The organism is Streptomyces tailanensis (assembly GCF_008386495.1).
Lineage (GTDB): Bacteria > Actinomycetota > Actinomycetes > Streptomycetales > Streptomycetaceae > Streptomyces > Streptomyces tailanensis.
Genome location: NZ_VTHJ01000009.1, coordinates 1 through 55,192, shown reverse-complemented (window position 1 = coordinate 55,192; position 55,192 = coordinate 1). Strand labels below are relative to the sequence as shown.

Annotated in this window: 56 protein-coding genes and 1 pseudogene (1 of these 57 cut by a window edge); 19 read left to right on the top strand and 38 right to left on the bottom strand. The window is 70.8% G+C overall.

The genetic code is table 11. The features are described 5' to 3' along the window. A protein-coding gene (locus F3T56_RS09770; RefSeq protein WP_149824410.1) for a response regulator crosses the window boundary here: on the bottom strand, positions 1 to 43 show its 5' portion. It extends 656 nt beyond the left edge of the window; only the first 43 of its 699 coding nucleotides appear in the window; its start codon is at positions 41 to 43; its stop codon lies beyond the left edge, outside the window. Further along, complete coding sequence (locus tag F3T56_RS09765) at positions 40 to 1,776, bottom strand: sensor histidine kinase (RefSeq protein ID WP_149824566.1); 1,737 nt, start codon at positions 1,774 to 1,776, stop codon at positions 40 to 42. Before F3T56_RS09765 ends, F3T56_RS09770 begins: the two co-directional genes overlap by 4 nt. A 263-nt stretch (positions 1,777 to 2,039) precedes the next feature. On the opposite strand from F3T56_RS09765, the gene F3T56_RS09760 reads away from it, so the two are divergent. From F3T56_RS09760 to F3T56_RS09750, 3 genes are read left to right on the top strand one after another with little or no spacing between them, the layout of a single operon-like run. Beyond that, entirely contained in the window at positions 2,040 to 3,023 is a 984-nt protein-coding gene (locus F3T56_RS09760; protein WP_149824409.1) for a Bug family tripartite tricarboxylate transporter substrate binding protein, read from the top strand. Further along, positions 3,020 to 3,559, top strand: a complete 540-nt coding sequence (locus F3T56_RS09755; RefSeq protein WP_149824408.1) for a tripartite tricarboxylate transporter TctB family protein — start codon at positions 3,020 to 3,022, stop codon at positions 3,557 to 3,559. The genes F3T56_RS09760 and F3T56_RS09755 overlap by 4 nt, the downstream gene beginning before the upstream one ends. A 1-nt stretch (position 3,560) precedes the next feature. Then, positions 3,561 to 5,057, top strand: a complete 1,497-nt coding sequence (locus tag F3T56_RS09750; RefSeq protein WP_149824406.1) for a tripartite tricarboxylate transporter permease — start codon at positions 3,561 to 3,563, stop codon at positions 5,055 to 5,057. Between the two features lie 32 nt (positions 5,058 to 5,089). On the opposite strand, the gene F3T56_RS09745 is transcribed toward F3T56_RS09750, so the two are convergent. After that, positions 5,090 to 5,614, bottom strand: coding sequence for a hypothetical protein (locus F3T56_RS09745; protein ID WP_149824404.1), 525 nt, complete (start codon positions 5,612 to 5,614; stop codon positions 5,090 to 5,092). A gap of 329 nt (positions 5,615 to 5,943) precedes the next feature. Here F3T56_RS09745 and F3T56_RS09740 point away from each other — a divergent pair, with 329 nt between their 5' ends. Both F3T56_RS09740 and F3T56_RS09735 read left to right on the top strand, forming a co-directional pair. Then, a complete protein-coding gene (locus tag F3T56_RS09740) occupies positions 5,944 to 7,860 on the top strand; it encodes an AMP-dependent synthetase/ligase (protein WP_149824402.1) in 1,917 nt (638 codons plus the stop codon). Between the two features lie 168 nt (positions 7,861 to 8,028). Further along, a complete protein-coding gene (locus F3T56_RS09735; RefSeq protein ID WP_149824400.1) occupies positions 8,029 to 9,276 on the top strand; it encodes a DUF4032 domain-containing protein in 1,248 nt (415 codons plus the stop codon). A 298-nt stretch (positions 9,277 to 9,574) separates the two neighbouring features. Here F3T56_RS09735 and F3T56_RS09730 read toward each other — a convergent pair whose 3' ends face one another. Next, positions 9,575 to 11,149, bottom strand: coding sequence for an MDR family MFS transporter (locus F3T56_RS09730; protein WP_149824398.1), 1,575 nt, complete (start codon positions 11,147 to 11,149; stop codon positions 9,575 to 9,577). 289 nt (positions 11,150 to 11,438) lie between these two features. Here F3T56_RS09730 and F3T56_RS09725 point away from each other — a divergent pair, with 289 nt between their 5' ends. Then, entirely contained in the window at positions 11,439 to 13,244 is a 1,806-nt protein-coding gene (locus tag F3T56_RS09725; protein ID WP_149824396.1) for an AfsR/SARP family transcriptional regulator, read from the top strand. A 76-nt stretch (positions 13,245 to 13,320) separates the two neighbouring features. On the opposite strand, the gene asnB is transcribed toward F3T56_RS09725, so the two are convergent. Then, positions 13,321 to 15,222 carry an asparagine synthase (glutamine-hydrolyzing) gene (asnB, locus tag F3T56_RS09720; protein WP_149824394.1) on the bottom strand — a complete coding sequence of 634 codons (1,902 nt, stop codon included), beginning with the start codon at positions 15,220 to 15,222 and terminating at the stop codon, positions 13,321 to 13,323. A gap of 110 nt (positions 15,223 to 15,332) precedes the next feature. Next, positions 15,333 to 15,764 (bottom strand): DUF6069 family protein, encoded by a 432-nt coding sequence (locus F3T56_RS09715; protein ID WP_149824392.1) that lies wholly within the window; start codon positions 15,762 to 15,764, stop codon positions 15,333 to 15,335. 221 nt (positions 15,765 to 15,985) lie between these two features. Here F3T56_RS09715 and F3T56_RS09710 point away from each other — a divergent pair, with 221 nt between their 5' ends. The 3 genes from F3T56_RS09710 to F3T56_RS09700 all read left to right on the top strand — a co-directional run bounded on the left by F3T56_RS09710 (position 15,986) and on the right by F3T56_RS09700 (position 18,737). After that, positions 15,986 to 16,453 carry a MarR family winged helix-turn-helix transcriptional regulator gene (locus F3T56_RS09710; protein ID WP_246203543.1) on the top strand — a complete coding sequence of 156 codons (468 nt, stop codon included), beginning with the start codon at positions 15,986 to 15,988 and terminating at the stop codon, positions 16,451 to 16,453. A gap of 221 nt (positions 16,454 to 16,674) precedes the next feature. Continuing rightward, entirely contained in the window at positions 16,675 to 17,739 is a 1,065-nt protein-coding gene (locus F3T56_RS09705; protein WP_246203522.1) for a hypothetical protein, read from the top strand. Further along, positions 17,736 to 18,737 carry a beta-ketoacyl-ACP synthase 3 gene (locus F3T56_RS09700; RefSeq protein ID WP_149824388.1) on the top strand — a complete coding sequence of 334 codons (1,002 nt, stop codon included), beginning with the start codon at positions 17,736 to 17,738 and terminating at the stop codon, positions 18,735 to 18,737. The genes F3T56_RS09705 and F3T56_RS09700 overlap by 4 nt, the downstream gene beginning before the upstream one ends. Positions 18,738 to 18,925: 188 nt before the next feature. Here F3T56_RS09700 and F3T56_RS09695 read toward each other — a convergent pair whose 3' ends face one another. The 5 genes from F3T56_RS09695 to F3T56_RS09675 all read right to left on the bottom strand — a co-directional run bounded on the left by F3T56_RS09695 (position 18,926) and on the right by F3T56_RS09675 (position 21,937). Then, positions 18,926 to 19,243 (bottom strand): antibiotic biosynthesis monooxygenase family protein, encoded by a 318-nt coding sequence (locus tag F3T56_RS09695; protein ID WP_149824386.1) that lies wholly within the window; start codon positions 19,241 to 19,243, stop codon positions 18,926 to 18,928. Next, positions 19,240 to 19,551 carry an antibiotic biosynthesis monooxygenase family protein gene (locus F3T56_RS09690; protein WP_149824384.1) on the bottom strand — a complete coding sequence of 104 codons (312 nt, stop codon included), beginning with the start codon at positions 19,549 to 19,551 and terminating at the stop codon, positions 19,240 to 19,242. The genes F3T56_RS09695 and F3T56_RS09690 overlap by 4 nt, the downstream gene beginning before the upstream one ends. Before the next feature lies 1 nt (position 19,552). Then, entirely contained in the window at positions 19,553 to 20,302 is a 750-nt protein-coding gene (locus F3T56_RS09685; protein ID WP_149824382.1) for an SDR family NAD(P)-dependent oxidoreductase, read from the bottom strand. A gap of 95 nt (positions 20,303 to 20,397) precedes the next feature. Then, on the bottom strand, positions 20,398 to 21,450 hold the full coding sequence (locus F3T56_RS09680; RefSeq protein ID WP_149824380.1) for a methyltransferase: 1,053 nt from the start codon (positions 21,448 to 21,450) through the stop codon (positions 20,398 to 20,400). A gap of 22 nt (positions 21,451 to 21,472) precedes the next feature. Continuing rightward, on the bottom strand, positions 21,473 to 21,937 hold the full coding sequence (locus F3T56_RS09675; RefSeq protein WP_149824378.1) for an anthrone oxygenase family protein: 465 nt from the start codon (positions 21,935 to 21,937) through the stop codon (positions 21,473 to 21,475). Positions 21,938 to 22,142: 205 nt separating this feature from the next. On the opposite strand from F3T56_RS09675, the gene F3T56_RS09670 reads away from it, so the two are divergent. Next, positions 22,143 to 22,589 carry an anthrone oxygenase family protein gene (locus tag F3T56_RS09670; RefSeq protein ID WP_149824377.1) on the top strand — a complete coding sequence of 149 codons (447 nt, stop codon included), beginning with the start codon at positions 22,143 to 22,145 and terminating at the stop codon, positions 22,587 to 22,589. 112 nt (positions 22,590 to 22,701) lie between these two features. After that, positions 22,702 to 23,442: a SchA/CurD-like domain-containing protein gene (locus F3T56_RS09665; RefSeq protein WP_149824375.1), complete on the top strand. Its 741-nt coding sequence runs from the start codon at positions 22,702 to 22,704 to the stop codon at positions 23,440 to 23,442. Positions 23,443 to 23,550: 108 nt separating this feature from the next. Here F3T56_RS09665 and F3T56_RS09660 read toward each other — a convergent pair whose 3' ends face one another. From F3T56_RS09660 to fabG, 10 genes are all read right to left on the bottom strand, one after another. Beyond that, a complete protein-coding gene (locus tag F3T56_RS09660) occupies positions 23,551 to 23,985 on the bottom strand; it encodes an SCP2 sterol-binding domain-containing protein (RefSeq protein WP_149824373.1) in 435 nt (144 codons plus the stop codon). Positions 23,986 to 24,001: 16 nt separating this feature from the next. Next, positions 24,002 to 24,334, bottom strand: a complete 333-nt coding sequence (locus F3T56_RS09655) for an antibiotic biosynthesis monooxygenase family protein (RefSeq protein WP_149824371.1) — start codon at positions 24,332 to 24,334, stop codon at positions 24,002 to 24,004. Further along, positions 24,331 to 24,795, bottom strand: a complete 465-nt coding sequence (locus F3T56_RS09650; RefSeq protein WP_149824369.1) for an SRPBCC family protein — start codon at positions 24,793 to 24,795, stop codon at positions 24,331 to 24,333. Before F3T56_RS09650 ends, F3T56_RS09655 begins: the two co-directional genes overlap by 4 nt. Before the next feature lies 1 nt (position 24,796). Beyond that, on the bottom strand, positions 24,797 to 25,048 hold the full coding sequence (locus tag F3T56_RS09645; protein WP_149824368.1) for an acyl carrier protein: 252 nt from the start codon (positions 25,046 to 25,048) through the stop codon (positions 24,797 to 24,799). 62 nt (positions 25,049 to 25,110) lie between these two features. Beyond that, a complete protein-coding gene (locus F3T56_RS09640; protein ID WP_149824366.1) occupies positions 25,111 to 26,322 on the bottom strand; it encodes a ketosynthase chain-length factor in 1,212 nt (403 codons plus the stop codon). After that, positions 26,319 to 27,584, bottom strand: coding sequence for a beta-ketoacyl-[acyl-carrier-protein] synthase family protein (locus F3T56_RS09635; protein ID WP_149824364.1), 1,266 nt, complete (start codon positions 27,582 to 27,584; stop codon positions 26,319 to 26,321). Before F3T56_RS09635 ends, F3T56_RS09640 begins: the two co-directional genes overlap by 4 nt. Beyond that, positions 27,581 to 28,006, bottom strand: a complete 426-nt coding sequence (locus tag F3T56_RS09630; protein ID WP_149824362.1) for a cupin domain-containing protein — start codon at positions 28,004 to 28,006, stop codon at positions 27,581 to 27,583. The genes F3T56_RS09635 and F3T56_RS09630 overlap by 4 nt, the downstream gene beginning before the upstream one ends. A 74-nt stretch (positions 28,007 to 28,080) precedes the next feature. After that, positions 28,081 to 28,401, bottom strand: a complete 321-nt coding sequence (locus tag F3T56_RS09625) for a TcmI family type II polyketide cyclase (RefSeq protein WP_149824360.1) — start codon at positions 28,399 to 28,401, stop codon at positions 28,081 to 28,083. A gap of 133 nt (positions 28,402 to 28,534) precedes the next feature. Continuing rightward, positions 28,535 to 30,052: a peptide MFS transporter gene (locus F3T56_RS09620; protein ID WP_149824358.1), complete on the bottom strand. Its 1,518-nt coding sequence runs from the start codon at positions 30,050 to 30,052 to the stop codon at positions 28,535 to 28,537. Between the two features lie 10 nt (positions 30,053 to 30,062). Then, positions 30,063 to 30,806 carry a 3-oxoacyl-ACP reductase FabG gene (gene fabG / locus F3T56_RS09615; RefSeq protein WP_149824356.1) on the bottom strand — a complete coding sequence of 248 codons (744 nt, stop codon included), beginning with the start codon at positions 30,804 to 30,806 and terminating at the stop codon, positions 30,063 to 30,065. A gap of 119 nt (positions 30,807 to 30,925) precedes the next feature. Here fabG and F3T56_RS09610 point away from each other — a divergent pair, with 119 nt between their 5' ends. Further along, positions 30,926 to 33,436 (top strand): multicopper oxidase family protein, encoded by a 2,511-nt coding sequence (locus F3T56_RS09610; protein ID WP_149824354.1) that lies wholly within the window; start codon positions 30,926 to 30,928, stop codon positions 33,434 to 33,436. On the opposite strand, the gene F3T56_RS09605 is transcribed toward F3T56_RS09610, so the two are convergent. Further along, positions 33,397 to 34,425 (bottom strand): acyltransferase domain-containing protein, encoded by a 1,029-nt coding sequence (locus F3T56_RS09605; RefSeq protein WP_246203521.1) that lies wholly within the window; start codon positions 34,423 to 34,425, stop codon positions 33,397 to 33,399. The two genes, F3T56_RS09610 and F3T56_RS09605, sit on opposite strands and share 40 nt — an antisense overlap. Before the next feature lie 96 nt (positions 34,426 to 34,521). Between F3T56_RS09605 and F3T56_RS09600 the strand changes: the two genes are divergently transcribed. From F3T56_RS09600 to F3T56_RS09580, 3 genes are all read left to right on the top strand, one after another. Then, positions 34,522 to 36,171 carry an acyl-CoA carboxylase subunit beta gene (locus tag F3T56_RS09600; protein WP_246203520.1) on the top strand — a complete coding sequence of 550 codons (1,650 nt, stop codon included), beginning with the start codon at positions 34,522 to 34,524 and terminating at the stop codon, positions 36,169 to 36,171. Next, positions 36,168 to 36,386, top strand: coding sequence for an acyl-CoA carboxylase subunit epsilon (locus F3T56_RS09595; protein ID WP_149824351.1), 219 nt, complete (start codon positions 36,168 to 36,170; stop codon positions 36,384 to 36,386). Before F3T56_RS09600 ends, F3T56_RS09595 begins: the two co-directional genes overlap by 4 nt. 905 nt (positions 36,387 to 37,291) lie before the next feature. After that, a complete protein-coding gene (locus F3T56_RS09580) occupies positions 37,292 to 37,654 on the top strand; it encodes a glutaredoxin domain-containing protein (protein ID WP_342786907.1) in 363 nt (120 codons plus the stop codon). Between the two features lie 759 nt (positions 37,655 to 38,413). Here F3T56_RS09580 and F3T56_RS09575 read toward each other — a convergent pair. Together F3T56_RS09575 and F3T56_RS09570 are read right to left on the bottom strand one after the other, a co-directional pair. After that, complete coding sequence (locus tag F3T56_RS09575) at positions 38,414 to 38,725, bottom strand: anti-sigma factor family protein (RefSeq protein ID WP_246203519.1); 312 nt, start codon at positions 38,723 to 38,725, stop codon at positions 38,414 to 38,416. Next, entirely contained in the window at positions 38,722 to 39,288 is a 567-nt protein-coding gene (locus F3T56_RS09570; protein WP_246203518.1) for an RNA polymerase sigma factor, read from the bottom strand. The genes F3T56_RS09575 and F3T56_RS09570 overlap by 4 nt, the downstream gene beginning before the upstream one ends. A gap of 72 nt (positions 39,289 to 39,360) precedes the next feature. Between F3T56_RS09570 and F3T56_RS09565 the strand changes: the two genes are divergently transcribed. Beyond that, the gene (locus F3T56_RS09565) at positions 39,361 to 39,627 is read left to right on the top strand and encodes a zf-HC2 domain-containing protein (RefSeq protein WP_149824344.1); all 267 of its coding nucleotides are present in this window, start codon (positions 39,361 to 39,363) and stop codon (positions 39,625 to 39,627) included. A 109-nt stretch (positions 39,628 to 39,736) separates the two neighbouring features. Here the strand turns inward: F3T56_RS09565 and F3T56_RS46920 are convergent, their stop codons facing one another. The 6 genes from F3T56_RS46920 to F3T56_RS09535 all read right to left on the bottom strand — a co-directional run bounded on the left by F3T56_RS46920 (position 39,737) and on the right by F3T56_RS09535 (position 43,009). Next, the gene (locus tag F3T56_RS46920) at positions 39,737 to 39,949 is read right to left on the bottom strand and encodes a DUF427 domain-containing protein (protein WP_216372942.1); all 213 of its coding nucleotides are present in this window, start codon (positions 39,947 to 39,949) and stop codon (positions 39,737 to 39,739) included. A 98-nt stretch (positions 39,950 to 40,047) separates the two neighbouring features. Further along, positions 40,048 to 40,581: a class I SAM-dependent methyltransferase gene (locus F3T56_RS09555; protein ID WP_216372941.1), complete on the bottom strand. Its 534-nt coding sequence runs from the start codon at positions 40,579 to 40,581 to the stop codon at positions 40,048 to 40,050. Positions 40,582 to 40,907: 326 nt separating this feature from the next. Next, on the bottom strand, positions 40,908 to 41,180 hold the full coding sequence (locus tag F3T56_RS09550) for a zf-HC2 domain-containing protein (RefSeq protein WP_246203517.1): 273 nt from the start codon (positions 41,178 to 41,180) through the stop codon (positions 40,908 to 40,910). A gap of 396 nt (positions 41,181 to 41,576) precedes the next feature. Continuing rightward, positions 41,577 to 42,101, bottom strand: coding sequence for an HAD family hydrolase (locus F3T56_RS47585; protein WP_246203516.1), 525 nt, complete (start codon positions 42,099 to 42,101; stop codon positions 41,577 to 41,579). A 93-nt stretch (positions 42,102 to 42,194) separates the two neighbouring features. Continuing rightward, the gene (locus F3T56_RS09540) at positions 42,195 to 42,458 is read right to left on the bottom strand and encodes an anti-sigma factor family protein (protein WP_246203515.1); all 264 of its coding nucleotides are present in this window, start codon (positions 42,456 to 42,458) and stop codon (positions 42,195 to 42,197) included. A gap of 47 nt (positions 42,459 to 42,505) precedes the next feature. Then, positions 42,506 to 43,009, bottom strand: coding sequence for an RNA polymerase sigma factor (locus F3T56_RS09535; RefSeq protein ID WP_246203514.1), 504 nt, complete (start codon positions 43,007 to 43,009; stop codon positions 42,506 to 42,508). A 179-nt stretch (positions 43,010 to 43,188) separates the two neighbouring features. On the opposite strand from F3T56_RS09535, the gene F3T56_RS09530 reads away from it, so the two are divergent. Then, positions 43,189 to 43,608 carry a DoxX family membrane protein gene (locus F3T56_RS09530; protein ID WP_149824338.1) on the top strand — a complete coding sequence of 140 codons (420 nt, stop codon included), beginning with the start codon at positions 43,189 to 43,191 and terminating at the stop codon, positions 43,606 to 43,608. Positions 43,609 to 43,762: 154 nt separating this feature from the next. Here the strand turns inward: F3T56_RS09530 and F3T56_RS09525 are convergent. From F3T56_RS09525 to F3T56_RS09490, 8 genes and pseudogenes are all read right to left on the bottom strand, one after another. After that, positions 43,763 to 44,201: pseudogene (locus tag F3T56_RS09525) on the bottom strand (amidinotransferase); the annotation flags it as partial. Positions 44,202 to 44,394: 193 nt separating this feature from the next. Further along, positions 44,395 to 45,096 (bottom strand): response regulator, encoded by a 702-nt coding sequence (locus tag F3T56_RS09520; RefSeq protein WP_149824336.1) that lies wholly within the window; start codon positions 45,094 to 45,096, stop codon positions 44,395 to 44,397. Then, positions 45,093 to 47,003, bottom strand: a complete 1,911-nt coding sequence (locus tag F3T56_RS09515; protein WP_149824334.1) for a PAS domain S-box protein — start codon at positions 47,001 to 47,003, stop codon at positions 45,093 to 45,095. Before F3T56_RS09515 ends, F3T56_RS09520 begins: the two co-directional genes overlap by 4 nt. After that, complete coding sequence (locus F3T56_RS09510; RefSeq protein ID WP_149824332.1) at positions 47,000 to 47,437, bottom strand: hypothetical protein; 438 nt, start codon at positions 47,435 to 47,437, stop codon at positions 47,000 to 47,002. Before F3T56_RS09510 ends, F3T56_RS09515 begins: the two co-directional genes overlap by 4 nt. A gap of 60 nt (positions 47,438 to 47,497) precedes the next feature. Next, a complete protein-coding gene (locus F3T56_RS09505; RefSeq protein WP_246203513.1) occupies positions 47,498 to 48,949 on the bottom strand; it encodes a hypothetical protein in 1,452 nt (483 codons plus the stop codon). A 24-nt stretch (positions 48,950 to 48,973) separates the two neighbouring features. Then, a complete protein-coding gene (locus F3T56_RS09500; RefSeq protein ID WP_246203512.1) occupies positions 48,974 to 50,656 on the bottom strand; it encodes an ArnT family glycosyltransferase in 1,683 nt (560 codons plus the stop codon). A 13-nt stretch (positions 50,657 to 50,669) separates the two neighbouring features. Then, entirely contained in the window at positions 50,670 to 51,965 is a 1,296-nt protein-coding gene (locus F3T56_RS09495) for a glycosyltransferase (protein ID WP_246203511.1), read from the bottom strand. Then, positions 51,962 to 52,459, bottom strand: a complete 498-nt coding sequence (locus tag F3T56_RS09490; protein WP_149824328.1) for a GtrA family protein — start codon at positions 52,457 to 52,459, stop codon at positions 51,962 to 51,964. Before F3T56_RS09490 ends, F3T56_RS09495 begins: the two co-directional genes overlap by 4 nt. 392 nt (positions 52,460 to 52,851) lie before the next feature. On the opposite strand from F3T56_RS09490, the gene F3T56_RS09485 reads away from it, so the two are divergent. Both F3T56_RS09485 and F3T56_RS09480 read left to right on the top strand, forming a co-directional pair. After that, positions 52,852 to 54,015: a S8 family serine peptidase gene (locus tag F3T56_RS09485; protein WP_149824326.1), complete on the top strand. Its 1,164-nt coding sequence runs from the start codon at positions 52,852 to 52,854 to the stop codon at positions 54,013 to 54,015. 2 nt (positions 54,016 to 54,017) lie between these two features. Beyond that, the gene (locus F3T56_RS09480; protein ID WP_246203510.1) at positions 54,018 to 55,094 is read left to right on the top strand and encodes a glycoside hydrolase family 6 protein; all 1,077 of its coding nucleotides are present in this window, start codon (positions 54,018 to 54,020) and stop codon (positions 55,092 to 55,094) included. Positions 55,095 to 55,192 lie beyond the last annotated feature (98 nt).

The following is a 55,192-nucleotide window of genomic DNA, read 5'->3' as shown; positions in this document are numbered from 1 at the left end:
CGTCGACCACGAGCACGTCGATGGCGTCCAACCCTGAACTCATGGTCTCGCTCCTTCCGCCACCGCGTCGGTGAGGTGGCTGACGGTCATGCGGGCGGTGAACATGGCCCCGTCGGGGGTGTTGGTCACCGAGATCTCACCGCCGTGCCGTTTGCAGACGAGGCGGGTGAGGGCCAGGCCGATGCCTCGTTCGCCTTCCCGCGCGGCCTTGGTGGTGAAGCCGTGGGAGAAGACCTCGCGGGCGAGTTCGGGGGCCACGCCGGGGCCCGAGTCGCGGACCACGATCTCCACGCTGGAGGCGTCCTGGCGCAGCCCCACCTCGACCCAGGCCTCGTGGTCGCCTGGTTCGTCGGCGGCCGCGGCGGCGTCCACGGCGTTGTCGACGAGGTTGCCGACCACCGTCGCCACGTCGGCGGCGTCCTCCGGGGCGAGCCGGTCCAGGGCGGTGTCGTCGGAGATCCGCAGGGTGACCTTGCGTTCGGCGGCGAGGGAGGTCTTCGCCATGAGCAGGGCGGCGACGGCGGTGTCGCGGACGCGGCGGCTGAGGGTGACGTCGAGCGAGTGGCGGCGCCGGCTCAGTGCGCGGATGTAGCGGACGACCTCGTCCTGCTCGCCGATCTGGATGAGCCCGGAAATGGTGTGCAGCTGGTTGGCGAACTCGTGGGCCTGGGCGCGCAGCAGTTCCGAGGAGCTGCGGAAGGAGCCGATCTCGCGTTCCAGCCGGGCCAGCTCGGTGCGGTCCCGCAGCGTGGTGACCGAGCCGAGGAGACGGCCGTCCTTGGTGACGGTCATCCGGTTCATCACCAGCACCCGGCCCCTGCGGATGACGACCTCGTCGCGCTTGTCGACATCGTCACGCCTGTCGGCCTCATCACGATTGTCGACCTCGTCGCGCTTGCCGACCCCGTCATGCCTGTCAGCGTCATCGCGCCTGTCGGTCTCGGTGGCCCCGGCCAGCACGTCCCGCAGTCGTCCCTCGACGCCGAGGTCGGCCAGGCTCTTGCCGACGCAGTCCTCGGGCAGGTCGAGCAGGCGCCGCCCCACCTCGTTGACGAGGGTGAGCCGGTGGTGCGGGTCCAGGGCGATCACGCCCTCGGCGATGCCGTACAGCATGGCCTCGCGGTGTTCGGCGAGGCCCGCGATCTCGTGGGGCTCCAGGCCGAGGGTCTGGCGTTTGACGCGGCGGGCCAGCAGCCAGGAGCCGACGAGGCCGAGGCCGCTGGCGATGCCCAGGTAGGCGAGCAGGTAGGAGGAGGCCCCGCTGAGGCGCTGCCACACGGTCGGGGAGGCCTCGCCGATCATGACCGTGCCCAGGAGGCGGCCGAGGTTTTCGTCGGTCGCCCCGAGGACGGGCACCTGGGCGACGAGTTCGTTGCTGTCGTCCAGCGTCAGTGAGCCGGACCAGCCGCGGCCGGGGGTGGCGCCCTCGCCGGTCGGCAGCGGGTCGCCGATCACGGTGGGGTCGGTGGAACTGACGATGCGGCCGTCGGCGTCGGCCACCGTGACGGAGGTCACGCCGGACTGGGTCTGGGTGGAGTTCACCAGGGGTGCCAGCGCCTCGTGCGCCACGGGCCGGACGAGCCGGTCGCGTACGAGCGGGTTGGCGGCGAGCTGCTCGGCGAGGGCGGTGACACGGCGGCCCTCGACCCGGTTGAAGGTCGCGGCGGACTGGGTGAGGGAGACCGCGGCGACGGCGAGCAGCACCACCACGACGATGGCGAGCTGGAGGACCAGCATCTCGCCCGCGAGGGTATGGCGGCGGAACTCGGCGACCACGACGGACTCATCTCCCATGCTGACGCTCAATTGAGCGGCCGGCGGCTCGGACGCCGACATGTGCGGCGGGTCGCACAATCATGGCGCTCGGGTGTGGTCAGGGAAAGAGAGGTGTCGGGACAGTGCCCATAAGGTGACAAGCGCCGTGACCACAACGACCACAACCTCCGTTGCTTCCGCAAGGGCGTCAGCCCTCCCGGACGCGGGCACGATGTGTCCCAGGTCACTCCCCCACATACACAACCGACAGGTGGTGGCATTCCGTGCACCTGCGCACCCCTCTCGCCCTGCTCGGGGCCGCCGTGCTCGTGCTCGTGGGACCTCCGCTGCTGACGACCGGCAGTGGCACCGAGACGGGCACGCAGATCCCGGGGCTGCGTTTCATGGTTCCGAACACGCCCGGCGGCGGCTACGACATCACGGCCCGTACGGCGGCGAAGAACGCCGAGGACGCCGGGCTCACCCACAACATCGAGGTGTTCAACCTGCCCGGCGCCGGCGGCACCGTCGGACTGACCCGGCTGGTCGGCGAGCACGGCAACGGCAAGCTGGCCATGTCGATGGGCCTCGGTGTCGTGGGCGCCGTCCGCTCCAACCACGCGCCCAAGACCCTCGCCGACACCACGCCGATCGCCCGGCTCACCGAGGAGCAGGACGTCGTGGTGGTCGCGAAGGACTCGCCGTACAAGACGATCGACGATCTCATCGGCGCGTGGAAGGACAACCCCGGCAAGCTGCCGGTGGGCGGTGGGTCGTCGCCGGGCGGGCCGGACCATCTGGCGCCGATGCTGATGGCGCGGGCGGCCGGGATCGCGCCGAAGGACGTCAACTACATCCCCTTCGACGGCGGCGGTGAGCTGCTCGCGTCGATCCTCGGCAACAAGGTCGCGTTCGGGGTGTCCGGCGTCGGCGAGTACCTGGACCAGATCAAGGCGGGCGAGCTGCGGCTGCTCGCGGTCACCGGGCCCGAGCGGGTGGACGGCCTGGACGCGCCCACTCTCCAGGAGGCGGGCTACGACGTGAACTTCACCAACTGGCGCGGCATCGTCGCCCCGCCCGGTCTCACCGACGCCGAGCGCGACAAACTCACCCGGCTGATCGAGGAGTTGCACGACTCACCGGAGTGGCAGCAGTCGATGAAGCAGAACGGCTGGGACGACGCCTTCCTCACCGGCGAGAAGTTCGGCGACTTCCTGGACGCGGAGGACGAACGCGTGGTGTCGGTGCTGAAGGAGCTCGGACTATGACGACGCACACCACCGACACTCCCCCGGCGCCCACGGACGAGCGCCGCTCCTGGCTGCGCGACCACTCCGAACTCGGCGTCTGCGTCCTGCTGTTGGTCCTCGGCCTGCTGGTCCTGACCGACGCCCTCACCATGGACGTCGACCTCACCCAGCGCGGCCCGGTCGGTCCGAGGACCGTGCCGATCGTCGTGGGTGGCGGACTGCTGCTGATCGCCGCCCTGCTCGCCGTGGACGTGCTGCGCGGCGGGCGTGGCCAGGCGGAGGCCGGCGAGGACATCGACCTGTCCGAGCCTGCGGACTGGCGTACGGTGCTGCTGCTCGCCGGGGTGTTCCTCGGCGCGGCCGTCCTCATCGAGCCGCTGGGCTTCCCCATCGCCGGTGCGCTGCTCTTCTGGGGCGCGGCCTTCGCGCTCGGCAGCCGCCGCTTCGACCGCGACCCGCTGATCGCGGCCGTCCTGTCCCTGGTGACCTACGCCGTCTTCAACAACCTGCTCGGTGTACCACTGCCCGGCGGCCCGCTGATGGGAGTGCTGTGACATGGACGCCCTCAACTCCCTTCTGGACGGCTTCGGTACGGCCCTCACCCCGATCAACCTGCTGTGGGCGGCGATAGGCGTCCTGCTCGGCACGGCGATCGGGGTGCTGCCCGGCATCGGTCCGGCGATGGCGGTCGCCCTGCTGCTGCCGGTGACGTACGGGCTCGATCCCATCGGCGCGTTCATCATGTTCGCGGGCATCTACTACGGCGCGATGTTCGGCGGCTCCACCACCTCGATCCTCCTCAACACGCCCGGGGAGAGCGCCGCCGTGGTCGCGGCGATGGAGGGCAACCCGATGGCCAAGTCGGGGCGCGGCGCGCAGGCGCTCGCGGCCGCCGCCATCGGGCACTTCGCGGGCGGCATGGTCGGCACGCTTCTGCTGGTCGCGCTGGCGCCGACGGTGGCGGAGCTGGCGGTGGACATCGGCGCGCCGGACTACTTCGCCATCATGGTGCTGGCGTTCATCGCCGTGACGTCCGTCCTGGGCTCGTCCCGGATCCGGGGTCTCGCCTCCCTGCTCATCGGCCTGACGATCGGCCTGGTGGGCCTGGACCAGATGACCGGTCAGCAGCGCCTGACGTTCGGCTCGCTGCAACTCGCGGACGGCATCGACGTGGTGATCGTCGCGGTCGGGCTCTTCGCCATCGGCGAGGCCCTGTGGGTCGCCGCCCATCTGCGGCGCAGGCCGGCCGAGCCGATCCCGGTGGGCCTCCCGTGGCTCGGCCGGGGCGATGTGAAGCGGACGTGGAAGTCCTGGGTGCGGGGCCCGTTCATCGGCTTCCCGTTCGGCGCGATCCCGGCGGGCGGCGCCGAGATCCCCACCTTCCTGTCGTACGTCACCGAGAAACGGCTGTCGAAGCACAAGGACGAGTGGGGCAAGGGCGCGATCGAGGGGGTGGCGGGCCCGGAGTCGGCGGCGTCGGCCTCGGCGGCGGGCACCCTCGTGTCCATGCTGACGCTCGGCCTGCCCACCACGGCGGTCGCGGCGGTCATGCTGGCCGCCTTCCAGCAGTACGGCATCCAGCCGGGACCCCTGCTCTTCGAACGCGAACCCGACCTGGTGTGGGGCCTGATCGCCTCCCTCTTCGTCGGCATGGTCCTGCTGCTCGCCCTGAACCTCCCGCTGGCCCCGCTGTGGGCGAAGCTGCTGCGCATTCCGCGGCCGTATCTCTACGCGGGCATCCTCTTCTTCGCCGCGGTCGGGGCGTACGCGGTCGGCGGTGAGGTGATCGACCTGGTGATCCTGCTGATCATCGGCCTGATCGGCTTCGGCATGCGCCGCTATGGCCTGCCTGTGCTGCCCGCCGTGATCGGGGTGATCCTCGGCCCGAACGCCGAGCAACAGCTGCGGCGCGCCCTGCAGATCAGCGACGGCAGCGTCACCGGCCTGGTCAACACGCCGTTCGCGGTGACGGTGTACGCGATCATCGTGGTACTGCTGGCGTGGCCACTGCTGAAGCGGCTGTTCACCCGCGGCCGCACCGCCGACGCGTGAACCGGCGCCGTACCGGCCGGACCAGGGTGTCCTCAGCCGGCGCCCCGCTCCGCCTCCTCGTGCAGGAACGCGCTGATCTGGCCGGCGAGGCTCTCCCGGCCGGTGCCGCCGACCGGGTCGAGGAGGTCCTCGTCCACGCCGATGCCGCCCGACCACAGATACCGCTCGGCCCACTCCTCGTCGGCCCGCAGCTGGGCCTGGATGTCGAGCCGGCCGAGCTGGGACTCGGGGGCGGCCCCGTACAGGACGGCGGTGGCGCGGCGCAGGGGGTAGAGGTCAAAGCCCTCGATGAACCGGGAGTTGCGCCAGTCGAGGAAGGCGCTCTCGCCGTCGGGGCCGGTGCGGATGTCGAGCTGCCCGTCCTCCAGGTGGAGGCCGACGTGGTCGGTGCCGCGGTTCTCCACGGTCACGCGGAAGCGGAAGTATGTCATGCCCTCGGCGGCGTCGTCGCGTCCTCGCGGGGGTTCCGCGCACTCCAGGCCGTGGACGCGCACACGCAGGCCGGCCAGATCACCGTCGTACTCCTGCCAGTCCCCGATCACGTTGGGCTCGCGCACCGTCCACCTCTCCAGATCGGCGGGAGCTCTCCCGCGCTCGCGCGGACCACAGTGCCACACCCGCCGGACGTACCGGATCCGGGCCATTACCGCCGGTCAGACGTGATCAAGCCGTGTGCAGCGGTGATTCCCGCGACGGGGCTGCGGACAGGACCGCGTACGTGCCGCACATCACGTTCACGGCCCACGGTGCGAAGGCGTGGCACGTGCCAGGTGGCGGAGACTTGTCGATTCACCGCACGGCTTCCTACGCCGTACGCTACGTTCGATCACCGCCGGTTACCGCACCACCGGCGAGATCACGCGCAGGGAAGGTCCGGGGGTGGCGCATGGGCAACTTCGGCATCGCTCCACCGGTGGCACGAGTCATGGCCGGAGGCCTCGCCGACGCACTCTTCGAGACGGCGGGCCGTGATCCCGCACTGCCCCAGATCGCGCGCCGGGACGCGTCCGCCCCGGACACCTGGACCCGGGTGAGCGCGGCCGAGGCGCGGGACGAAGTGGTGGATCTCGCCAAGGGGTTGGTGGCGTCCGGGATCCGGCCGGGCAACCGGGTGGCCGTCATGGCGCGCACCCGCTACGAGTGGACGGTGCTCGGTTTCGCCCTGTGGACGGTGGGCGCCGAGATCGTGCCGATCTATCCGACGTCCTCCCGCGACCAGGTCGAGTGGATCCTGCGGGACGCGGCCTGTGTGGGCGTGGTCGTCGAGGACGAGCAGGGCGTGATGACGGTCGGCTCGGTCTGCGCCCAGCTGCCGCTGCTGCGCCACGTCTGGCAGATGGACGACGGCTCCCTCGCGCGGCTCGTGGAGGCTGGCCAGGATGTGCCGGACGCGACGGTGGACTCGCTGCGCCGCATCGTCATGCCGGACTCCACCGCGGTGATCGCGTACACGTCCGGCACGACCGGCCACCCCCGGGGCTGCGCGCTGTCCCACCGCAGTCTGGCCAGCCCGTGCGACGTGCTCCTCGCCGGCTGGCGGCACACCGCGGCGGCGCCCGGGCAGCAGCCGGCGATCCTCGCCTTCTTGCCGTTCTCGCACGTCTACGGCCTCATGATCCAGGGGATGTGCCTGCGCGGCGGGCTGCTCCTGGCGCACGAGCCGGAGCTGACCGAGGAGGCGCTGTCCGCCGCGCTGCTGTCCTTCCGGCCCACGTATCTCTTCGGCGTGCCCTACGTCTTCGAGAAGATCTACAAGAACTTCCTGCGTAAGGCCCAGCAGGCGGGCCGTGGCGCCCTGTTCGAGCGTGCGGTGCGCACCGCGCAGGACTACGCCGTCGCCGCCGAGCGGCAACGCCTGAACACGGGCTCCGGCCCCGGCATGGACCTGAAGCTCCAGCACGCCTTCTACGAGAAGACCGTGTACCGCAAGCTGCGGGCGGCGCTCGGCGGGCGGGTCCGCGGCGGCTGTTCCGGCGGCTCCCCGCTCAACCGCGAGCTCACGCTGTTCTACGCCGGCATCGGCATCTTCGTCCACGACGGGTACGGCCTCACCGAGACCTCCGGGGGCATCACCGCGCAGCCGGTGGGCCGGGAGAAGTTCGGCACCGTGGGGCGTCCGCTGCCGGGCACGGAGATCCGGGTGGCGCGGGACGGGGAGGTCCTGGTCAATGGTCCGTCGGTGTTCCAGGGCTATGTCAACGACGAGGCGGGCACCCGGGCCGCGCTCCAGGACGGCTGGCTGGCCACGGGCGACATCGGGCGGCTGGACTCCGAGGGGTATCTGTCGATCACCGGCCGCAAGAAGGAGATCATCATCACCAGCGGCGGCAAGGGCGTGGCCCCGGCGCCGCTGGAGGAGCAGCTGCGGATGCATCCGCTGATCCACCAGGCGGTGGTCGTGGGCGACAACCGGCCCTGTGTGGGCGCGCTGATCACGCTGGACCCGGAGTTCCTCGCCCACTGGCGGGGTGCGCTCGCCTCGAACCCGAACGAGTTGCTGGGCCGGGAGGCCCGGGAGGAGAACGCGCTGCGGCAGGAGGTGCTGCGGGCGATCGCCGGTGCCAACAGCACCGTGTCCCGCTCGGAGTCCATCCGGGTCTTCCGTATCCTCCCCGAGCCATTCGACCTCGCCAACGGCATGCTGACCCCGTCGATGAAGCTGCGCCGCGACACCATCGTGCAGCGCTACGCGGCCGAGATCGAGGCGATGTACGCGACAGCGCGAGCCGGCCGCCGCCCCGCGCAGGAGGATCCCTCGGTCTGGGACGACTCCGACGACGTGTTCCGCCGCGCCCGGCCCTGACCGACGTTCGCGGCGAAGCCGAGCGGGCCGGCGGCGGCGCCCGCCCGACCACAGGTCGGGCCTCTGGTTGACGAAACGGTCCCCCGGATGCGGAGATGCTCCAGGCAGCGGCGGGAAACCGCCGCCCGCCCGCACACCGCACGACCGTGAGACGAAGGCAGAGGACCCATGGCACTGCAGATCAGCGCCACCAACCCGGAACACCCCGCGCTGCTCCTCGAACTGCCGTGGCACCTGCCCCTGGAGGAGTGGCCCGAGCACCACCTCGTGCCGCTCCCCCGCGGTATCTCCCGCCACGTGGTGCGCTACGCCCGCGCCGGTGACGAGGTCGTCGCCGTCAAGGAACTCGCCGAGCGGCCCGCCCTGCGCGAGTACGAGCTGCTGCGCGACCTGGACCGGCTGGGCATCCCCGCCGTGGACGCCCTCGGCGTGGTCACCGGCCGCACCGACGAGGCCGGCGAGCCGCTGGAGTCCGTGCTGATCACCCGGCACCTGGGCGGTTCGATGCCGTACCGCTCGATGTTCGAGACGACCATGCGCCCGGCCACCATGCACCGTCTGATGGACGCGCTGGCCGTCCTGCTGGTGCGGCTGCACCTCGCCGGGTTCGCGTGGGGCGACTGCTCGCTGTCCAACACCCTGTTCCGGCGGGACGCGGGGGCGTACGCCGCGTATCTCGTGGACGCCGAGACCGGCGATCTGCACCCGCAACTGAGCATGGGGCAGCGCGATTACGACCTGGATCTGGCCCGGGTGAACATCAGCGGGGAGCTGCTGGACCTGGAGGCGTCCGGGGCGCTGCACCCCTCGGTGGACCCGATCGACTTCGGCAACGAGATCTGCGCGCGCTACCAGAAACTGTGGGAGGAGCTGACGCGCACGTCCGTGTACCCGGCCGGCAAGTACCACTACATCGAGCGCCGGATCCGCCGCCTCAACGACCTCGGCTTCGACGTCGCCGAGATGCAGATCGAGCACTCCAACAACGGCGACACGGTCACCTTCGTGCCCAAGGTCGTCGACGCGGGCCACCACCAGCGACAGCTGCTGCGGCTGACCGGCCTGGACACCGAGGAGAACCAGGCCCGGCGGCTGCTGACCGACCTGGAGAGCTGGATGGCCACCCAGGACGACTATGCCCCGGGCGACCCTCTCGGCGCCCGCCCCGAGGTGCTCGCCCACCGCTGGGTGCGGGAGGTGTTCCGCCCGACCGTACGGGCCGTACCGCTGGAGATGCGCGGCTCCATGGACCCGGCGGAGATCTACCACCAGCTCCTCGAACACCGCTGGTATCTGTCCGAGCGGGCCCAGCACGACATAGGCCTCGACATGGCGGTCAAGGACTACATCGACAACGTCCTGCCGAAGGCCCGCGCGGCGCTGCCGCCCACGGTGGACGACGTCATCCCCATGTGACACGGACCCCCTAGGCCCTGTCGTCACATTCCCGTCTGCCGCGCGACGCCATGCACGCTCCCCCACTCTCGGCTTCTCCTCCACTCTCGACTTCGCTCGAGCGGGAGGGACCCCCATGAGCGGGAGGTGCCCCCACCGCCGCACCGGGCGAAAGCCCGAGTACATCCAGTACGAGGGCTTTCGCCCGGCACGCCCAGAGCACGCACCTACGCGGACATCAGCCGCTACCGCGGCGGGCGCGCGGCCCGCCCTCCGGGCGGACGACGGGAATGTGACGACAGGGCCTAGGGGAGGGCGCTCACCCACCTGTGTCGGGCTTCGCGCCGGGGCCCCCGGGGCCACCCGGCCCCCGCGCCTCCAGTCGCGTGTCCTTCAGCAGCAGGGCCAGGACCAGGCCGATCAGCAGGACCGGTACCGCCGAGAGGAAGACCGTCGACATCGCGTTGCCGTAGACCTCCGAGACCGCCTCGGCCGTGCGGGGGGCGAGGGAGCCCGACTGGGCGGGGTCCCAGGTGCCCGAGACGATCTGGTCGGCCGTCTCCGCGGGGAGCAGGTCCGCCGCCTCTGTGGCCAGACGGGTGTTGAGGATCGAGCCGAAGACCGTGGCGCCGAAGGCCGTTCCCAGGTTGCGCGCGAGGCCCACCGTGGAGGTGCTGACCCCCATGTGCTGCCGGGGCGCGGCGCTCTGGGCGACGAGCGTGGTCACCTGGGAGGACAGCCCGACCCCGATGCCCATGACGGCGAGCAGCAGCGCGACGGCCGTGGCGCCGGTGTCCTGCGACGTCAATGACATGACGGCGGCGGCAACCGCTGCCAGCGCCGTGCTCGCCACCGGGAACCACTTGTACCGCCCGGTCTTCGCGATCACCTGCCCAGCCACGACTGTGGCCACCGCCATGCCGATCATCGCCGGCAGGAAGAGCAGCCCGGTCCGGGTGGCGCTGACACCCAGAGCGGCCTGGTAGAAAAGCGGCACGAAGTTGACACAGCCGAAGAACGCGAAGCTGACCCCGAAGGCCACGGCCACGCAGATGGTGAAGGTGCGGTCGGCGAACAGCCCCAGCGGGACGACCGGTTCGACGGCGGACCGCTCCCGCCACACCCACAGCACGGCCGTCAGCACCGCCCCGGCACCGAACGCGACGACCCCCGGGTCGCCCCATCCGCTCCGTCCGGCCCGGTCGGTGCCGAGAACCAGAGATCCGATGAGGACGCACAGCAGTGCCGTACCGGCGTAGTCGATCCGCGGCCGCCCCGCGCGGGGGGCGGTGCGGGGCAGCAGGGCGGCGAGGCCCGCGAGCGCGAGGAGCCCGAGCGGGAGATTGACGTAGAAGATCCAGCGCCAGCCCAGTTGGTCGGTCAGCACGCCGCCGACGAGCGGCCCGGCCAGGTTGGCGATCACCATGACCCCGGCGAACCACCCCTGGTACTTGGCGCGCTGCCGGGGCGGCATCAGATCGCCCAGCACGGAGAAGGCACTCACCTGGAGCCCGCCCCCGCCCAGCCCCTGGAGCGCCCGGAACGCGATGAGCTGACCCATCGAACCGGCGGCGCCACAGGCGGCGGAGCCCACGAGGAAGATCAGCACGGCGGAGAGGTAGACGGCCCGGCGTCCGAAGATGTCGCCGAGTTTCCCGTAGATGGGCATGGCCACGCTGAACGTGAGCATGTACGCCGTGAACGTCCAGCTATAGAGGTCCAGGGCCCCCAGATCACCGGTCAGACTGGGCCCCGCGGTGGCGACGATCGATTGGTCGAGCATCGACATCGCGCTGGTCAGCAGCAGGGACGCGAGGAGGAGGGGGAAGCGCGGCGGCAGTGGTTGAGCAGGGGCGGCCGCTCCGCTCGCGCGGCCCGAGCCGGGGTGCGTCATCAGGGACTCCTTGTCAGGCGCATGCTCAAAAATTGTCAGGCACATGCTCAACTTTTTGCAACTAAATGCTTTTAGCATATGAATGCCTTGTGTAGCGTACCCGGGGAGATGTGCTCGCTGTCGAGGGGTTTCTGAGACAGACCTCGAATCGCCATCGCTTGTTGAGCGCAGCTCAAGCAAGAGTCAAGGGATCGACCGCACGCTCACGTCGGGCATCAGGCCGTGTTCAGATGCGAAATAAACGGGAGGGCCAGTGCTGCAGATCGGTGTACTCGGAACGCTGCAAGTCATGCATGACGGCGTGCACATGACGCCATCCGCCCCGAAGGTACGTCAAGTCCTCGCGCTGCTGGCCCTGAGGGCCAACACCACGGTTCCCCTGCACCAACTCGTCGAGGAACTGTGGGAAGAGCGCCCACCGTGCAGCGCCGCCACCACCCTGCAGACCTACATCTACCAACTGCGCAAGCTGCCCGGACTCGGCGAGACGCAGTCCTCGGGCTCCGACGAGTCACCCCAAGCGCTGCTGACCACCCCCGGCGGCTACAAGCTCTCCATGCCTCACGGCTGCCTGGACGCACAGGAGTTCACCCAACTCGCGGCACGAGGCAGAGAGGCCATGGAGCGCGGCGCGGTGGCCGAAGCCGCCGACCTGCTCCACCGGGCCCTCGCCGTGTGGCGGGGGCCCGCTCTCAATGATCTGGCCCCCGGCCCGATCGTGGGCATCGACACCCTCCGGCTGGAGGAACAGCGCTACGAGGTGATGGAAGAGCGGATCGACGCCGATCTGCTCCTCGGCCGCCATCACCGTCTGATCAGCGAGCTCACCGGCTTGGCCGCCGACAACCCGACCCGGGAGGGACTGCACGCCAAGCTCATGCTGTCGCTGTACAGGGCGGGCCGGCGGCCAGACGCCCTGGAAGTCTTCCAGCGTATCCGCCGGGTGCTCACCCGGGAGCTTGGGCTGGAGCCCTGCGCGGAGCTCCAGCGGCTGCACCAGCAGGTGCTGGCCGGCGACCGCGGGCTTGACCTACCCGTGGAGCGGACCACTGTGATCGGCACCCACGCCGATGGCCCGCACGACGAGCCGCCGGTGACCCTGCCCCCCTACGTGCCGCTCAGAGGGCGGACGGCCGAGATCTCCCGGATCAGCCGGCTGCTCACGGAGCCGGGCGGCCCGGACCGCGCGCGCTGCGTCACCGTGACCGGGCCGCCCGGCGCGGGCACCACGGCCCTCGCCGTCGCCGTCGCCCACGGCCTGGGCGATGTCTTCCCCGACGGACGGCTGTACGTGTCCTTCGGGGACCCGGCCGCGCCACAGACCGTCGAGGACGTTCTGGCGGATCTGCTCGAGGGGATCGGATGCCGGCGCTCCGAGCTGCCCACGACCAGACCCGGGCGGGCCAGGGCTCTCCAGTGCTGGCTCGCCACCCGCCGCGTACTGCTGGTCGTCGACGACGTCGGTGCCGTCCACCAGGTCATGGACCTGGTCCCGGCCCACTCCAGGTCGGGCCTGCTGGTGGCCGGTTACCGACGCCTGTACGGCTGTCAGCTCGGGACGCCCGTGGATGTACCGCCGCTCCACCCGGACCAGTCGGGGGAACTCGTCCTCCAGGCCCTGGGGCCTGACCGTCTCCTCGGCGACGTCTCGTCCCTGCGCACGATGGTCGACCTGTGCGGTGGGCTGCCCGGTCCCGTGATGGAGGCAGCCGGTCTGCTCGGGTTGCGTCCGCACTGGTCGATACAGCAGCTCATCGACTGGATGAGCAGGGACCGTCCCACGACCGTCTCCCCTCAGCGTCCGCACCCCTTCCACCACGTCGTCCGGCGCTGGCGGGGCCTCGCGCCGCACTTGCGCGACGCGCTGGCCAAGCTGGCCGGAGCGGGTCACTGCGTGCTGACGGTGGAGAACGCGGCCCGTGCCCTGGGCCGGGACCCCGACGAGACCGAGGAACTGCTGGAGGAACTGGTGGAGTTCCTCCTGCTGGAGGTCGACCTCGTCAGCGACGCCTCCTCCCACCGCTTCTTCCGGTACCACCTGCCGTACCTCCTCCGCACGGCCCTGCGCACGGCCGCGTCCCACGCCACTGTCTGACGGTGACCGTACGTGACTCAGGGGCGCCCTGCGGGGCGCCCCTGAGTCACGTAACGAACAGCTGGGAAAGTCGAGGTCACAGCTCCAGGCAGTCCCCGTGTCCCACCAGCCACGCATTCACCTGGAGGGCCATCTCGACGTTCATGCGGTGGAGCCAGTCACGGGTCTCCGCCTCGCCCTTAGGGGAGACGACGTGGCGGGCCTTGTCCAGGTCCAACAGCGGAAGGACCGGGGACGACGGGTCGGCCAGCACCTCCGCGAACTCCTCGTGCAGCGCCTTGGTATATGTCGTGTCCTGGCTCACCGGAAACGGCGCCTTGGGCCGTTCGAGAACCCGCTCGGGCAGCAGGTCGCTCACGGCCGCCCGCAGCAGGCTCTTCTCACGGCCGTCGAACGTCTTCATCTCCCACGGGATGTTGTACGCGTACTGCACCAGCCGGTGGTCGCAGAACGGCACCCGCACCTCCAGCCCGGAGATCATGCTCAGCCGGTCGTTGCGCTCCAGGAGCCGGGGCAGCCAGTGGGTCAGGTGCAGATGGCAGATCTCACGGGCTCGCCGCTCCTCGGCGTCCTCCCCGGCCAGCCGGGGGATGCCGGCCATGGCCTCGGCGTACCGCTCCGCGTAGTACGCGCCCATGTCGAGCCGGTCCTTGAACGCGGCGGACAGCAGCCCCTGCCCCAGCCCCGCGCGGGTCCCCGGATGCCACTGCTCGAAGGCGACCCAGGGGAATTGCTCCTCGTATGCCAGGTCGGGGATGTGCACCCAGCTGTAGCCACCGAAGATCTCGTCGGCGCTCTCGCCGGTGAGCGCGACCTTGCAGTACGGCCGCACCCCTGCGAACGCCTGATACGTGGAGGTGTCCATGTCCCCGAAGGGGGCGGGCACGTCCTGGGCACGCAGAACGGCACGGCGCGCCACCGGGTCGATCAGATCGGCGGTGCTGAGCTCGATCTCCAGGTGGTCGGCGCCGACGTGCTCGGCCACGGCCCGCGCGTACGGCGCGTCGGGGGCGCTGCGCACCAGGTCGGGCTGGAAGTTGTCGCTGTAGCCGCTGTAGGTGACGGTGGCGGTGCGGACCTTGCCGCCGCCCTCGCGGGCCAGGGCGCGGGCCGCGAGGGCGGCGACAGAGCTGGAGTCGAGGCCGCCGGAGAGCAGCACGCTCAGCGGCACGTCCGCGACCAGCTCGCGGGAGACGCTGCTCTCCAGCAGCTCGCGCACGGTGCGCACGGTGTCGTCGAGGCCGTCCTCGTGCGGGCGGGCCTCCAGCCGCCAGTAGCGGCGCAGCCGTACGCCGCCGTCCGGGCCGTAGGTCAGGGTGTGGCCGGGCGGCAGGTCCCGGATGTCGCGGTAGACGCTCTCACCGGGGGCGCGGGCCATCGAGAACAGCACCCGCAGTCCGTCGAGGTCGACGACCGGGCGCACGGCGGGATGCGCCAGCAGGGTCTTGGGCTCGGAGCCGAAGACCAGGCCGTCGGCGGTTCGCGCGTAGTAGAGCGGCTTGATGCCGAACCGGTCGCGAGCCAGCAGCAGCGTGCGGCGGCGCGGGTCCCAGACCGCGAACGCGAACATGCCCTCCAGGTGCTCCACACACCGTTCGCCCCACTCCAGGTAGGCATGGAGCACCACCTCGGTGTCGCTGCGGGTGACGAAGCGGTGGCCGAGCCCGGTCAGCTCGGCGCGCAGTTCCCGGAAGTTGTAGACCTCACCGTTGTAGGAGAGGACCGCGGACGGCTCCTCCCCCGCCGCGGCCGCGCCGACGTTCGTACGTCCGTCGGGCCCGGCGGTCATGGGCTGGCGGCCACCGCTCATGTCGATGACCGCCAGTCTGGTGTGGATGAGCGTGGCCCGGCAGTCCGCCCAGACGCCCGAGTCGTCCGGACCCCGACAGGCCATCGTCCGTGCCATGCCGACCGCGGGTCCGGGCTCCTGCCCGGCCGGTCCGCCCTCGCGGCCGGCCCAGCCTGCGATGCCGCACATTGGGGATCTCCTTCCGTGGCAGGTCGGTGCCTGGGCTCCAAGATCTGCCCGAGCACTCGAATCCACGTGGAGGGGCGCTGGACCGGGCGGGCCGTGCGGACCGCCGCCGGTCAGGCGGGGGCGGAGCTCCGGCGGAAGGCCGGGACGAGGATCGCGCCGACCGCGAGGTGCAGCAGGACGAGCGTGGCCCGGTTGCCGCCGCTCAGGCCCTCACCGAACAGCGGTGCGAAGAGGGAGAGGATGAGCACGAGGACCGCGACGACGGTCCAGAGGGCACGTGCGCGGTTGGCCGCCACCCTTTCCAGTAAGGCGAGCAGGGACCAGCCGAGCAGGGAGATGACGGCCGTGCCGATCAGTACGGCCGGGAGGGCGAGCGCGGTCGTGGTGGTGGAGCCGGGGCCGTCCGGTACGCGCAGGTCGATGTCGAGGACAGGGCCGGCGACGAGCCAGATGAGCGCACCGGCGGCGACGGTGGCGAGGACGGCGAGACCTCGGGTGCGCAGCGGGCTCTGGGGGCGGGTGGCGGTGGGCTTGGCGGACATTTCTGACTCCTCAGGGGCTTCGGGGGAGTGCGATCCCTCCACAAACCAAGATCATTGCTACTAGCATATACATGTCCTTCGCATATAAGTGTCCCACATCCAGGAATGCGTGGTCCAGCCATATGTCCAGGGCGAGTAATCTCGGAGGCGTGAGTGGTGACGAGGACCTGCTGACGGACAACGACCGTGGGAGCGCCCCGGTCGCACGAAAGGAGGCGCCCGTGGAGGAGGGTGTGCTCAACGCCGTGGAACTGGCGATGATCCGGATCCGGCGGCGGCAGTCACGGCGCAGTCTGGCCCGGCCCGTCATAAGGGGGATGACGGAACCACTGGACCTCAACACGCTCTCCGTCATCGACGCGGTCGACGAGGGCAGCGGCGAGAGCGACCGGGACGTCACCGTCGGGTTCGTCGCGGACCGGCTCGCCATCGACCCCTCGCGAGCCAGCCGGATCGTCGCCGACGCGGTCAGGTCCGGCTTCGTGCGCCGCGTCGCCTCCCAGGAGGACGGCCGCCGCAGCTGTCTGGCCCTCACCAAGTCGGGTCGCGAGGCGGTGTCCGCCGCCCACCGCACGCGCCAGGCCTTCTACTCCCGTGCCCTGAAGGACTGGGACCCCGACGAGCAGCAGCACTTCGCCCGTCTCCTCACCAAGTTCGTCGACTCCTTGGACGACGCGGGCCGCGACTGACCGGCCCACGACACCGCCTCGACCGGGAGCGCGTCGCCGGGGCCGCCCCGCCGGGGCGCCGCCCAGGCCAGGGGCGGCCTCCGTAGAGCGCCGTCCACCGGGCTTCGAGTGGGTTTCGAGGCTGCCCGGCGACGCTGAGCGCGCCACGAACCCGCTACCGACGGCGCTCAGAGCCCCGCTGCCGTGGGGCGGACGCGCCTTGCATCGAAGGAGGCGCGACGGTGAGTACGACTGACCGGACAGAACGGAGCCGGGGCCCGCGGGCGGTCGGCCCCGCACGGGTGGTCCGCCCGGCCCCCGCGGCAGCCGCGGCCGCGGCACCTGTTCCCCGCCCGCCGACCGCCGTCGGCTGGGCCTACGCGATGGTGATCGTGGCGACGCTCGCCGCGATCGCGAGCAACGTCTTCGAGATCGCCCACCAGGTCGAGACCGGTGTCGCCGGCGCGGCGACCACGGGTGACCTGGCCCTGACCATCGCCTTCTGCGCCTTGTTCGGCTTCTTCGCCGAGATGCTCCGGGCCGGCCGTCAATGGGGCCGCGTGCTGCTCACGGTGTTCACCTCCCTGGGCCTGCTGTTCACCGGCCTCGGTCTCGCACGACTCGGCGGTCGCCCGCTGGTGGGCCCGCTCCAGGCGAGCCTCGCCGTGACCAGCCTGATCCCGTCCGTCGTGGGCCTCGTCCTGCTCTACGTCCCCTCCGTCAACCGGTGGATGGCGAGCGTGCGCGAGGACAGCCGTACGGTCTCCCAGCGTCTGCGCAAGGCGGTCCTCACCGCCCATGTGGGCATCTCCGTGGGCTGGCTGGGCCTGGTGACCGGCATGTTCGCCATGTCGGTCGCGGGCGCCACCACCCACAACGCCGAGCAGCAGGCCGCGATGTACCGCACGATGTCGATGCTCGACGAGATCTTCCTCGGCATGACCAGCATGTTCGCCCTCATCACCGGCATCGTCGTGGGCGCCGGCACCAAGTGGCGCCTGCTGCACCGCAGATGGGTCGCCGTGAAGTTCTTCCTGACGATGGGCGTCATGGTGCTCGGCTTCTCCGTCATCCACCAGCAGATCCTGCGCGCCAACGAACTCGTCGACGAGGGCGCCGCCGTGCGCGGCGGCGCACTCGACACAGTCGGCTGGACCATGGCCGGCTCGGCCCTCCTCGCCCTGCTCTGCCTGGTCTTCATGACGGCCGTCTCCACTTACAAGCCCTGGGGCCTGACCGCCCGGGGACGCCGGAACTCCCCCGCGAAGTCCGCCCGTGCGCCTCGAAAGGACGACCGACAGACATGACCACGATTCAGTACACCCCGGCCCTGCGCCACAGCCGCCTCCTGGGCGTCGGCACATACCGGCCCGAAAGGTCCGTGCCCAACACCGAGATCGCCGAACGCACCGGACTCGACCCCGATTGGATTGAGAAGCGCTCGGGCATCCGCTCCCGCCGTTACGCCTCCCCGGACGAGACCCTGCCGATGATGGCGACCGCCGCCGCGGAGAAGGCGCTCGCGGCCGCGGGCATCGGCGCGGACCAGCTGGGCACGGTCATCGTCGCCACCATCACGTCCATGGAGCAGATGCCCGCCGTGGCCATCGAGGTCGCGCACCGGCTGCGCGCCGGGAAGGCCGCCGCCTTCGACATCTCGGCAGCCTGCGCGGGCTTCTGCCACGCGGTCGCGCTCGCCAGTGACCTGGTCCGCCTGGCCCGCACCGACTACGTCCTCGTCATCGGCGCCGAGCGGATGACGGACATCCTCGACCACTCCGACCGCGACACGGCCTTCCTCTTCGCCGACGGCGCCGGCGCGGTGGTTGTCGGCCCCTCCGACGAACCTGGCATCGGACCGGTGGTCTGGCACGCCGACGGTTCGCGCAACGCGGCGCTGAAGATGACCTCGCCCTGGCACGACGGCACCGGGACGCGCCCGGACGCCCGCCCTGCCATCACCATGGCAGGCTGGAAGGTCTTCCGCTGGGCCACCGGCGAACTCGTCCCCGCCACCCGGAAGATGCTCGACCTCGCGGGCGTCACCGTGGAACAGCTCGACGCGTTCATCCCTCACCAGGCCAACATGCTCATCACCGACTTCGTCGTCGAACAGCTGGGCCTGACCGAACGGACCGCCATCGCCCGGGACATCGTCAACAGCGGCAACACCTCCGCCGCATCCATCCCGCTCGCCATGGAGGAGCTGCTGTCCGCCGGCCGCGCCCCCAGCGGCGGCCTCGCCCTCCTGGCGGGCTTCGGCGCCGGACTGGTCTACGCGGGCCAGGTGGTACGCCTGCCCTGAGCCGCCCCTCCGCGGTACGGCAGCGGGCACCCGGCCGATGTACAGGCCGGGTGCCCGCTTCGTGCTGCCACGCCCGCCGTGCCTGCCGGGCCCGCCCGCCCGCTCGTCCGTCCGTCCGTCCGGGCAGACGACTGTGCCGTGAGGAGCGATGCTCCTCACGGCACAGGGCCGCGGTGGTCAGCGCGGCGTCAGTACCCCGCCTCCACCGCGAACAGAGCGAACGGGCTGGGTCGTTCGGTGTCCTGGTAGGGGCGCAGCGGCGACGTGGTGCCGCGGTGTCCGGCGCCCGCCTCCCAGTCGCGGAAGGCGGCCATGCTCTCCCACTCGCTGAGCACCGCGTACGCGCCGGGGTCGGCCACGTCGCGCAGCAGCTCGTTGCCCAGCAGGCCCGGCGTGCCCGCCAGATCCTTGCTGATCCGGTGGTATGCCTCCTGGACCTCGGGCACCTGCTCCGACGTGGCCCGCAGGTACAGCAGGATCCGCACCCGGCCAGGCGCCCCGCTCATCCGGCGACCTCCACCAGGTGCATCATCGCCAGCGAACCGCCCGTGCGGTACGGGTGCAGCTTCTCGCGGTGCCGTACGTGCTCGGCGCTGCTCTCGAAGGCGAGGAAGGAGTCCCGGTCGGTCCAGTCACTCACCACGTAGTAGACGGAGGCCTCCTTCGCGCTGCGCGCCAGGGTGTGGCCCAGGTTCGCGCGCTGGGCCGTGACCTCCTTGCTGCCCTCGGCCCACATCTTCTCGAAGTCCGCCTCCATACCCGGCTTGACCTGGACGGTCAGCAGCACCCGGAAGGTCCCGGCCTGGCCGGCCATCTCAGACACCCCCGTCGACGTGCAGTGTCTCGCCGTTGACGTACGTGGACAGTTCGCTCGCCAGGAACAGCACGGCGCCGGCGATCTCCTCGGGGCGCCCGAACCTGCCGAGCGCCATCATCCGGAGGTAGCGCTCGTTGTAGGCGGCGCGCTGCTCCTCGGTCAGCTCGTCGGGATCGGAGGTGTCGATGACGCCGGGGGCCACGACGTTGAACCGGATGCCCTTGCCGCCGAGTTCCTTGCACAGGGTGCGGGTCAGGCCGACCAGGCCCGCCTTGGAAGCGGTGTAGTGGCCCCGCAGCGGGATACCGGCCATGGCGCCGCGCGAGCCGATGTTGATGACCGACGAGCCCTCGCGCAGCAGCGGCAGGGCCTTGCTGATCACCATGAACGGGCCGGTGAGGTTGGTGCTGATCACCCGCTCCCACTCGTCGAATGGCAGCTGGGCGAACGGGACCTGGCTGATCACACCGGCATTGTTGACCAGCACGTCCAGCGTCTCGAACCGCTCCCGGACTTCCGCGAGCAGGGTCTCGACGCCCTCGGCCGTGCCGACGTCGGCGCGCACCAGGGCGTGCTCGCCGCCGATCTCCTTCAGCTCACGGGCGAGGCTGTCCACGGCCTCGCCCTCCTGCCGGTAGCAGGTCACGACCGAGGCGCCGGCCTTCGCGAGCTCCAGCACCACGGCCCGCCCTATGCCCCGGCTACCGCCGGTGACCAGCGCGTTCTTTCCCACTAGTCGAAGTTGCATGCCATCCTCCGCTCCCTCGCGACCGTGGCCGCGCCTTGTGTCGTACGGGGTCCGCGCGTCGGCGCGCCCGCGCATTCGTTCACCTGTTCGCCTGTTCATCGGGCGACCGGGAGGGGGCGGCACTCCAGGACCGCCCAGCGGCCGGCGACCGGCTCGTTCACCAGCTCGAAGCCCGCGCTCGCGAGCAGCGCCCGCCACTGGGGCTCGCTGCGCTCCCGCCCGCCGAAGCGGATGAGCATGTCCAGGTCGAGGAGCTTGCCGCGGTCCCACTCGTTGGCGGGCCCGACCAGGAACTCGCAGATGAGCAGCCGTCCTTCGGGGGTACCGGCGAGGGCGTCGCGAATCCGGCCGAGGATCGCGGCGGCCCGCTCGTCGTCCCAGTCGTGCAGTACCGCCTTGAGCACGTACGCGTCCCGGCCGACCGGCAACTCCTCGAAGAAGTCGCCGGGCACCACCTCGACGCGGTCCGCGACCCCCGCCTCGTCGAGGAGCTTGTGCGCCTGAGCCACCACCGCCGGGCGGTCGACGAGCGTGCCGCGCACCTCGGGGTGGCACCGGAGCACCTCGGAGAGGAACCAGCCGCGCCCGCCCCCGACGTCGGCGATCCGGCCGAAGCGGCCGAAGTCGAAGCTGTCGAGCAGCATCCGGGTGGTGGCCCGGCTCATCCCGGTCATCGCGCGGTCGAACAGCGCCCCCGCCTGGGGGTCCTGATCCAGGTGCTCGAAGAAGCCGTGCCCGTAGGCGGCCTCGAAGGCGGGCTCACCGGTGCGCACGGTGTGCATCAGGGAGCCGTAGGACCGCCAGAGCATCTCGTCGCCGTTGTACAGCACCATGTCCCGTTGGCTGCCGGGCACGTCGGCGCGCAGCACCTCGCCCATGTCGGTGAGGGCGTAGGTGCCGTCGGGCTGTTCGGCGAAGACACCGAAGGCGGCCGCGACGCGCAGCACCCGCCCCAGCGAGTCCGCATGGGTGCCGGTCCGTTCGGCGAGCTCGGCCACCGTGAGCGGGCCACCGGCCAGCTCGTCGGCGACGCCCAGCTCGGCGACGACGTGCAGCACCCGGGATATCCGTTTGCCGTCGGTGAGCAGCAGCAGCCGTACGTGAGGCGGCAGCGCGGCGGTCATCGCCGGGCCGACCACTCCGGTCATGGTGTCCACACCTTCTCCTAGGTCAGATGAGCACGGCGGCGGCGCTGACGTTCGCCAGCAGCGCGGCGACAGCGAGCGCGCCCCGCACACGGTTCCAGCGGATCCAGCGCTCACGCGGGTCGAGGCGGTCGAAGTCGGCGGGCAGGTGCAGTGGATCGAGCGTCGACAGCCACCGGTTGATCGGCACGTTCTTGGTGAGCGAGACCGTCATGGCCGCCGCCAGCAGCAGCGCCCCGAGGGCCGCGAGCAGCCGTACGGCGGTGGTGGGGCCCGTGGCGACCAGGGCGATGTCGCACAGCAGGCAGCTCAGCAGCGACAGCGGCATGAACGGGTCGAAGCGGGTGACGAGGCCCTTGTGCACCGGGACGTACATCCTGGTGGGCAGCGTGGTGAACAACGGGGCCGCCAGCACGGAGATCGCGAGACCGCCGGCCGCGAGACCGCCGGCGAGCAGCGCCGCGGGCATCAGTACCTGGACCGGATCCACCACAATCACCCTCCCGACCTGGCCGCCGCCCGTGTGCGGCGGACCGCTGCCCCGACTCTCGGAAAGCCGGGTCGAAGGGGACTCGAAGACGGCTCGACGGGCCGGGCGCGGGCCCGCGAACCCCCGCTGTCGAGCACTCCTCCACAGCGAATCGAGCAGGTGGGACCAAGGTCGCTGGTACATCCACCACGGACCGGGAGTCGTGATGCTCAAGGAAGTACTGACCGGGGTCGTGCTAATCGGAACGGGAACCGTCACGGGCATCTTCGTAGCGGTTCTGGTCAGTGTGGCCCCCGCCATGTCGGCCATGGACCGCGCCGACTATCTCCGGGCCCACGCCCTGCTGGGCAAGGGCTACCACCCGCTGATGCCGATCCTCGTCAACGTCGTGACCCTCAGCGGGTTCGCCCTCGGCGTGCTTGCCGAGGGACCGGGCCAGGTGCTGTTCCCGGCCGCGTCGGTGCTGCTCATCGGGGTGCAGGCCGTTTCACACCTCGGCAACGTGCCGATCAACCGCTCGCTGGCCGGGCTCGCCGCGGACGGCCCCTGGCAGGACCCCCGACCGCTGTGGCGCGCCTGGCACCGGCTGCGTACGGCACTGGCCGCGCTTGCCCTGGCGACCGTCACGGTGGCGGCACTCGCCGCTCCCTGAAGCACCGCCGAGCACCGCACCAAGCACCCCGGGGCACCCGGAAGCACCGGTACCCGCCGCTCCCTGAAGGCCGTCGACGCGCCACGAGCGTCGCCGAGGAGGAGAAACCCCCATGCCACTGAACGCCATCACCTACCGCGTCCGTCCCGGCCGCGAGGACGAGCTGACGGAGGTCTTCGCACCGCACAACTTCACCCGCGTCGACTCGCCCGTCATCAAGGACGCCTCCGGCGAGACAGTCGGGATGCTGCTCGGCACCGGTCTGTTCGTCCAAGGGGACACCCTGGTGCGGGTGATCCACCACGACGGCGTCTCGGCCGACCGGATCGCCCGGCACATGTCGGTGCAGAAGGGGGTGCACGAGGCCGAGCGGGCGATCCTGCCGTACCTGGCCGAGCCCCGTGACACCGAGACCCCCGAGGGATTCCAACGGCACTTCCACCGCAGCTTCATGACCGTGCTGGAACAGAACAGCCCCGACGAGCGGCCCGCGGTCGGTACGGTCGCCCTGCGCTATCCGCTGCGCCGGGGCGCGGGCGCGGAACTGGCCGCCACACGCGCCACCTGCAACCGCCGGGCGACGCTGCTGCTGTCGCCGGAGCACCCGACGATCGTGCGCACCGCGCTGTTCCTGCACGAGGACATCCTGGTCCGCGTCGTCCAGTACGACGGCCACCCGTACGACGTCGTCGGCTATCTGACGGACCGTTGCTTCGGTACGGCGGCCGAGACGTGGCTGGAGCCGTACCTGCTCGACGCCGCCCGGCCCACCCACCCGGACGCGTATCTGGCCCTCGTGCACGAGCAGGCCATGCTGTCGATCGCCCACATGTCCGTGCTGGGTGTCGACTGACGACCCCTTCCGCCGCCTTCGGTCGAACGACGGCACACAGCACGCAAACCGCCGCCGGGCGCTGGTCCCGGCGGCGGTTTGCGCATGCCCGTACGAGGCGCGGTCGGCTCAGACCTCGGGGTGGTCGAACCACTCGCCGAGCTTGGTGCCCATCAGCGGGCTGCCGCGCAGCTTCAGCTTGCCCGTCAGGAAGGCCTTGGCACCGGGCAGCTTGCCGACGCCCATCGCCAGCATGTCGGGGAACTTGATCCCGATGGTGATATCGGGGTTCTCGTGCCGGCCCTTGTCGGTCCGGCACGTGCCGGCCTCGACCTGCACATAGTGGAGCTTCGGCCCCTCACCGGAGGCGATCTCGAACTGGAAGACACCGCCCTGGCCCTTGGCCTTCTCCGGGTTGAACTCCGACACCAGCAGCTCGAAGATCAGCGTCAGCGCGCCGTCCAGGCCGCCCTCCCGCTGGGCCGTCACGGCCTCCAGTTCCTTGGCCGGCACCGACTCGACCAGTTCGATCAGCGCGGTCACCTGTTCCGCTTGCGTACTCATCCGTTCCTCCTGGTCCCTAGGCTTCGGCCGGAGCGGCCGGTGACAGTTCGTGGAGCGGTTCGAGCAGCCGCATCTCGCCGCCCTCCCGCAGCGGCCAGAGCACCTTGAGGTACGCCTGCTGCTCGGCGCTGCGCTCGAAGGCCCGGAAGGACGGCTCGTCCGTCCAGTCCGTCAGTACGGTGTAGCTGCCGGGCTCGGAGGTGTCCCGCAGCAGTTGCTGGCCGTGGTTGTCGGGGAACCTGCGCACAGTCTCGGCGTGGCCGCGCCACAGCTCCTCGAACGCGGCCTCCTGCCCCGGGGTGATGCGGATCCGCAGCAGGACCCGCAGCCCGGCCGGCTTCGCCGTCACGAGCGCACCGCCGCCTGCGCGGCGGCCTCCTCCACCAGCCCCTTGATCCGGGCCATCTCCCGGCGGGTGTTGGTGTTGAGCCGCTCGGTCATCTCCTTGTCGCCGAACGGCAGTCCGGAGCGGACGGTGAACTCCTGCCGCCAGCGCATCTCCACACCGTTGTCGGTCTCGGTGTAGGTCCAGAAGATGTCCATGTGCTCGAAGGGGCCGGTCTCGATCCGCCGCGCCTGCACGGTCCGGGTCTCCGGGTCGGGGGTGCGCTCGGAGACCCAGCTCCAGACGGCGCCGTTCTCGTCCGGGTGCAGGGTGAGCCGGAACCGTATGGTGGCGCCGTCACGGCCGAGTATCTCGGCGGCGGAGTACTCGGAGAACAGCTGGGGCCAGGACTCGACGTCGTTCGTCATCTCCCAGACGAGCTCCATGGGCGCGTCGATGACGACGGTGTTGTCGGTGAGCGCCATGTCAGACCGCCGAAAGGCTGGCGTTGACGTAGTCGATCACGTCCTGGGGCGAGTTCATGCCCTCGATGGCCTCGTCCGGTATCTGCAGCCGGTACTCGCGCTGGATCTGGCTGGCGATCTCCAGCACCGCGAGCGAGTCGTAGCCGATGTCGGTGAAGGCGGCGCCGAGGTTCTCCGGGTTGAGCTCCTCGACGTCACCGGTGCACCGGCTCATGACCGCCTTGAGGTCGTCGAAGGTCATGTTGGCACTCATGGGGTTCCTCCAATGGGACAGGTGACTTGTGGTGAACGAGATGGTGAGAAGCGAGGTGAGTGTCAGACGGCCCGCAGCACCACGGCCGCGTTGAATCCGCCGTAGCCGCGGCTCAGCACCAGGGCGGTGCGCAGCCGGGTCTCGCGGGGCCGGTCGACGACCAGGTCGAGCCGGTGCTCCGGGTCGGGGCGGACGTTGACCGACGGCGGGATCACCTGGTCGCGCAGCGCGAGCGCGGCGGCGGCCACGTCGAGTGCGGCTCCGCCCGCGTAGAGCCGGCCGGTCATGGTCTTGGGCACCGTCACCGGGACAGCCCCCGGGCCGAACACGGCGGTGAGGGCCTCGGCCTCCTGCCGGTCCAGCTCGGGTACGCCGTAGCCGTCGGCGAACACCACGTCGACGTCCGGTGGCGCCAGCGAGGCGTCGGCCAGGGCGAGTTCGGCGGCCCGCCGAAGGCCGGGCGGGCGGCCGGTGCCAGGGCGCGGGTCGAAGGTGGCGGCGTAGCCGGCGACCGCGGCGTAGATCCGCTCCACGTCCCGGGCACGGGCGTCGTCGTGGCTCTCCACCACGAAGATCGCGCCGCCCTCCCCCGGGACGTAGCCGCTCGCGTCGGAGTCGAAGGGCACGTACGCCCGCTCGGGCCGGTGTTCCTCGCTGAGCCGTCCGTTGGAGAGCTGGCAGACCAGCCCGTACGGGGACAGCGAGGCGTCGGTGCCACCGGACAGCACCAGCCGGGTGCCCTTGGCGAGGACCCGCCGGGCCTGCGCCAGGACGTCCAGGCCGCCGGCCTGCTCCGAGCACAGCACCCCGCACGGGCCGCGCATGCCGTGCCGGATGGACAGCTGCCCGGTGGTCGCCGCGTAGAACCAGGCAATGGACATGTACGCGCCCACGGCTTGCGGGCCCTCGCGGTACAGCTTCTGCAGCTCGCGCTGACCGAACTCGACGCCGCCCGAGGAGTTGGCGGTGATGACCGCCATGTCCAGGTCGGAGAAGTCGTCCGGGACCACGGCCGCGTCGGCCAGCGCCTCGTTGGTCGCGGCGAAGGCGTACTGCGTCATGGCGTCGGTCTCGCTGACCAGGCGCTGCGGCGCGTGCTCGGCCGGGTCGAAGCCGGTGGCCTCGCCCGCGACCCGCACCGGGTAGCGGTCCGGGTCGAAGCGGCTGATCCGGCCGAGGCCCGATTTCCCATCGAGCGTCGCCTGCCACCACGCCTCGCGGTCCTGCCCGTTGGGCGCGACCACGCCCAGCCCGGTGATGACGGGAACACTCACACGATCCTCCTCGGAGAGGTGAGGACAACCGCGCTCTGGAAGCCGCCGAAGCCGCTGCCGACGCTGAGGACGACGTCGAGATCCGCCTCCCGCGCGGTGCCCGGCACGTAGTCCAGGTCGCACTCGGGGTCGCGTTCCTCGTAGTTGGCGGTGGGCGGGACCGTGCCCCGGTCGATGGCCAGGGCGCTGGCCGCGATCTCGATCGAGCCGATGGACCCGAGCGAGTGCCCGACCATCGACTTGATGGAGCTGACCGGGATGCGGTACGCGTGTTCGCCGAGGCTGCGCTTGTACGCGGCCGTCTCGTGCCGGTCGTTCTGCTTGGTGCCGCTGCCATGGGCGTTGGCGTAGTCGATCTCGTCGGGGTTGATCCGGGCCTCGTCGAGCGCGGCGGTGATCGCCTCGCCCATCTCGCGGCCGTCGGGCCTGAGACCGGTCATGTGGTAGCCGTTGGCGCGAGCCGAGTAGCCCGCGACCTCGCAGTAGATCCGGGCGCCCCTGCGGCGGGCGTGCTCCAGCTCCTCGATCACGAAGACCGCGGAGCCCTCACCCAGCACCAGCCCGTTGCGGCGCCGGTCGAACGGGCGGCACGCGTGCTCCGGGTCGTCGTTGCTGGTGGAGGAGGCGCGCAGGGTGTCGAAGCAGGACACGGTGATCGGGTAGATGGGCGCGTCCGTGGCGCCGGCCACCACCACGTCCGCCGTGCCCTCCCGGATCAGGTCGACGGCGTACCCGACCGCGTCGATCCCGGCGCAGCATCCCGAGCTGACGACGGTCGCCGGGCCCTCGGCCCCGGCCGCCCACGCCACCTCGGTCGCCAGCGAGCTGGACATCACGTACGAGTACAGGTGGGGCTTCATGTAGCCCTGGTCGACGAGCCACTGTCGGCCGTTGTCGCTGACGGTGCGGTACTCCTGCTCCATGGAGATGGCATTGCCGACGCCGTTGCCGACGCTCACCCCGATCCGGTGCGGGTCCTCGGCATCCGGATCGAGGCCGCTGTCGGCCATCGCCTCCCGGGCAGCGACCAGCGCGAACTGGCCCGCCCGGTCGGTACGCCGGATCTCCTGGTACGACAGTCCGGCCCGCTCGGGGTCGAAGTCGCACTCCGCGCCGATCCGGCTGCGGAAGGGCGTCGGGTCGAAAAGCGTGATGCGCCGGGTCGCCGTCTTCCCTTTGACGATCATCTCCCAGAACGCCTCACGGCCCGGCTGCCCGGGGGCGACGACCCCGATGCCGGTGATCACCGCGCGCCCGGTCATTCGACACCCCCCACTTCGGGCAGTGTGCCCTCGCCGGGCAGCGGCTCGCAGTCGACGTGGCCGAGTTCGGGACGCGGGGCGAGCGGGCTGAGGAAGAAGGAGACGAACGCCTGCTCGTCGAACGGGTTCTCGATGCGGTGCCGCACCCCGATCGGGACCATGAAGGACTCGCCGGGCTCCAGCACCAGCTCCCGGCCGTCGACGCGCAGCAGCAGCCGGCCGCGGATGGCGTAGAAGAACTCCTCGGAGTACGCGTGGTAGTGCTCGGAGACGAACTCGCCGGGCTCCAGGGTGCCGACGCCCATGAACCCCGAGGTCGCTCCGCAGGTCTTGGGACTGAGCAGGACACGCAGGTCACCGCCGCGTTTGCGGTTGGGCGGTACGTCGTCGATGGCGACCTTGATGAGGTCGGTGGTCTGCATAGGTGCTCCAGGTGGGGACGTGAGTCCGGGCCGCCTGGGAAGGGCGGGCCGGGGTGCGGCGGACGTCTCGGGGCTCAGGGTGTCCAGGTGTAGAAGGGCTCGGCCATCGAGTCCTTGGGTTCGCGCCAGGTCGGGGAGTACGGCGTCATGAACTCCTGGAGCCGGGTGTTGATGTCCTCGTAGAGCGGGTGGCTGCGGGCCCGGTAGAGGTTGCCGTTGATGGGCTGTTCCGCCTCCACCAGGTGGAAGTAGAGGCCGTGGAAGCGGAAGAGGGTGCGGCGTTGGACGCCGATCATGTGGGGCAGCTCGGTCGCGTCGGACTCCGCGAAGAGCGCGGCCACCTTCTCTGCGTCGTCGTGGTCCATCCGTGCGACGATGAGCGTGCGATGCGCCATGGGGACTCCTGTCGGGTTGTCGCCCGCGGGCGGTGGGGCCGCCCGGGCTTCCGGCGGGTCCGTAAGCGGGTCGGACCTGCCGCTTTTGATGCTGGCCGGGATGACTTGAGGCCTCGTCCAGAGCAACTCGACGTCAGATTTGAGCGGTTCTGCGAAGCGTCTCGCGCCGCGTGCCGCGAGACGTTCCGCGGAACAGGAGCAGCGCGGTGACCGTGGCCGCGGTCGCGAAGGCCGCCAGATACGTCCACAGCGGCACCACGCCCACGAGGTGCGAGAGCTGGCCGCCGACACCGGCGCCCAGCGCGGCCCCCAGGTAGAAGAGGCCCATCATGCGGCTGCCGTGCCCCTCCGGCGCGCTCTCCGCCGTGGTGCTCAGCCCGACCGGCCCGAAGACCAGCTCGCCGCACGTCATGCACAGGAAGGCTCCCAGCAGCCAGAGCGCGGAGACCGGGACGCCGCCGTCGTCCGCGAACCAGGCACCAGCCGAGAGCACGGCGAAGCCGCCGGCCGCGCACAGCAGCCCGGCGGAGAACTTCCGTACCGTGTCCGCCCCGGCCGCGAGCCGCAGCCACAGCCAGGCGAAGAGCGGGGCGAGCAGCAGCAGGAACAGCGGGTGCGCGGACTGGAACCAGCTTGCCGGGACCGTGAACCCGGCGATGTCCCGGACGGTGTGCTCGCGCGCGAACAGGCTGAAAACCGAGCCGAGTTGGCCGTACATCGCCCAGAACAGCACCGACGGCACGAAGATCCTGCGGTAGCCGCGGATGCGTTCACGCTCGGCCGCGTCCAGTTCCGCCCCGCGCAGCAGCCGCCGGAAGTACCAGACGGGCGCCACCAGCGAGGCCAGTCCGCACAGTGCCAGCACGGGCCGCAGCGGCAGCCCGCCGGCCACCGCGACCCCGGTGACCAGCAGGGCCGCCCCGGCCGCCGCCGCCCAGGCGCCGCGCACCAGCCGGCGCAGCGCGGCGGGCGGCAGCGGGTGGGCGGGGCCGGTCCGGGTGCCGCGCAGCGTCGGGGCCCCGTGCAGGTACTGGAGGACACCGAAGATCATGCCGACGGCGGCGGCGCCGAAGCCCAGGTGCCAGTTGACACGTTCGCCCAGGGCGCCGGTGACCAGCGGGCCGATGAGCGCGCTGACCTGGACGCTCATGTAGAAGACGGAGAACGCCGCCTGCCGCTGGGCGCTGCCCGCCCACGGGTTCATCTGGTCGAACATCACGGGCAGGTTGGGCTTCAGCAGGCCCGTTCCGCAGGCGACCAGCAGCAAGCCCAGGTAGAAGGTGGTGTGGGTGGGTACGGCCATGCAGGCGTGCCCGGCAGCGATGACGAGGGCCCCGGTCAGCATCGCCCGGTGCGTGCCGAGCACCCGGTCGCCGAGCCAACCGCCGGGCATGGCGGCGAGGAACGACGCGGAGATGTAGAGCCCGAAGAGCGCGCCGGCGGTGCCGTCCGCCAGCCCGAGCCCGCCCTCGGCCGTCGGCGCGGTGGCGTAGAGGAAGAGCAGCGCCTGCATACCGTAGAAGCTGAAGCGCTCCCACATGTCGGTCATGAACAGGGTGCTGAACCAGCGCTCGCGGAAAAGGGCGCGGACGGGGCGGGTGGCGGGGTCCGGGGGCGGGGTGGGGACAGTGGTGCTCTGTGAAGTGGTCATCTCCGCGCCCTCACAGGGAGATCCCGCCGTCGATCTGCACCACCTGGCCGGTGATGTAGTCGGCGGCGTCGGAGAGCAGGAACGCGACGAGTTCGGCGACGGACTCGGGGGTGCCGAAGCGGCCCATGGCGACCTTGCCGAGAGCGGCCTCGCGGGCCTTGGCCGTCATGCCGTGGAGCATGTCGGTGTCGATGAATCCGGGCGCCACGGCGTTGACCCGCACCCTGTAGGGGGCGACCTCCTTGGCGAGGGCGCGGGTGAGGCCGTTCAGCCCCGCCTTGGCCGTGGCGTAGTTGGCCTGGCCGGGGTTGCCGTACACGCCGATCACGGACGAGACGTTCACGACCGCGCCGGCCCTGCGGGTGATCAGGCCGCGCATCACCGCGCGGCACATGTGGAAGGCACCGTCCAGGCTGGTGCCGACCACCGAGTGCCAGTCCCCCTCCGACATCAGTGCCATGGGGCGGTCCCGCAGGACACCGGCGGAGTTGACCACCGCGTACGGCGGCAGGCCCAGCTTCTCCTCGGTCTCGTCGACGAACCCGCGGACCGCCTCCGCGTCCGTGACATCGCAGACCACGTGGTGGACGGCGGCCCCGGTCCCGGCGATGAGCCGCGTGGTCTCCAGCGCCGCCTCGTCGGCGGAACGGGAGCAGAATCCGATGTCGTAACCCGCCTCAGCGAGCCGTACCGCGACCGCGCGTCCGATGCCCCGCGACCCGCCGGTCACCAACGCGCAACGCCTCTCGGCCATACCGTGACCCTCCTGTGCGTGAATTGCCGGCCGGGCCGCTGCCCGGGCCGTCGAAAGCCTCGAAAGCATCGGCCAACGGGCTCAAGGCAGGCTCGAAGGGCACCCGGCACGCTGCGCGCATGGTGGAGAACCTCTTCGAACAGAACCTGCTGTGGGCCGTGCTGGCGGCGGTCTTCTGGGGCTTCGCGTCCCGCGGCGCCCGCCGCCTGCCGACCCGGAGCACGGCACGCTCGCTCGGGCGCCGGGCCCGCCTCGGCCTGGTCCTGCTGGCCGTGTCCCTGCTGGTGCTGGCGCTACGGGTCGCGCTGGCCGTCGCCCTCGCGGCTACGGCGGGTTGGCCGGCGGCCGCCGACTTCGTCCTCTTCGCGGCCGTCCCCCTCACGGTGGCGGGCACGGCGGTCGCGACCCTCACGGTCCCGGCGTACTGGCGCCTGGCGCACACCCCGGCACCGGGGGCGCCTCAGCCGCGTACGCCGGTGACTTCCCCGGCGACCGCAACCGAAGCGACCGCCACGGCCACGGCTTCGCTGCCCTCGGCGACCGCGCACATGCCGGACGCGTCCGGGCACCCCGGCACGACCGGGCCTTACGCGCTGCCGACGGCGTCGGCCGCACTCGGCGAAGGCCGCGCCCCGGGCCGGCTCGCCACGAGGCCGGGGCCGTTCGGGCGCTCCGGCGCGACCGCGCCGTACACGCCGCCGGAGGCGTCGGCCGGACGCGGGAGCGGCAGCGCGGGGGCGGACCCGGATGAGCCGGGGGTCCCGCCGATACTGCGGTTCGCCGCTGCCTCCTGGCAGGTCGTCGTGCCCGTGCGGGTCTGTTTCCTGGCCGCGCTCTTCGGGGTCGGGCTCACGTTGCATCCGCCGGCCCCTCCGTATGGCGGGCTCTTCGTCCTCGAAATGGTCCTGCTGGCCCTCGCCGCCTCGGGGCTGGTGCTGTGGCAGCAGCAGTGGCGGGCGGTCGTGGGGGCGCCCGGCTGGCGGCGGCCGTCGGGGGCGCGGCGACTGGTGCGCGCGATGGCCACGGTGACCGTCTTCGCCATGCTCGCCACGGGAGTCTGGACCTTCGCCGCCGAGCGGAGCCGGCTGCCGGAGCGCATGGGCCAGGCCCACCACGAGCACGCGTACGACACCGGTGGCGGCCCGGCGGCCGGACAGGCGCCGACGCGTGATCTCGCCGGCCTCACCGGTCCCCGGACCGGCAAGCCCGACCGGCGCTTCACGCTCACCGCGGCGGACCGCACGATGCGGCTGGCGTCGGGCGAGAAGGTGGCCGCCCTCGCCTTCAACGGACAGCTGCCCGGACCCGAACTCCGCATGGGACAGGGCGAGTTGGTGGAGGTCGTCCTCGTCAACCGGAACGTCCGCGACGGAGTCACCCTGCACTGGCACGGCGTCGACGTCCCGGTCGCCGAGGACGGTGTGGCCGGGGTGACGCAGGATGCCGTACGCCCCGGCGAGCGGCACGTGTACCGGTTCCGGCCGCCCCGCGCGGGCACCTTCTGGTACCACGCGCACCAGCAGTCCAGCACGGCCGTGGCGCGCGGCCTGTTCGGCGCCCTGATCGTGGAGGAGCCCGGCGCGCGCCCGGCGGGCGTGGACCGTACCGTCGTCGCCCACGCCTGGAGCGTCGAGGGCGCGAAGGGGCCCTCCACCGGCGGGCGCCCCGGCGGTGGAGGCGCGCTCAGCGGCCGGAACGGGATCGGCGGCCTCCTGCGCACCGCCTTCGGCGACGACACCCGGCCGCGGCACGAGAAGGTCCCGGCCGGCACCCCGGTCCGGCTGCGCCTGGTGAACGCGGACAACTGCCCCCGCACCTACTCACTCGCCGGGACGCCCTTCCGGGTCGCCGCGATCGACGGCAACGACGTGTCGGGGCCCACCGAACTGCGCGGCACGCGGCTGCGTATCGCGGGCGGCGGCCGGTACGACGTGACGTTCCGCCAGCCCGACAGCCCCGTCCACCTGACCGTCGTCGGCGACGCCAACGCCTCCAGCGCCAGCCACGGAACCGAGGGGTGCGGCGAGGACGGCGCCTACGGAGCGGGCCAGGTGGAGACGGCGTCCCTGCTGCTCGACCCCACCGGCACCGCCGAGCCGCCACCCACCGCCACGGGACCGCTCTTCGACCCGCTGGACTACGGCTCCCCTACAACCACGCCCGGCGCGGCCATGCCCTTCGGCCCCGGCACCCGCTACGACCGCGACTTCTCCCTGGTCCTCGGCAACAGCCTGGGCTTCTTCGACGGCCGGCCCATGGTGCTGTGGACCGTCAACAACGCCGTCTACCCGGACATCCCCGCCCTGCTCGTCCAGGAGGGCGACCGGGTCCGCGTCTCCTTCGTCAACCGCAGCCTCGACGACCACCCCATGCACCTGCACGGCCATCGCATGCTCGTCCTGTCCAGGAACGGGCAGCGGGCGACCGGCAGCCCCTGGTGGACCGACACCTTGAACATCGCGCCCGGCGAACGGTTCGAGGTCGCCTTCCGCGCCGACAACCCCGGCCTGTGGATGGACCACTGCCACAACCTGGACCACGCCCGCGACGGCATGGTCCTGCACCTTGCCTACGACGGCGTCACCACCCCCTACGAGGCGGGCAGTTCCACCGGCAACCTGCCCGAGTGATCCGCCGTCGGCACCTGCCCGAGCAGCAGCTCGCGCGCCGCGCGAACCGTACGCCGGTCCTCCTCGGGTCCCAGGACCCGGGGAGGCAGCATGGCGACGACCGCGCTGCGGCCCGAGCGCACAGCCCGGTGCCCCCGGGCGAGGACCGCCAGGCTCTGTGCCGGCCCGGCCTCGACGAGGAGCCGGTCCCCGTCGCCCAGCACCCGCCCCAGCGTCGGCCAGAACAACACAGGAGCGGTCGGCTGCCCGGCCCAGAACGCGGCCCCGGTCGCCTCCCGCGCGCCGAGCGGCCGCGTGGTGTAGGCGGAGTACAGCGGCGTACGGGGCGGGGCGAGCGGAAACTTCCGGATGAGCGCCTCGGTCTCGGCCACCAGCGGCGCCAGCGCCGGGCTGTGGTACGGGGTGCGGGTGGCGAGCCGCCGGAAGGTCCTGCCGTCCGCCGTCAGCCTGCGCGCCACAACGTCCAGGGGAGCCTCCGGGCCCGACAGCACCGTGTGCCGGGGCGCGTTCACCGCGCCCACCACGACCCCGGCCCCCAGGTATCCGGTGAGCTCCTCGCGCGCCGCGGCGACCGCGAGCATCCCGCCCGCCGGTGTGGTCCGCTGCCGCAGGACTCGTTTCCACAGCAGCCGGACCGCGTCGTCGAGCCGGAAGACCCCGGCGAGCACGGCGGCGGCGAACTCACCCATGCTGTGCCCGAGATACGCCGCCGGGCGCACCCCCCAACTCTCGACCAGCCGCCCCATCGCGTAGTCCACGGCGAACAGCAGGGGGGCGGAGCGGATGTCGGCTTCCATCGGCACGGCGGGCCGCTCGGCCAGCCAGTCGGCCCTGGCAGCCTCGCCCTCCGTGCCGAGCAGGGCCAGGACGGAGTCGACCGCGTCGGTGAAAACGGCTTCGTGGCCATAGAGCCCGGCCGCCATCTGCGTGTGCTGCGCTCCTGTTCCCGGGAACATCAGGACGACGGAGCGGCGGTGAAGGTGTGTCATGGCGCCAGGCTGGACCGCGCGGATCGAGCCGCTCTCCACCGGCTCTCGCGGGGGCCGTCGAGTCCGCCTTGAGCGGCCGGCCGCACGCTGCACCACATGAGCGTTGTCGACGAAACGTCCCCGGCGTCGGTGACCACCCGGAACACGGTGGGCACCGCCACGGCTGTCACGGCGGGCACCGCCACCCCCGGTAGCGGTCATCTGCGCGACCGCGTCGCGGAACTGGCCGAGTTGAACGAGGCCGTACGGCGCGGCCCGAGCGAGCGGGCGACCGAGGCCCAACACGCCAAGGGAAAGCTGACCGCCCGTGAACGCCTCGAACTCCTCTTCGACAAGGGCACGTTCGCTGAGATCGAGGAGCTGCGCCGGCACCGCGCCACCGGCTTCGGCCTGGAGGACCGGCGCCCCCACACCGACGGCGTCATCACGGGCTGGGGCCGGGTGGACGGCCGTACGGTGTTCGCGTACGCCCATGACTTCCGGATCTTCGGTGGTGCCCTCGGCGAGGCACACGCGCAGAAGATCCACAAGCTGATGGACCTGGCCGAGAGCGCGGGAGCGCCGATCGTCGGCCTGTGCGACGGCGCGGGCGCGCGGATTCAGGAGGGGGTCACCGCCCTCGCCGGCTACGGCGGCATCTTCACCCGGAACGTACGCAGTTCGGGGGTCATCCCGCAGATCAGCGTGATCCTGGGACCGTGCGCGGGCGGCGCCGCCTACTCCCCGGCACTGACCGACTTCGTGTTCATGGTGCGCGGCACCGCGCAGATGTTCATCACCGGGCCCGACGTGGTACAGGCAGTCACCGGCGAGGCCGTCACACACGAGATCCTGGGCGGCGCCGACACCCACGCGACGCTCTCCGGCGTGGCCCACTTCGCCTGCGACGACGAGAAGTCGTGTCTTGAGGACGTACGGCAACTGCTGTCCCTGCTGCCGTCCAACAACCGTGAACTGCCCCCGGCACAGCCCGCGTCCGACCCGTCCGACCGCCGCGGCGAGGCACTGCTGGACCTGGTCCCGGCGGACCCCGGGCGAGCGTACGACATGCGGGCCGTGATCGCCGAGATCACCGACGACGGTGACTTCTTCGAGGTCCAGGAGGACTGGGCGACCAATGTCGTGTGCGCGCTGGCGCGGCTGGACGGCCAGGTGGTGGGTATCGTGGCCAACCAGCCCGCGTCGTTCGCCGGCGTGCTCGACATCCACGCCTCCGAGAAGGCCGCCCGGTTCGTGCAGACCTGCGACGCCTTCAACATCCCGCTCGTCACCCTCGTCGACGTGCCCGGCTTCCTGCCCGGCGTCGACCAGGAACACGGCGGCATCATCCGGCACGGCGCCAAGCTCCTGTACGCCTACTGCAACGCCACGGTGCCGCGCGTCCAGCTGATCCTGCGCAAGGCCTACGGCGGCGCGTACATCGTGATGGACTCCCGGTCGATCGGCACCGACGTCTCCCTCGCCTGGCCGAGCAACGAGATCGCCGTGATGGGGGCCGAGGGGGCCGCGAACATCGTCTTCCGGCGCGAGATCGCCGCGGCCGCCGACCCGGAGGCGACCCGCGCCCGCCTCGTCAAGGAGTACCGCACCGAGCTGATGCACCCTTATTACGCGGCCGAGCGCGGCCTCGTCGACAGCGTGATCGACCCGGCCGAGACCCGGGCCCGGCTGATCGGAGCGCTGGCGATGCTCCGCGCCAAGCACGCACCGCTGCCGGCCCGCAAGCACGGTAACCAACCCCAGTGAGCGACCCCACCGTACGCGTCGTCCGTGGGGTCCCACGGGCGGAGGAACTCGCCGCTTTGATCATGGTCCTGCGTGCCCTGAGCGAATACAACCCCGACCCGGCCGCCGGGCCCCCGCCCCCTTCAGCGGCCCCCTGGCCCCGCCCGGCCGCCCCTCTCACCGCGCCGGCCCCCGCCTGGTCCACCCGCCACCGGCCGACCTGGCGGGACACCTAGACTAGGAGAGTTGGGGCCATGGCACTGCACTGATGGGGGGTTTGCCAGGTGGCCCGACTACCGCTGGCTGGGTGGCCCGAGGCCGAATTCCTCGCCATCCGGCGACGGCGGCAGGACCTGCGTGACAGCCGGAGAGGAGTGCCCGAGCTATCGCGCCAACGTCACCACCGGCTCCCCCGCTTCCAGCATGATCGACGCGTAGGCGTGCCGCAGCACGTGGAAGCCGTCCTTCCGTGCGGCCGCCCACTACAAAAGGGAGTACTTCCTCCGCCGCCCGTCCGCTTCCGGCTTCCCCCCAGGGAAGCTCCACCTCCATCGGCGGGAACGCCGCGACGTGACGCTTCAGTTCCTCGGCCACCGAGGAGGGCATGTCGACGACGCGTGTCTTCGCCCCCTTCGGCACGGCGAAGTACAACATCTCGCCAAGGCCAAGGCACAGACCGGGATGATCCCCAACATGTACGCCCGCAAGGCCAACGTGCCAGGCCTGCTGGACGCCTACCTCAACGGCTACAACGCCTTCCGCTCCGAATCCGGCTTCACCCCGGCCGAGGAGGAGACGATCCTGCAGACCATCAGCAGGGTCAACGGCTGCACCTACTGCGTCGCCGCGCACTGCACCATCGCCGACATGAGCAAGGTTCCCGCCGAGGTCACCGACGCCATCCGGGACGGCAAGCCGCTGCCCGACGGCAGCCTGGACGCTGTCGACGTTCACCGCCGCCATGGTCGAAATCCGGGGCCTGTCAACTGCCGCCCAGATGGACGCCTTCCTCGCGGCGGGTTACGCGGCGGAGAAACGAACGGAACTCGCCGCCTCCGAACAGTGAGGCATCAGCCCAGCATCTGCTCTGCTCGGGCCGCCGGATATGGAATGCAGCAACCGGGAACCGGGGTCCGAACCCGTGCCCATCTCGCCGCGCGTGGTGGTCTACTGGCGGCCGGGCTGCCCGTTCTGCTCGTCACTGCGGCGGGGACTGCGCCGCAGCGGGGTGGAGTTCACGGAGCGGAACATCTGGGAGGACCAGAAGGCCACGGCGTTCGTCCGCTCGGTCGCCCACGGCAACGAGACCGTGCCCACCGTGACCGTCGCCGGCCGGGCCACGGTCAACCCGTCGGCCCGCCAGGTTCTGGCGGGCGCCTCCGAGCACGCACCTCAGACAGACTCCGAGCCGCGGCGAGGCCTGCTGGGGGCTGTTCCGGCGGCGCTGAGCCGACTTTCCGAGCAGACCCGGGCCCGCGCGCATCAGCTTGCTGGTGGTCGGTGAGTGGAGGATGCCGGGCCGCCGACCCCTCGATCGCGCGTCTCTCGGCCGATGGCGAGGCCTGGGATGTGCCCGGCGATGAGGGCCAGGATGTGGCCGACGGTGGTGACGTCGCGGAATTCCGTGTCGGTCCGGAACCACGGGTCTCCCGCTGCTGGCGGGGCGCCTCGGCCTGCCGCCGGCTGAGGCGGATCGGTCCTCACCTCATGGCGGCGTGACCCGCTCCTGGCTTTCCCTGAGGTGCGCACGGCAGTGGGCTCCGCTCCGGGCGTCGCCACGGGGGATGTTGCAGGCATGACCGCTCCTGTCCGCCACATGCACCGAAAAGCGCGCGTGGCTGGCTCCCCGCCGGGGCGGGGATCGGGTGGGGCGCGAAAGGCCGCGGGGGAGCGCCGCGGCCCCTCACCTGGGAAACGTACTCGGCGACCTGGGTGGCCGGCCGAGCACACGGCGGGAGCCGGGGCAGAGCGGCGCGGAAGTCTGGGGCGGGACTGCGACGCCCGGTCCTGGGTTCCCTTCCGGCCGGCACTGCCGGGACGGCCACGCCCATGGCCTGATGAGAGGACGTCTGCCTTCGCTCGACACCGCGCGGGCACTCCCGCGTGTGGCACACAATGCCACAAGACATCACCAAAACACCAAAAGCGCTCGAACGCGTGCAGAACGAACTCGCCCCGGACGATGCAGCAGTGGTCGGCGGCGTGGATCAGGGCACAGGTGGTGAGGTCTACCACCTGGAGGCCACCAACAACTGTTGCGCGGTCACCGCCCTCCGCCGAGCTCGGCCGCCTCGTCGTACGCCTCGGGTGGCGGCCCTGCCGTGAGCAGGGCACTGCCGAAGTCGCGTAGCCGTGCCATCGCGCTCTCGTCCGGCACCTCCTGACGGGCCAGTGAGTTCTTGATCTCCCGGTAGACAGCGGTCTCGAGACCGCAACGGCGGCAGTCCTCCGCGTGTGCGGCGACCCGGCGGGCGGTCGCCTCTTCCGCCTCGCCGTCGAGACAAGCCTGCAGCACCCGGGCCACTTCCCTGCAGGTCATGGGGCGGTGCGCCGCCCCGCCCCGGCGCCCGATCACATCCTGCTCCTCTTCGGCTTCGGCGCGAGCCCGGCCGCCGCCAGCTGCGTCCTTATCCGCTTGCGGGCCCGGTGCAGTCGGCTCATCACGGTCCCCTCCGGTACGTCGAGCACTTCGGCGGCCTCCGCGTAGCTCAGCCCTCCGATGTCCACCAGGCGGACGACCTGCTGGTGCTTGTCGGGCAGGGCGGCCAGCGCGGCGCCGACCACCTCGTCGAAGCCTTCGCTGACCACCTCCTCCTCCGGCGAGGCCACCGCGTCGGCCGCGGTCAGCCGGTCCAGGTCGGCGTCGGGGTCGTCCAGCAGGTGGGGCCTGCGACGGCGGTGCCGGTTGATCTCCGCGCGGCGCATGATGGTCAGCAGCCAGGCGCGGGGGTGCTCGCCGTCGAACCGGTCGATCGCCCGGTAGGCGCGCAGCAGCGTGTCCTGCACCAGATCCTCGGCGTCGGCCGACTGCGCGGTCAGCGTCATCGCCACCCGCAGCAGGATCTTCACCTCAGGCAGCACGAACTCCGCGAACGCCTTGTCCCGCACCTCCGGCGGCTGCGCCACTGTCTCTCCCACGGACTGGAAACCCCCCCAGGCCAACCGGAGCATTCCACGGAATGAGGTACGCGTAACGCGGGTTTCCCATGCATGACGAAGCTGAGTGCCTCCAGGCCGTGCCGGTTCTGGGCGGAGTGCCGCGAGAGGCTGCGCCATCTCCGGCTGCGCGGCGCGGTCGGGGCGTACGCGGACGGGCAGCTCACCGGGGTGCGGCGCACTCGGGTCGCGAGGCATGTGGCCCACTGCTGGACGTGCAGTGGCGAACTACTCGTCCTGCGGCTCATCAAGGCCTCCTGCGGGGAGCGGGACCGGCATGGCACCGGAGCGAGGGCCGTCATCTCCGGAATCTCGCGGTGATCGGGCTCAGCAGCGAGGCATCGCCGCCGCCTCGCATCCGCTGAACTCGCACGCCATGCCAGAACGCGATGTATCCGCGGATCGGCGCTGCGGCGGGTAGCGGTTCGGCCTAGCACCAAGCCGCGTCCCGGTCTTGCCGGCCGCCCGCGGAGAGGGTGAAGTAGCTCGCCCGCCCCTTCCACGGGCAGGTGCTCGAAGTGCTGCTGGGGACGAGGTACTGCCGGCGCACGGAGTCGGGCGGGAAGTAGCGGTAGCCGTCGACGTTGAAGATGTCGGCGCTCTCGGCGATCATCTGGCCGTGCCACGTGGCGCGATAGATCATCACGCGCCTCCCTGTCGTCTCGCGCAGGCGCCGGGTGCCCCTGCCTCGTGACTGGGGAACCCGGCGCCCGGGGCACGGCCTTCCCTTTGCTCGGCCGCTCAGCAGCAGGCGCCGCTCGTGCCGGACCCCTCCCTGCCGGTCTGCTCGGTGGGGGCGCACAGGAACAGGCCGAAGTGGGTGGACTTGTTGCCGGTGACGGTGAAGTGGGGGGCGTAGCGAGTGGCGGAGAGCATGCCGGCGGTGCTGCCACACATCAACATCGGCTTGCCGGTGTGCAAGCGGTGATGGTCGTCGAGGTCGAAGGCGTACGGGTGTTCCGGAAGGGCGCCGTGGTAGACGGCGACCTGGCCGTAGTCCTCGCAGCGGTCCTCCAGGGGCAGCTTGAAGGCGCGCACAGTGCATGAGGTGAAGGCGCCGAAGCCGATCTTCCGCTCGACCTCCGGGTCGTCGAGCGTCACCGGTGAGGTGGCCACCGTACGGGCGTCGGGGCAGCCCGCGCGCTCCAGCAGGCGGCGGAAGTCCTCGGTGTAGAGGGCTCCGGCGAGGCACTCGCCGACCAGGACCGGGTTGTCGAGGAGCCCGGCGGGCAGGCGGCGGTCGGCGAAGTACAGTTCACCGCCGGGTCTGAGCACGCGAAGGATCCAGGCGAGTGGTGGAGGCGCTGGAGAGGCTGCTGCCGCGTGAGAAACCGCGGGCCTCGCAGGTGGTGCAGGGAGCGCCTGGAGGCGGAGGGCGTCACCGTCGTAGGGGCCGGCATTCCCAGTCCGGTGCGAGAAAGGCCTGCCCACTGCGGCCGCTACGGCCCGGCAGCCTGCTGAACTGGATCCCCTGACCTGCACGCCACGTCAGCCTCCCCGACGCGCGGGGGAGGCGGAACGGTGCGCAGCCCCCTCCCCCGCGGCCCGTCCGCGCCGTTCCGGACAGCGGTGTCCGGATCCGGGCATCTGGCAGCCGGCGCTCAACCACCGGGTATGCGATTGCCACCGTCACCCGGGGCGCTGTGCAACAGGGACTCGCCGAACCCGCGCAGCCGCTCCACTGCCCGAGTGTCGGGCCGCTCCCGCCGGGCCAGCGACTTCTTGATCTCGCGGTACAGGTCGGCCTCCATACCGCAGTCGTGGCAGCCGTCCAGGTGTGCGACCACCCGGCGGGCGGTGACTTCATCCGTTTCCCCGTCGAGATACGCCTGCAGGACGCGGATCACCTCGGCGCAGCCCGTCCTTCTCTGCACCGTGTCCCGCCATTTCGGCCACACCCTCATCGTCCACCTCGCCTCGGTCCCGGACCGGCCGTCGCGTCGACGTCGTCGCCCACTGAACGACTGCTCCGACGCCCGCGTGCCCGAACAACAAGCGTTCGGGCACGGCTCGTCAGGGAACCGGACCGTCCACCCCGTATGCCCGCGCGATCGACGCCCCTGCTCACCGCCCAGCAGGGGGCATCCGACAGCCGGGCACGGCCCTTCCGCAAGCAGGAAACCCGCTGACGGCGCCTCCACATTCCCTTCGGCCCTCCCCTGACGGCACGACCCAACACCGGGCGGCGGCCGCCCCAGCCGCGTCGGCGCCGCCCTTCCGGTGCCGCTCGCCCTCGTGCTTGCCGCTCCTGCGCCTACACCGAGTCCCGCTCACCGCCGGACCGGGCCTCCGGAAGCCGTACACCGGCCCGTCTGCCGCACTTCCGCTACACCATCAGCGGCATCGAGGCCACGTCCCCTGCCGTGCCCTGCCGTGGTGTAGGCGATCACGACCTGTCGCCTCCGGTCCGGGCCCGGCGGGCATGTCCCACGTGTTCTCATGCCTCGTCCGCGGTCAGGATGTCGGTGAGCTCCCGCAGGTCCCCGCACGCTGTAGGTCGGCCGGGACATCGCCTGCGGCCGGACCCCGCCCTCGACATCGCCGGTCCACTCGCCCGCCCGGGACGACAGCACGGCCCGCAGCCCGTCCCGGGCAACGGACGCGAAGTCCGCGTACGAGCCCGCAGCGGTCAGCGCGAACCCGTCCCGCAGCAGCACCCCGGCGAACCAGGTGGACACCAGCTCCGCCGGAGCGCCCACATCCGCGAAGCGGGCCCGCAGCGGTGTGAGGTCGCTGAGTGTCTCGTTCACATCGAAGACCAGGACCAAGGGGTCCCCGTGGCGGTCGTCGGACATGGTCTCCTCATCCCACCTGACTCTTGCCGTCCTCACAGCCGGCCAAGCGGGCACACGCGGAAGGTGACCGGCGGCCGGAACGGCACGTTCCGCTCAAGGGAGCGGGGCAAGCCCCTGTTGTGCGTGCCCCTCGTCCCCGTCCCCACCGGGCAGCAGTCCCTCGGCGAAATCGCGCAGGCGCTCGACCGAGTCGGCATCCGGCTCCGACCGGCGAGTGAGCGCCTCCTTGATCTTCCGGTAGGTCTCGACCTCCGGTCCGCAGGGGCGGCAGTCCTTCAGATGGGCCGCCACCCGACGGGCGGTGACCTCTTCGGTCTCCCCGTCCAGGTACGCCTGCAGGATCCGGGCCACCTGCATGCAGTTCATCCTGTGCTCGGCGGATCGCCTGCGCTTTCCCCACATCCTCACCGTTCACCTCGTCCCGGCACCAGACCGGCCGCCACCAGTCGGACGCGGATACGCCTGCGCGCCCGGCGCAGGCGACTCGTCACGGTCGCTTCGCGCAGGCCCAACAACCATGCCGCCTCCGCGTACGACAGTCCGTCGATGTCCACCAGGCGGACCACCTGCCGGTACCTGACCGGCAGAGCCTCAAGCGCGCTGTCCACGACCTCGTGAAACGCCGGTCCGACCACGTGCGATTCCCCGGGGCTCACGAGCGCGCCCACCGACGCCCGTACAGGGCCGCCATGCGGGTCGTCCGGCGGTGGTGATCCGCCGTCGCGATGCCGGTCGGTGCGCGCCTGGTGCATCAGGGTCAGCAGCCAGGCCCGCGGCTGCCGACCGTCGTACCGGTCGGACATCCGGTACGCCCGCCGCAGGGTGTCCCGCACCAGTTCCTCGGCCTGGCCCGGCCGCGCGGTCAACGCCGTCGCCACCCGTAGCAGCATCTCCACTTCGGGCAGCACGCACTGCGCAAACCTCCTGTCCCGCTCCGTCTGCGCGCGCCATTCCTCCACGATGACGGAAACCCTTCGCTACTCAGTCCGCATTCCATTCCGGCACGGACCGCGGCGGATGTGGTCGAAGGGTAGCCTTTTGTACAGGTGCTCTCTGTTCCAGCAGCATTCCGCACCCGGAGGTCATCATGGACGTCCTGGTACTCATCGGCCGCATTCTCTTCGCGGCGCTCTTCCTCAGCTCTGCTCTCAGCCACCTCAAGCAGAGCAAGACGATGGCCGAGTACGCCGCGTCCAGAGGCGCACCGTCCTCTGTCTCTGTGATCCGCGGCACCGGTCTGTTGCTCCTCATCGGCGGACTGAGCGTCCTGCTCGGCATCTGGGCCGACCTCGGCGCCCTGCTGCTGGCCGTGTTCCTGATCCCGACCGCGCTGCTGATGCACGCGTTCTGGAAGGAGAGCGACGCCCAGGCGCGGCAGATGGAAACGGTCCAGTTCCAAAAGGACATGGCCCTTGCCGGAGCCTCGCTGATGCTGCTCGCTCTCATCTCGCACGCCGGTGGAGACCTCGGGCTGACGATCACCGGTCCTGCGTTCGACATCGGCTGACGCAGCGCTCGTCGGAGTGCGCGTCCGCCTCGGAACGGCCCGTCTCCGCCGACCGAGGGGATGAGGGAAGTTCCGCGACCGATACTGGGTTTCCGTCGTGCCGTTCACCGCACGGTTCGCCCGTCACGCCTTCCTCGGAGGAAATTCGATGCCCGAACAGGTCGTCGGTGAGCTGTGGCTTCGGCGCCGCCGTCCAGCGCGCGCCACGCCGGAAGCAGTCCTTGGGAATCGCGCGATAGAAATGCGTCTCGGAATACCGGCACGGCCCTGCCATCGGGGTCTCGATGATCTCGTCGCCGATCACGAGCAAGCTGTCCCGCGGACCATGAACTGATCGAGCTCATGCTGCGCCCTCTCGATCAGCACCCGCGAATACCTGAAGCCGGAGACCAGCCCCTGCGTCCGCGCCGCCCACGGGGGATGTTGCAAGCCACCACCGGGGGGTCGGAGCGGATCGTCGCGCCCTCCAGACGCCCGACGATGATCTCAAGAGCCCACGGCCGGTTGGAGGCGCCTGGTTGAGGTGAACATGAGCGAGCTGGCGACGCCCGGTCCGGCCTTCGGCGACGCGGGCGACCGCTGCTCGCGGTCAGACACGCGGAAGACCCTACGGCGGTGACCTACTGGACTTGTCCGGCGATGCAGCACCCCGTGTACTGCCCGGCGGTGCGGCTCTCCGGCAGACCCGTGGACGCCGACGACGCGGCCCGGGAGGTGATGATCCACCTGGTCACCCACCTCAGTCGTTCGAGGGCCGTTCCCGGTACACAACCTGGGCCTACACCGTCACGGTCCGTCCGGCTCCGGCGCCGGGTCGGACTGCTTCGGGCGGAAGCCCCAGTCGGCGGCCTTGGCCACTGCCTCGAGCTGAGATCGGGCGTCCAGTTTCTCGAGGATCCCGCGTACGTGAGTGCGCACGGTGGCGTAACTGATGGTCAGGTGGTCGGCGATGGCCCGGTTGTCGAGACCCTGGGTCATGAGGGCGAGGATCTCCTGCTCCCGGGCGGTGAGGCTCTCCAGTCGTTCCGTCTGCCGGGCGGAGGCACGGGTGCTCTCGCGGTGCCGGGCGAGGACCTCCATGAGGGTGCGAGCGGGGATGAGGGTCTCGCCCGCGGCCGCCGCGCGGATGGCTGTGGCGATCTCGTCGCCGCCCGCCGACTTGAGCATGTAGCCGCTCGCGCCCGCCTCGACCGCGGCCAGCAGGGCGGCGTCGCTGGTGTCGGCGCTGAGGAAGACGACCGCGATGGTGGGGTCCTGGGCGCGGATGCGGGCCGCCGCGTCGGCGCCGGTGCCGTCGGGCAGCCGGTAGTCGATCAGCGCCACCTGTGGGGAGAGTTGCTCCGTCATGGGCACGGCTTCGGCCACGGAGTCGGCCCAGCCGACCACGGTCAGGTCGTCGTATTCGTCGAGCAGGGCCCACAGTCCCTCGGCGACGGCCCGGTGGTCCTCAACGAGCAGCACGTTGGTGAGGTCGGGTGCTCGGTTCATGGCCCGGTGTCCTTCGGCGCGGAAGGGCCGTTCTCCTCCGTTCCGGATTCCGTGGACGGTGACGGAGCCTCCTCGATCGGCACCCAGAACTCGACGGTGGTGCCGGCTCCCGGCTCGCTCTCCACGCGGCTCCAGCCTCCTGCCATCTGGGCGCGTTCGTGGATGAGGGTGAGGCCGAGGTGGCCGGGGCGGGACTCGACTTCGAGGGGGTCGTAGCCCACGCCGTCGTCGACGATGCGCATCAGGCAGCCGTCCTCGACGCCGAGCAGTTGGACGCGGACCGTCTTGGCCCGGGCGTGCTTGAGCACGTTCATCAGGGCTTCCTGGGCGGTCCGGTAGACGAGCACCATGGTCTCGACGGGCAGTGTGGCCTCCAGCCGGTCCTCGAACCTGTAGTGCGTGCCGGTCTCGGCGCGCATCCGGTCGAGGAAGGTCTGCAGGGCGGTGGCCAGGCTGCCGTGCTCCAGGGCGGAGGGCCGCAGGTCGAAGATGAGTTGGCGTAGGCGGCTGAGCGAGAGTTTCAGGGTCTCGTCCAGTCGGTCCATCACCTGGGCGTCCTTGGGGTCGGTCAGCCGTCTGCGCAGTTGCTGCAGGCGCAGGCCGGCGGCGGTGATGACCTGGATGGTGTCGTCGTGGATGTCGGCGGCGATGCGCCGGCGTTCCTCCTCCTGGGCGTGGATGAGGTGGCTGAGCAGGGCCTGCCGGTCACGGTCGGTTCCTTCCAGGAGTTCCAGGCTGCGTTCGAGGACGAACTGGGCACGCTGTACCTCGGTGATGTCCCGGACGGTCAGCACGGCGAACACGCCTTCGGCGGTGCGCAGCGGACTGACGCTCACGTCGACCGGGAACTGCTTGGAGTCCTGGCGTCGGCCCACCAGTTCCACGCTGTGTCCCGTCGGTTCCTGCCGTGGGTCGGTCCAGTCGCTCAGTGAGATGGTCAGCGGTTGGTCGGGCAGCAGCACCTCGATGAGCGTGCCGAGCAACCGCTCGTGGCTGTACCCGAAGAGGGTTTCGGCGCGCGGGCTGGCCTGGCGGATGCGGCCCTCGGCGTCCAGGACCAGCATCGCGTCGGGAGAGGACTCGACAAGCTGGCGCAGCCGATCACCGGTCACGCCCGCTTCGCCGAGAACGGTCACGTACACCACGTGACGGGGACGCCCGCCCCGCAGTCGGCCGCCGCTGATCCGGACGGGGAACTCCGAGCCGTTCCGGCGCAGACCCGGCGTGACCGGAGCGATCAGCTCTCCGGTGTCCACCCCGGCACTGGGGTGTTCCGGCAGCAGGTCGCGCAGCCGCTTGCCGCGCAGTTCGGCCGCGCTGTAGCCGAACATGTGCCGGGCATGGGCGTTGGCGACTTCGACGCGATCCTGGGCCCCTATGACGAGCACGCCGCAGGGGGCCTGTTCGAGCACGTCCAGGCAGGCCTTCTCGTCGATACGTACGGGAGCGGTTGCCGCCCCCGGCACCGACGGTCTGGGGACGCGCCGCAGTGGTTCCAGGCAGGCCTCGGCGAGCTCGGCCGACATGCTGAACTGGCCGCGGGCCGCGCGGGTGACGGCTTCGAGGATCTCCTCCGCGGGCGCCCCCTTGACCAGATAGCCGACAGCCCCGGCGACGAGCACGTCCGTAACCGTCTCACGGTCCGCGTACGCGGACAGGGCCAGAATCCTCGTGTCCGGCGCGCGTTCGCGGAGGGTGCGTACGGTGGTGGGGGCGTCGCCCTTGGGCATCTGCACGTCCAGGATCAGGACCACCGGATGTGTCTGGCCGACCACCGAGACCGTCTGCGCGTGGTCGACGGCCAGGCCCACCAGTTGGAAGGCCGGGTGCGACTCGACCAGGTCCGCGAGGGCCTCGCGGACCTCGGCGTCGTTGTCGGCCACCATGACGGGGATCCGGTGGTTCATGGCTGCCCGTTCCTTCCGAGCACGGCGTCCGGCAGGTGGCGGGGGCCGAGTTGGTCGCGTCGGCACACTCCCAGGGTTGGCATGACTGCGGCGACCGGGGCGATCAGGACGTCGTAGTGGCCGCCGATCCGGTCGCAGACGGCGATCGCCATCACCGCGTCCCAGACCGCTGCCCAGAAGGCCCAGTCGTGCCGGTGGTGGCTCTGCGCGGTGTCCAGGGCTGCTCGGCGGGCGACCGAGGCCGCCACGAGGATGCGGTAGCGCTCCTCATCGGTGGTGGTGCGCCGGACCTCGGCCCATGCCTCGGCGCGGGTCTGGCTGGAGGTCTGTCGCCACAGGCCGGCCACACGGTCGATGTCCTGCGGCGACAGGTCCTCGATGTGGGTGAGAAACTGCAGGACCCGTCGGGTGTTGGGCCCGAAGACGACGCTCATGGTGTGCTCCTCCCGTGTTGGTCGCCGTGCGGCTCCGGCCGCTCATCCGGCCCGTCCGGCCTACTGCCCCTGGCCCTGCTGTCCTTGGTCCCCTTGTCCCTCCTGCTCGGCGGCGTTGATCGACGCCTTGGCCTCACCGCCGCTCTTGCTTCCGACGAGCTTGAAGGCCACGCCGCCCTCGTCGGCCTTGGTGACCGGGTACGAACCTACGGCCTCGGCCTCGCCCTTGGCGTCGACCTGGAACGTCGTGATCTTCTTGGCGTCGCCGTTCGGACCGCCGGCGTAGAGGGTCACTGTCTCGTTCGCGGCGAAGCCGGTGACGTAGAAGCTCACCGACGTACCGGCCTTACCGGAGTACGTGCTGGGCTCGGCCGTCGGGGTGTAGGGCATCACCTGGAAGCCGGTGCGGACCACGGCCCGGGTCCGGTCGCCGATCGCGGTGAGGCTCTGCTCGCCCTCCAGCCCGAACGGCACGTCGAAGGACACGGATCCGACATTGCCGTTGGCGTCGGCGGTGGCGGTGAAGGCGGGGACGCCGCTGGCGTTGTTGATGTAGTACAGGACACGCTCGGCCGGTGCGAACCCACCGGCGGAGACGCTGATCTGCTGTCCGGCCTTCAAAGCGTACGGCGACGATTTGAGCGTCGGGTACAGACCCAGGATCTGGAAGGGCGCGGTGGCCGTGGTCTGACTCTTCTCGCCGACCAGGATCAGCGTGCTGGCGCCGGTGGGTGCGACACCGACCTTGACGTCCACGCGGCCCATGCCGCCGGATCCGTCAGCGGTCAGGCTGGCGTCCGGCTTGCCGCCGACCCGGCCCCAGAAGACGTCGATCTTCTCCCCGGCCCCGAAACCGCGGATGCTCAGCGACACCGAGTCCCCGGGCTTGCCCACCGCCTTGTTGATCTTCACGGAGCCGACCACACCGCCCGAGACGAGCTGGGCCTCGGCCACCTTGTCGGCGTCGCGCTGCTGCGCGACCAGGATGGCGCCCTTGCTGACGTTCTCGGGCACGGCGATCTGCGTGTTGATCGACCCGGTCCTGTCGGTCTTGGCCGTGGCGAGGCCCTTTCCCTCGCTCTGCTTGGCCGAGGTCTTCAGAAAGAGGTCCACGGTGGACTTGGCGTCGAACCCCGCGCCCTCTACGGTCGCCTTGCCGCCCGGTGTGACCAGGCCGGGGTTGACCACGATGATCGGCCCGGACGCCTGCGGGATCTTCTGGTCCCCCAGCTCGACCGTCTTCGGCTTCTGGGAAGGCGTCTTGATCTCCTTGGGGGCGCTCTTCTTGTTCTCTGCGTTGTCGCCGGTGGTGTTCAGCGCGCCGCCGAAACCGCCGCTCTTCGCGATGACCTGGACGAGGGAACCGACGACCACGAGCGCGATGGCGATCATCAGGAGCTTCTTCCAGGTGAACCACCTCTTCATTCCTCCGGTTTCTCCGGGAGGGGCCTGTTCATTTTCCTCGGGGCTCTCAGGTATGTCCTTGTCCCTGTTCTCGGGGTTCTCGGGCATGACGCTCACCTCCTCGGCCCGGGACTAACCGACCCGGTAGATCTGCAGGCTGATGTCGCCCTGACCGGTCTCCCAGACCTTCTTCGCGTTTTTCAGCGCGGTCAGGATCCAGTCCTCGCGGCCGTCGCCGTTGTTGCCGTCCATGGACTGCCGCATCTTGTTGGACATGACGATGTAGTCGATGTTCTGCCATTTCTTGGCGAAGAGTTTGTCGCGTACGTCGGGGTCTGCCGCGGCGTTCCAGTGGGAATGTGCGAACGGATAGAACGGGGGGACGTCGTGGAGTTCGCTCCACAGGTCGTCGTCCATGATGATCCGCGCGTCCGACGGAACGTTCTCCCTTATCCAGGTGACCTGTTGCTCCTGCATACGGGTCAGGTTCAGCTTCGGGTGGTACTGGTCCGCGACCGCCACCCGCCCCTCGTCATTGACCGTCAGCAGATAGTCGGTCACCGGTACGAGCAACAGGAGTGCCCCAGCCACGGCGGGCACCGCGATCCGCAGCCGGGACCGCAGCCGCCCGAGCATCCGATCGGTCACCATGCCGATACTCATCGCGAACAGCACGACCATCGGAGCGATGTAGAAGTCCAGCAGCACGCTGCCGCGTACGAGATAGAAGGCATAGGCGACGGCCATCGTGCCGACCACGAGGAAGCCGAGGTTGCGCTTACGGTCCCTGAAGCCCCAGTACAGGGCGGCCAGCATGGTGAGCAGACCAAGGAGCAGGAACAGCCCGTCCCTCGGTATCCAGCTGTTGTACAGGAAGCTGCCCTGGCCGAGCAGGGATCCCTGGTTGCGGTTGAGCTGCCACCACAGGGTGTAGAGCAGGGACACGTGATCGGCGGGCGGGTTGTTCAGGTCGAAGTCGAGGCCGCTGGGCACAAGCTCGTTCTTCAAGACGGCGTAGAGCACGTAGGCACCGACCGGGATGGCCATGGCGAACGGCCAGAGCGACTTCGTGAACCGGCGCTGGGTGGAGCCCTTCACCCTGCGGAGCAGCAGATACATCAGGGTGGGAACGAAGAAGACCGCGTTCTCCTTGGTGATCAGCGCGATCCCCAACGCCGCCCCGGCGCCCACCGCGTGCCGGATCCTCATGTCGCGGCCGAGCAGCAGGTACAGGCTCAGCAGCACCCAGAACATCATGAGGTTGTCCAGCAGGACCTGCCGCTGGTAGTAGACGGCGAGCGGCGAGACGTTGTAGAAGAACGCGGCCACGGAGGCGGCCAGGACGCTGCCGGTCAGCCGTCGGACGATCTCGAAGAGCAGGACGACGCTGACCAGGTGCACGAGCAGCATCAGGAACCGGCCTGTGTTGACCGCGTTGCCGAACGTCTCGAACTGGCCCGGCAGCGGGAAGGCGAAGCCGGCGAGCTGGATCCAGCCGCCGGGCGCGTGGTCGTAGTCGTAGGTGTACGGCGACAGCCTGGTCTGCCGGACCAGCGACCATGCCCGCTGCATGTAGATGCCCTCGTCGGTGAGGTACAGCGGGTACTGGAACAGGTGCCAGCCGTGCGTGACCAGCCCCGTGAGCACGGCGGCACCCAGCGCGATCCGCCCGCGCTGCCCCAGCCGGGGGAACCGTCCCGGGGTGACAACCGGCCGCGGGCTCCGCTGGGTGGGCGCCGGGGCCTGTCCGGTCGGTGCGGGCTCCCCGTCGTGGACGACGACCAGTTGGGGCCTCGTCGCACGCGGTCCTGTCACACGCCGTCTCATCTCACGCGGCATCGGAGTTCGCCCCCGACGACTTGGCCCGGTGGGCGCCGACGTGCTGGGTCTTCTCCCAGTTGTTCTGGCCGGTCAGCTGGCGTCGCATGGCGCGGAGCGCGGCGTAGGCGAGGACAAGCTGGAACGGGTACCAGGCCACCGCCATCTTCAGCACGGCCTTCGGAGTGGCCTGGAGGCCGTGGGCGTCGGTGAACTCGTACAGGCCCACGGCCTGCGTCACGAAGTGCGCCGCAAGCATCAGCACGGGCAGCCAGGAGACGAGCGCGACCAGCACCGGCACATTGAGGAAGAGCATCATGCCGAGGGAGACCAGCAAGTACAGGCCGAGCAGCGCCTGCCCGCGCGGAAACGCCAGCACATAGAAGGCCAGCCAGCGCTGCTTGCGGGTGGGCATCTGCTTCCAAGTGCCCTTGCTCAGGGTCTGCATGAAGCCCTGGCTCCACCGGGTGCGCTGCCGGACGAACTGCCCCAGCGTCGGCGGGGTCTCCTCTTTGGTGACGTACCGGTCGTCGTAGACCACCCGCACCCGCTCCCCCGCGGCCGACACCCGCAGCCCCAGGTCCGCGTCCTCGGTGAGGTTGTGCTCGTCCCAGCCGCCCAGGCGCACCAGCAACTCGCGTTTGAAGAACACCGTGTTCCCGCCGAGCGGGATGGAGCCCTCAAGGGCGTGATAGTGCAGACGGCTCTTGAACCAGAAGAAGTACTCCAGGACGTTCAGGGCGGAGTACCAGGTGGACTGATAGTTCATCAGCTGCACGCCGGCCTGGACCACGTTGACCTCGTCCTGGATCATCACCGTGTTGACCAGGTCGAAGATCGCGGGGTGGATGTCGTCCTCTGCGTCGAAGATGGTCACCACGTCGTGACTCGTGTGTGGCAGGGCCGCGTTGAGGCCGTGCGGCTTGTTGACGGGCTTGTCGTCGAAGACGACGACCTCGACGTTGTGCAGCCCCTCCCGGTCGAGCTCGGCGATCTTCTCCTCGGCCTTGCCGATCGTGCCGGTGTCGTCCGCCGAGCAGATCACGAAGACCTCCAGCAACTCGCCCGGATAGTCGGCGCGCACCATCCGCTCGATGGTGGTCTGGATGACGTCCTCTTCATGCCGGGCCGGCAGCAGCACACTGAAGGACAGCCGCGGCGCCACGAACTCCTCCGGCGCTTTCGCCTTCGCCTCGGCGTCCGGCTGGTCCCAGGTGTAGAGCATCAGGTACAGGACGTGGGCCGACTGCACCGTGAGCACGACGGAGATCAGAACCAGTCCGGCGTACAGGAGGAGCGTCATCATCGCTGCCTCCCCCAGGTCCTGCCCCACACCCAGAGCGCGCTGGAAGCGTAGTTGACCGAGAAGGCGGCCCCGATGGCGAGAAGGTTCGCCGTCACGAGGTGGACTCCGCCGTGCACCAGGGCCCACAGGGCGAGCACATTGACCGCGAGGCCGGCGAGCATGGACACGTTGAACTTCCCGAACCTTCTGAGGGATGGTGCACGCGCCGCGAAGGTCCACCAGTCGTTGAGCAGGTAGTTGTGAACCACGGCGAACTCGACGGCCATGGCTGAAGCAGCGACCAGCGGCACACCCAGCAGGCGATGAAGGACATACAGAGCTGCTGTGTTCACGACCGTGCCCGCACCACCTACCACCGCGAACCGCACTACCCGGCTCGTGAGCAGGCCGGTGATCCGGCCGCCCCGCGCCGTGGGTGTGGCGGGACTCGGGGACGGTTCCGCCTCCGCTCGTGGCTCGTCGGTGTGCACAGGTACCGTTCGGAAGTAGTGCATCGCGGCTCCTCCAAGGCGAGAGCGCCCCGGCCCCGCCCGGCGGGCCCTCACACATCAGCCTGCACTCATGAGCAGTCGCGAACATCACATAAACGGGTGAGCGAAGGTCCCGCCTTCAGGGGATCCTTTCGCACCCCCAATTGGGGGAGAGCGGGCCCCCGTCAGCCCGGGAATCGGAACAGGCCGCCCCTCGCCCTCCCCCGAAGAAGGGATCGCCTTCTCCCCCATTGGCGGGTGCAACGCCACTCTCCGGCTGCGGACGATGGAGCGCGCAGGGGTGTTCCGGCCCGGCCGCTCCGATCGAGAGTGCCGGGCTGGGACGGCCGGGCCGCCACCTCACCTTCGCCGGTCCGGCCTCATGTCCCATCAGCGCCGGAGGTAGGTGCCTCACCATGGCAGATCGTTCAACGTCGGGCGCCGGGCTCGCCGCACGCACCGGAGCCGCTGTCGCGGCGCTGGCGCTCGTCGTCACCGTCTCCAGTACGGCCGCTCCGGCTGACTCCGGGGCGCTCCGCGACTCCGAGTGGGCGCTGACCGCTCTCAAGGCCGACCGGGCCTGGGAGGTCAGCAGGGGCCAGGGCGTGACGGTCGCGGTGATCGGCACCGGGGTCGACGCCTCCCATCCCGACCTCAAGGGACGCGTCATCAAGGGCGCGGATCTCGCGGACTACGCGACCGGCGACGGCACACGCGATCAGGGCGACGCGGAAGTACAGGGCACCCACGCGGCGGGCATCATCGCCGGGACCGGCCGCAACTTCAGCGGCGACGGCCTGTACGGGCTGGCGCCGGAAGCACGCGTGCTCCCGGTGCGGGTCTTCCGCGACGACGCGCCCGTCGTCGCCGCGACCGCTTCGGGCATCAGGCACGCGGCACGCGAGGGGGCCCAGGTCATCAACGTCACCGTCTCCTTCTCCGAGCCGTCCGAGGAGCTCAGGGACGCGGTCGAGTACGCGTCACAGAACAACGCCTTGGTCGTGGCCGGCGCGGGGGACAACGGCAGCACGGGAAACGCCGCGACCTACCCGGCCGCCTACCCGGGAGTGGTCGCCGTCTCGGCCATCGACAAGAAAGGCAAGGTCTGGCCCGACTCCCACCAAGGCAGGGACGTGATCCTGGCCGCACCCGGCGTCGACATCCTGACCACCGACCGGAAAGGCGACTACTGGACGGGCTCAGGTACGGCGTACGCGGCGTCCTGGGTCGCAGCCTCCGCCGCACTGCTGCGCGCCGAGCATCCCCGGTGGACCGTCGCCCAGGTCATCGAGCAGCTGACCGACACAGCCGGCGGCAAGGACCACCCGACCCGGAATGATCGAATCGGCTTCGGAATCGTCGCCCCCGCGACGGCTCTGGCGGACAGCAGCGGCGCGGCCGCCTCCGCGAAGGCACTGTCCGGCGACCGGACGGCGGACACCGAGGGCCGCGCCAACGCCGCGTCCTCGGACGCCGAGCCGATGGTTGTCGTGTCGGCAGTGACGGCTGCGCTGCTCTTGCTCGCCGTCCTCGCCTGGCTCCTGATCCGACGCAGCGTCACTCCGTCGGACGACGACTGACGGTGTGCCGGTTGAGCGGCCCCGTCCCCAAGCGCGCGCGCCCCGAAACACCGGCCCCGGGGCGCGCGTACCCGCGTCCGCGGAGGGCGCGACTGGCGGCTCTGCTGACCGCCCTCGGCCTCCTCGTGGCGGTCGCCACGGCAGTGACCAACGCCCCGTTCCTCCCGGGCCAGCGCCCCGGCGCCGCCCCGCCCCCAGCCCTGCCGGAGCCACGTTTCCCCGCCGTAACCCGCCTCTACACCGCCCCCGACACCCCGGCCGCCCGCTGGGTGCGCGAACACCCCCAGGACCCCCGGGTAGCGGTCATCCGGGAGCGCATCGCCTCCCGGCCACAGGGATCCTGGTTCACCGACCCGGATCCGCTGAAGGTGGAGGGCAAGGTGCGCGCCGTGGTCGACGCGGCCCGGGCCCGGGGCGCGATGCCGGTCCTGGTCGCCTACGCCGTGCACCACCGCGACTGCTCGGGGCACAGCACCGGTGGCACGGCGGATCTCGCCGCCTACCGTGCCTGGGTCGAGGGCTTCGCCCGGGGAATCGGCTCAGGACAGGCACTGGTCGTCCTCGAACCGGACGCCCTCGCGCTCGCCGACTGCCTCAGCTCCCGGGAACGGCGGGACCGGTTCGCGGCCCTGTCCCACGCGGGCCGGGTCATGCGCCGCGATGCCCCACGCGCCCGGGTGTACTACGACGCGGGCAACTCCCGCTGGCACCCGGCACACACCATGGCCGACCGCCTCCGGCACGCCGGGGCCACCCGGTACGGGGACGGCATCGCCCTGAACGTGTCGAACTTCAACAGGACCCGGGACGAGATCGACTACGGCTACTCGGTGCTCCGGGAGCTGGACAGCGCCCGCCTGACCATGGTGATCGACACCAGCCGCAACGGGGCCGGGCCGGCACGGGGCAATCGCGCCTGCGACCCGCCCGGCCGGCGTCTGGGCCAGAGCCCTACCGCCGGCACCGGCGTCCGTGGTGTCGACGCCTACCTGTGGGTGAAACCGCCGGGCCAGGCCGACGGCTGCTCCGCGGCCGCGGGGACCTTCGACGCGCAGTACGCTTACCGGCTCACCCGATGACTCGACGGAAACCCCGCATCTTCGCCTGATACACATAAGAGACACAAATAGCCAATCGGCCGAATTCGGGCTACCTCAATTGAGGTAGCCCGAATTCG

Excerpts from the sequence above, each read along its gene's own strand:
- F3T56_RS09755 (WP_149824408.1), top strand. The coding sequence starts at position 3,020 with ATGACGACGCACACCACCGACACTCCCCCGGCGCCCACGGACGAGCGC.
- F3T56_RS09750 (WP_149824406.1), top strand. The coding sequence starts at position 3,561 with ATGGACGCCCTCAACTCCCTTCTGGACGGCTTCGGTACGGCCCTCACC.
- F3T56_RS09740 (WP_149824402.1), top strand. The coding sequence starts at position 5,944 with ATGGGCAACTTCGGCATCGCTCCACCGGTGGCACGAGTCATGGCCGGA.
- F3T56_RS09735 (WP_149824400.1), top strand. The coding sequence starts at position 8,029 with ATGGCACTGCAGATCAGCGCCACCAACCCGGAACACCCCGCGCTGCTC.
- F3T56_RS09730 (WP_149824398.1), bottom strand. The coding sequence starts at position 11,149 with ATGACGCACCCCGGCTCGGGCCGCGCGAGCGGAGCGGCCGCCCCTGCT.
- F3T56_RS09725 (WP_149824396.1), top strand. The coding sequence starts at position 11,439 with ATGCATGACGGCGTGCACATGACGCCATCCGCCCCGAAGGTACGTCAA.
- asnB (WP_149824394.1), bottom strand. The coding sequence starts at position 15,222 with ATGTGCGGCATCGCAGGCTGGGCCGGCCGCGAGGGCGGACCGGCCGGG.
- F3T56_RS09715 (WP_149824392.1), bottom strand. The coding sequence starts at position 15,764 with ATGTCCGCCAAGCCCACCGCCACCCGCCCCCAGAGCCCGCTGCGCACC.
- F3T56_RS09700 (WP_149824388.1), top strand. The coding sequence starts at position 17,736 with ATGACCACGATTCAGTACACCCCGGCCCTGCGCCACAGCCGCCTCCTG.
- F3T56_RS09695 (WP_149824386.1), bottom strand. The coding sequence starts at position 19,243 with ATGAGCGGGGCGCCTGGCCGGGTGCGGATCCTGCTGTACCTGCGGGCC.
- F3T56_RS09690 (WP_149824384.1), bottom strand. The coding sequence starts at position 19,551 with ATGGCCGGCCAGGCCGGGACCTTCCGGGTGCTGCTGACCGTCCAGGTC.
- F3T56_RS09685 (WP_149824382.1), bottom strand. The coding sequence starts at position 20,302 with ATGCAACTTCGACTAGTGGGAAAGAACGCGCTGGTCACCGGCGGTAGC.
- F3T56_RS09680 (WP_149824380.1), bottom strand. The coding sequence starts at position 21,450 with ATGACCGGAGTGGTCGGCCCGGCGATGACCGCCGCGCTGCCGCCTCAC.
- F3T56_RS09670 (WP_149824377.1), top strand. The coding sequence starts at position 22,143 with ATGCTCAAGGAAGTACTGACCGGGGTCGTGCTAATCGGAACGGGAACC.
- F3T56_RS09665 (WP_149824375.1), top strand. The coding sequence starts at position 22,702 with ATGCCACTGAACGCCATCACCTACCGCGTCCGTCCCGGCCGCGAGGAC.
- F3T56_RS09660 (WP_149824373.1), bottom strand. The coding sequence starts at position 23,985 with ATGAGTACGCAAGCGGAACAGGTGACCGCGCTGATCGAACTGGTCGAG.
- F3T56_RS09650 (WP_149824369.1), bottom strand. The coding sequence starts at position 24,795 with ATGGCGCTCACCGACAACACCGTCGTCATCGACGCGCCCATGGAGCTC.
- F3T56_RS09645 (WP_149824368.1), bottom strand. The coding sequence starts at position 25,048 with ATGAGTGCCAACATGACCTTCGACGACCTCAAGGCGGTCATGAGCCGG.
- F3T56_RS09635 (WP_149824364.1), bottom strand. The coding sequence starts at position 27,584 with ATGACCGGGCGCGCGGTGATCACCGGCATCGGGGTCGTCGCCCCCGGG.
- F3T56_RS09630 (WP_149824362.1), bottom strand. The coding sequence starts at position 28,006 with ATGCAGACCACCGACCTCATCAAGGTCGCCATCGACGACGTACCGCCC.
- F3T56_RS09625 (WP_149824360.1), bottom strand. The coding sequence starts at position 28,401 with ATGGCGCATCGCACGCTCATCGTCGCACGGATGGACCACGACGACGCA.
- F3T56_RS09620 (WP_149824358.1), bottom strand. The coding sequence starts at position 30,052 with ATGACCACTTCACAGAGCACCACTGTCCCCACCCCGCCCCCGGACCCC.
- fabG (WP_149824356.1), bottom strand. The coding sequence starts at position 30,806 with ATGGCCGAGAGGCGTTGCGCGTTGGTGACCGGCGGGTCGCGGGGCATC.
- F3T56_RS09610 (WP_149824354.1), top strand. The coding sequence starts at position 30,926 with ATGGTGGAGAACCTCTTCGAACAGAACCTGCTGTGGGCCGTGCTGGCG.
- F3T56_RS09605 (WP_246203521.1), bottom strand. The coding sequence starts at position 34,425 with ATGACACACCTTCACCGCCGCTCCGTCGTCCTGATGTTCCCGGGAACA.
- F3T56_RS09600 (WP_246203520.1), top strand. The coding sequence starts at position 34,522 with ATGAGCGTTGTCGACGAAACGTCCCCGGCGTCGGTGACCACCCGGAAC.
- F3T56_RS09565 (WP_149824344.1), top strand. The coding sequence starts at position 39,361 with ATGACGAAGCTGAGTGCCTCCAGGCCGTGCCGGTTCTGGGCGGAGTGC.
- F3T56_RS46920 (WP_216372942.1), bottom strand. The coding sequence starts at position 39,949 with ATGATCTATCGCGCCACGTGGCACGGCCAGATGATCGCCGAGAGCGCC.
- F3T56_RS47585 (WP_246203516.1), bottom strand. The coding sequence starts at position 42,101 with ATGTCCGACGACCGCCACGGGGACCCCTTGGTCCTGGTCTTCGATGTG.
- F3T56_RS09540 (WP_246203515.1), bottom strand. The coding sequence starts at position 42,458 with ATGCAGGTGGCCCGGATCCTGCAGGCGTACCTGGACGGGGAGACCGAA.
- F3T56_RS09530 (WP_149824338.1), top strand. The coding sequence starts at position 43,189 with ATGGACGTCCTGGTACTCATCGGCCGCATTCTCTTCGCGGCGCTCTTC.
- F3T56_RS09520 (WP_149824336.1), bottom strand. The coding sequence starts at position 45,096 with ATGAACCGAGCACCCGACCTCACCAACGTGCTGCTCGTTGAGGACCAC.
- F3T56_RS09515 (WP_149824334.1), bottom strand. The coding sequence starts at position 47,003 with ATGAACCACCGGATCCCCGTCATGGTGGCCGACAACGACGCCGAGGTC.
- F3T56_RS09510 (WP_149824332.1), bottom strand. The coding sequence starts at position 47,437 with ATGAGCGTCGTCTTCGGGCCCAACACCCGACGGGTCCTGCAGTTTCTC.
- F3T56_RS09505 (WP_246203513.1), bottom strand. The coding sequence starts at position 48,949 with ATGCCCGAGAACCCCGAGAACAGGGACAAGGACATACCTGAGAGCCCC.
- F3T56_RS09495 (WP_246203511.1), bottom strand. The coding sequence starts at position 51,965 with ATGATGACGCTCCTCCTGTACGCCGGACTGGTTCTGATCTCCGTCGTG.
- F3T56_RS09490 (WP_149824328.1), bottom strand. The coding sequence starts at position 52,459 with ATGCACTACTTCCGAACGGTACCTGTGCACACCGACGAGCCACGAGCG.
- F3T56_RS09485 (WP_149824326.1), top strand. The coding sequence starts at position 52,852 with ATGGCAGATCGTTCAACGTCGGGCGCCGGGCTCGCCGCACGCACCGGA.